Origin of the sequence: Desulfosarcina widdelii, assembly GCF_009688965.1 — a bacterium.
Taxonomy (GTDB): domain Bacteria; phylum Desulfobacterota; class Desulfobacteria; order Desulfobacterales; family Desulfosarcinaceae; genus Desulfosarcina; species Desulfosarcina widdelii.
Map to the genome: position 1 here is coordinate 2,650,047 of NZ_AP021875.1, position 57,671 is coordinate 2,707,717.

Below are 57,671 nucleotides of genomic sequence, written 5' to 3' on the forward strand. Positions count from 1 at the left end.
GCCGCCCAGTGCAGCACCCAGTCATACAGGCTTCTGAGCATTTAGCGTTCTCTCCAGCCGTGTTCACCGATGAGCTTGACGAATCGGCACCCGCCCAGGTTGGACTGATGAACCCCCTGTTCGTCTCGGACCAGTTTGATCAGGTCCTGGGTGTGGCGGTCGCCCACAGGAATCACCAACCGCCCGCCCATGGCCAGTTGGTTGACCAGCACCGCTGGAATCTCGGGGGCCCCGGCGGTTACGATGATGGCATCGTAGGGGCTGTGCTCCTTCCAACCGGTGGTGCCGTCCGAATAGCGGGTGACGATGTTGTGGTAGCGTAGCTGATCGAACAGCTTGCGGGTTCGCGTGTACAAGGAGTGGATGCGCTCGACCGTATACACGCGGTAGGCGATCTGGGCCAACACGGCCGCCTGGTACCCGGAGCCGGTGCCGATTTCCAGAACGCGGTCGTCGGGGTTAAGTTGCAGGGCCTGGGTCATTTCGGCCACGATATACGGCTGGGAGATGGTCTGCTGTTCGCCGATGGGCAGGGGGAAGTCGCCATAGGCCTGATCCATCATGGCTTCGCTGACGAACAGGTGGCGGGGCACGGTACGCATGGCCGATATCACGCGGGGATCGCTGATCCCACGGGCGATGATCTGCTTGGTGACCATTTCATTTCTCAGGCGCTGATATTTCACCGGCATTTTTCTCCCAGCACATGTCTACCAATTTCAGGGGGTTCGGTCAAGAAGCCTGAGGGCCGAATTGCAAATTGGGGAGTTTAAGGAATGGGTGGGCAGAAAACCGAAAACGTTGAATCCGAAACGCCGTTTTCCACGCCGGAACCGCAAGCCTGCTTTCGCCCTACGAAAAAACGCCCCCGCAAAGGGGCGCTAACGGAAAGGTTTTGCGGCCGGCCACTTAAATTTTATAGATCACCCGTTTTTCGGTGATGATAATATCCACATGCTTGTCATGGGATTCCATGGGCACCTGTGGGACCAGTTGGCCTTCGAACACCAGTCCCACCTTGCGGGTGGTCATTGGCAGGTCGGGAATAATCCGATCGTAATACCCGTCTCCGGAGCCGATGCGCCCGCCTTTTTCGTCCATGGCAATCCCCGGAACGATGGCAATGTCGATGCAATCCAGCGGCACCGTTTTGCACTTGGCCGGATTCGGCTCAAGAATCCCGCGCGGTCCCATGGTCAGGTCCTTGTCCGGATTGTCCACCTTCATCAGTTTCATGGTGGACCGGGCCGGGTCGAACGCGGGCAGCACTACAATCTTGCTATATTCGAAGGCCCTTTTGACGATGTTCTGCGTGCCGACTTCGTTTTCGGCATTCACGTACAGCATGACGATCTTGGATTCGAGGAAGTTGGCGAATTCGAAAAGTCGGTTTTCGATAATCGTTGTGTTGGCCGCCAGCACCTCATCGTCAAGCGCGTCGAAAAATGCTGCAATTTCGTTTCTGATCTCCTGCTTCTTCTCCCGGACTTCATCCATCAATGTCACCATTTTCCTGTTTGTTTACTTCCAGCTTACCCGCCGCCGAAGGAATTGCACCCGGCACCACCATCGGATCGAAGGGCCGTCCGGCAGGCGACTAAAAAATAACGATCAGGGTTCGCCAACACGATGAAACAACCGCCGAACGAAAGGGCCGTTACGGTTCAACCAGCAATCATTATTGACTAATTATACCACTTGGGATAAAGTTTCGACTGGTTTTGCCTCGGTGTTCGCCTCTCATCGATGGCGCCGTTCACCACCCCGGAAAACGAACTGAAACCACCGCTTTCAATCCGATGGTTGGCCCCGTTTAAAACGATTTTGAAATATAAGGACAATTATGCTGGAAATCAAGCTCGTCAGAGAAAATTTGGAACTGGTCAAAACCGCAATGCAAAACCGCGGTACCGACTTTGACTTCGAGGCGTTTCAGTCCCACGACGAACGCCGCAAACGCATCCTGTTCGAACTCGAGGAACTCCGCCGCCAGCGCAACAGCGTCTCCGACCGGATCGCCGAAATGAAACGCAATGGGGAAAACGCCGATGCCATCATCGAAAAAATGCGCACGGTTTCCACCTCCATCAAAGGCCTCGAAAAAGGAGTCGCCGAGAGCGAAGCGGCCCTTGACGAAATGATCATGGCCCTGCCCAACATCCCCCACGAAAGCGTGCCGGTGGGCAGGGACGAAAACGACAACCCGGTGGTAAAGACAGTGGGAGAGCCCACGACGTTCACCTACGAGCCTTTGCCCCATTGGACCATCGGAGAAAACCTGGGCATTCTGGATTTCACCCGCGCCGCCAAAATCGCCGGCGCCCGTTTTCCGCTTTACCTGGGCAAGGGCGCCCGTCTGGAACGCGCCCTGATCAATTTCATGCTGGATCTGCATACCGGTGAGCACGGCTACAAAGAGGTTCTGCCGCCGTTTATCGTCAACCGCAAGACCATGACCGGCACTGGCCAATTGCCGAAGTTTGAAGAGGATCTGTTCAAGTTGGAAAACCTGGACTATTTTCTCATCCCAACAGCTGAAGTCCCGGTAACCAATATCCACCAGGAGGAGGTCCTGGACGCTTCCCTGCTGCCGGTGTACTACACCGCCTACACCCCCTGCTTTCGCTCCGAAGCCGGCTCCTATGGCAAGGACACCCGCGGGCTGATCCGCCAGCACCAGTTCAACAAGGTGGAACTGGTCAAGTTTACCCGGCCGGAGACATCCTACGACGAACTGGAAACCCTTCTGGACAACGCCGAAACGGTTCTGCGCCGCCTGGAATTGCCCTACCGGGTCATCGACCTGTGCACTGGGGACATCGGATTTTCGTCGGCCAAAACCTATGACATCGAAGTCTGGATGCCTTCCCAGGGCGTTTACCGGGAAATTTCGTCGTGCAGCAATTTCGAGGATTTCCAGGCCCGACGGGCCAACATCCGCTTCAAAGAAAAAGGGAAAAAGGGCACCCGTCTGGTGCATACCCTCAACGGCAGCGGTCTGGCCGTCGGCCGAACCCTGGCGGCCCTGCTGGAGAACTGTCAACAGGAGGACGGCAGCGTCGTCATCCCGGAAGCGCTCAGGCCGTACATGGGCGGAATGGAATTCCTTGCATCGTGAAACTCGACCAGTTTCCTGAAGCGATCCGGCCGCGCCTGATCCCGAAGCCGGACGGCGAGATGATCTATCGCTGCCTGGGCTGCCGGAAGGAACACGGCATCGAAACCCTGCTTTATACCTGCCCGGACTGCGGCAGCGTCCTGCTCCTGCATGATCGCCGGTTCGAACGTCTCAAAGCCATTGACGGCGGGACGTGGCGAAAAATCCTCGACTACCGGCGCATGCTCAAAGACCCGGCCGTAAAGGGCATCTATCGCTACCACGAGTTTATCGGCCCCGTGATTCCTCTTTCATCTGTGGTGTATCTGGGGGAAGGCCACACGCCCGTGGTGGAGGCCAATGCGCACCTGCAGGCAAAGGCGGGCATCCGCTTCTTCTACAAAAACGACGGCCAGAACCCCAGCGCCTCTTTCAAGGACCGGGGGATGGCCAGTGCCCTGAGCTACATCAATTTTCTCATCCAGGAAGGGCATGTGGACGAGGTCCTCTCCATCTGTGCGTCCACGGGCGACACCAGCGCCGCCGCCGCCCTGTATGCCGCCTATCTCAAGCCCAAAATCAAGTCGGCTGTCCTGCTGCCCCACAAGAAGGTGACCCCGCAGCAGCTTTCGCAGCCTCTTGGCAGCGGCGCGGATGTCTTCGAGATCCCCGGTGTGTTCGACGACTGCATGAAGGTTGTCGAAGCCCTTTCCGAGCGGTACAACGTCGCTCTTCTCAATTCTAAAAACGCTTGGCGCATCCTGGGCCAGGAGTCCTACTCCTATGAGATCGCACAGGATTTCGATTACGCCATGGCGGACAAGGTGGTCGTGGTGCCCATCGGCAACGCGGGGAACATCACCGCCGTGATGAGTGGATTTCTCAAATTCTTCGAAGCCGGCATCATCGACGCCCTGCCCAAGATCGTCGGCGTTCAATCCGTGCACGCCAACCCGGTCTATCGATACTATCGCCAGCCCGAAGACGGGCAGCGCAAGTTCGTGCCCATGACCGTCAAACCCAGCGTGGCCCAGGCCGCCATGATCGGTAACCCGGTTTCCATGCCCCGGGTGATTCACCTGGTGGAGCGCTACAATCGGGTTGCCGGCGACCTTCGGGTGTTCTTTGCCGAGGTGACCGAACAGGACATCATGGACTGGCAGCTCACGGCCAACCGCAACGGGCACATCGCCTGCACCCATGGCGGCGAATCGCTGGCCGGTCTGATGAAGGCCATGCAAAACGGAGATGTCGATTCCAAAGAGACGGCCATCGTGGACTCCACCGCGCACGCCCTCAAATTTGCCGGCTTTCAGGACATGTATTTTCAGGACAGCTTCCCCGATGGGTATGCCGTCCGGCCGAACCCGGATCTGGTCAACCGGCCACGCTATGTCCGTCCGGAATCCATTGAAAAGTTCCCGGAGGCGGGCCGCCCGCTGGAAGGGGAAGCCTTCGACCGCTTCGTCGATGCGGTATCCGGGCAGATTGCCGAATCGCTGGATCTGAAGAAAAAGGTCTGAAACCCCAATTTCAGGACGAATACGATGCGCGTTATCAAACGGTTCCCGGGTGTGAGCGTTTTTTGGTGTCTGTTTTCGACATTGACGGCCTTACTCCTCCTTCCGGCCCCCGACAGCCATGGCGCCATGCTCTACAAGGACTATGTCGTGCGCTACGACCGAGGATGGGACATCCTTTGCGATCCCTACCAGGTCCAGCGGGGGGACTGGGTGCTCAAGATTTTCCGGCAAAAAGGCGAAATCGCCCACGAAGACTTCCGGGAATTTCTGGGCATCTTCCAGCGCCTCAACCCCCACGTGAAGGACATCGACCGCATCCGTCCGGGCCAGGTGGTGGACATCCCCTTGAAAAAGCTGACCCAGGGCACCCTTCCGGGACAGTCCTCGGGCATGGTCACCATCCCCTTCGTAATGATCAACAACCCCAAGGAGATGATCAAAAAGAACACCCGGACCTATACCGTTAAGCGGGGCGACACGGTTTCCAAGCTCATCGCCAACCGTTTCGGCGGGCGCTACGGCAACCTCACCTACCGCCAGGGGATCGAGCTGTTCAAATCCGCCAACCCCCATATCCAGGATATCGACCGGATTTACGCCGGCCAGAAGATCTACATGCCGGATCCCTCCATCCGGCAGGAAAACTGGTACAGCGACCTGTTCGACAAGGACGGTAAGCTGGTCGAAAAAATGCCCGAAGCAGCAGCATCCGAAGCCGCTGCCCAGAGGCCGCCCATCGAACAGCCGGAGGACGCCGGACCTGCCGGCGAGGCGGCAGCGATGATCGGCGGACGTCTGTTGAACAAAGGGACCTATTTTCTCCCCATGAAGCAGGGCAGGGATTTTGAACTCGATCTTTCCCGCTACCCGATGATTGACATGGGCAACGGTTCCAAGGTGGTCCTGACCTCCCGGGACAAGGTCATGAATGTGGATCTGCCACTGATCCAGTCCTATTGGAAAGATGTCAAAGTGGTCAAGGTGGCCGAAAACGCCTCGTCCCGGGAAATCATCGAAGCGGTTTTCGCCTCCCTTTCCGATGCGGCCTCGGCAAATCAGCTCTCTTTCGATGAAGGTGCCGCGACCATCCGGGTCAGCGCCAAATGGATTCGGACCGAGACCTCCGCCGACGGTCAGGTGCCCCGTCACACCTGCATTACGCCCATCGCGGACCCATCCCAGCGAACCCATGACGCTATCGTCCGCTACTTGAACCAGAATGACATTATCCTGAACGAACTGGTCTCCGGCGCAAGCCAGACGGAGCCGCTAAGGTTTCCCGTCAACAATTCAGACAATACCGGATCCATCGACGGATCCAGCCAGAAAGCCCTGCTCGCTTCCTTTGCAGCGAGCATGGATTTTCGCTATTCGCCCAATACCGGCATCAGCTTTCCGTATGCCGGCATTCAGGTCCAGGCACTGTCCAATCTTCTCTCTTTTGGAAACGGAAGAGAAATCCTCGTTGATTTCGGCGACCTTTACGGCGATGCGGTGAATGCCATCCGAAAGACGGGTCTGGAAATTCTGCAGGTTTCGGTGGATGCCGGCGCGATTAAAATCATCCAGCAGGTAATGGACGCTGCGGGCATGGCCTATACCGCCGGACCTGTCTTTTACGGCGCCGAGCGGCCCGCCGAATTCAACACGACCATTACCATCAACGGCATCCTCATCCCCATGACCAACGGAGAAAACCGCCTGTTTACCGAGCGGCCGATTCCTCAACTGATCGAAATGTTCCTTCGGGACCGGGGCATCCATTTGTTCCGGATCCAAGGAATTGGTCAATAGGATATTTTTGCGACTTTCGCTGATGCATGCAACCACAGAAAGGACCGGAATATGACATGCCGCCCAATGCGGGTCATCCTCTTGCTTTTATGTGTAACGGTTTTCAGTTCCTCCTGCGCAACGACAAGCACCATTTCTCCCCAGGATAAGAAAAAGGCTCGCGCTGCAAGAGATCTGGGAGAAGCTTACTTAAGAGAAAAGCAGTACACAGCCGCGCTGAAAGAGCTTTACAAGGCAGAGAAACTCAACCCCGAGGACCCAACCCTGCACAACGACCTTGGGTTGGTTTACATGGCCAAAGAGAAGTACAAACTGGCCGTTACGCATTTCGAAAAAGCAGTTAAGTTGAAACCTGACTACTCCCTGGCCAAAAACAACTTAGGAAGCGTCTATCTGGCCCTTAAAGAGTGGGACAAAGCCATTGCGGTACTCGAACCGGTGACCAAGGACATGCTTTACGCCACGCCGCACTATCCATTGTCCAATCTGGGATGGGCCTATTACAACAAGGGCGAATACGGCAAAGCCCGCCAGTATCTGGAAGAGGCCCTGGAACTGAAGCCGGATTTCGCTATCGCCAAGTTGAATCTGGGCCGAACCTATCTGGCTACCGGCAGATTGCACCTGGCGCTGAACCTGCTCGAAAAACTCGCCTCGGAAAGTCCGAATAATCCGGTCGTATTGCTGGAATTGGGCAAAACCTATCGCCTTTTGGGTGATTACAAAAACGCCAGGCTGGCGTTGAGAGGGGCCATCCAATTTACCGAAGATTCGAATCTGGCCCTTGAGGCGTCCGAGGAATTGAGGAAACTGTATTGAAACCCGACGATCTTAAAAAAAAACTGGCCGACTGCTCCCGCCTGTTGAAGGCGTCGCATACCGGCCTTATTTCGCTGGACAAGGCTGGTCTCATCGAAGGCATCAACGTGCAGGCCGTAAAGATGCTGGGCGCCGACCGGTCCTTATTATTGAAAAAACCCATCAGCCTGTTCATTGCCCCGGAAGACCAGTCCGTTTTTTACATCAACCGCAGCCGAATCTTTTCCGGTGAATTGCAGACGCCTTTTGAAATCAAATTGAAAAAGAAAGACGGCACCCTGTGGTTCGCACGGGTCAACGCCCAGCCGTTGGAGACGCCCAACCAGCGCCTACCCGGAATGCTCCTGGCCGTGGAGGATATCAGCCCTTACCGGCAGGCGGTGGAGTCGCTTCAATTCAAGGAAGATTTCATCAACCTGCTTTTTTCCATCATCGACGATCTGGCCGTATGGTCCACCGCCGATATCGATGAAATCATTTTTTACTGCCTGGAAAAGGTCGGGCTGCTGTCCAAGGCGGATCGCGTCTATGTCTGCCTGTTCCATAATCGCGGCACGCGCCTTACCGTTACTCACGAATGGACGTCCGAAGGCATCGATTCACCGTCCGCCAGCTTGCAGGATGCGGACCTGGCAACGTTCTCCGCACTTCTGGAGCCGACGAAAAATGGCAACGTTATCGCTGTCGAAGACCTGGCCGAACTGGCTCCTGACGTTCGCGCCGCGCACCAAACGTTTCATGCCGCCGGCATCAAGTCGCTGATCGTCACACCCCTGTTTTACGGCCACCGTCTGCTGGGTGTCATCGGCTGCGACGCCGTTCGGCAGACCGTCGCCTGGCCGCGGGAAACCTGCAGTTTGATCAAATGCGTCGGTGGAGCCATCGTCAATGCACTGCTCCGGCGTCGGCTCGAAGAAACCCCGGCCAAAACACGAGAGCCCCTTTTCCGGTTCATCGCCCCGACTGCTGCAACCGCAGGCGAAGACCTGTTCGAATACGAAGGCCCCATCGAGGTCATTGACAGTGCACCATTGCCGACTGCCAGAAAAGAGGCGGCCTGGCATATCGAAGCAGGCGAACCGGACGCCCCGGCGGATCTGGGTACGGCCCTGCTGAAAGACGGCAAAACGGCCAACGTCGCCTGCAGGAACTGCAACCGTCAAAAGCTGATCGATATTTCGGAGATTCGAACACTGGGCACCCGGATCAAGGTAACCTGCGTTTGTGGCAATGAGATGTTCTTCAAGGTTGAGCTTCGCCGTGAACATCGCAAAACAGTCAACCTGGAAGGGGTATTCATTCGCGGTCCGGGTGACCGCATCGCCATGAAATCCGACGATTGGGGCGGGATTCAGATCAACAACCTCTCCCGCAACGGGATCGGATTCAAATTTCTCGACAATCAAGACATCCGGGTCAAAGACCGCTTCCGGGTGAAGTTCGCTCTGGACAACACAGCCCGATCAGTGATCCAGAAAGAAGTAGTGGTGCGTTCGGTGAACGATGGGATCATCGGCTGCCAGTTTACCAGCACGGACGCCTGCGATGTGACCCTCGGTTTTTACATGCTGACCTGAGCCGGCCGCAGGCTCCTCTCCCACCTGTTGCGATCTTCAAAATTTTCAGAGTTCTGTTTTTTTTTCACCAAAAAACCGGAAAAATCCGCTTTTCTTCCAATGGCTCGTCATCCACTGCCAATAATGCCGGCAGCCGTCAATGGAATTTGCCCACTGGCCGTCTTGTTTCGGTGCCTTTCTTGTGACCATGGCCTGGGTTGTCCATCGTCATCAACCCCGACCCGTAAACCGAGGAACCGGCCGGGTTTCAACAATAAATACTCATGTTTTTACTAATCCTGCCGACAACTCATCTTATACGGGGATTGCTGAATACGGATAGCTGTCACGGTTTTTAAATTTCGAATGGAATCCCGATTCAGTCCAAAACGACAGGAGGCGATATTCATGAATTTAATCAACAACTTGAAAATCAGAACGAAGCTGCTGGTGGCATTCAGCATCATGGTGGTATTCATCGGGGTGATCGGCATCACAGGCTACAGCAGTGTGAAAGGCATTCAGACCGAGCTGGAAAACATCTTCTCTGTTCAGATGCCCAGCATTGACTATTTGATCGAGGCCGACCGCGACTTGCAGCAACTGCTGGTGGCCGAGCGCTCCATGATGTTCACCGATCCCGATTCGGAGCTTTTCCGCCAGTTCGTTGAAGAATATGAAACCAATTTCAAGCAATCCGCTTCTCGCTGGGACAAGTACAAGGCCCTGGCCAGCACCGCGGCGGAAAAAGAGCTGTTCAGTGTTTATGACCAGGCCCGGATGGCGTGGCAAAAAAGCTCAAAGGAAGTCGTCGAACTGGCCAGGCAAGGAAGCACTCAGCGGGCCATCGCCCTGACCCTGGGCGATGCCAAAACGCACTTCGAACAGATGCGCGACCAGTTGGACAAGCTGACCGAAATCAACCTCGAATTGGCCAAAAAATCCCGCGAGAAGGCCCATGCCACCTACAAAGCGACCCTTGCCACGCTGCTGACGACCGTCCTGCTCGGGGTTGCAGTGGGCGTTGTGCTGGCCTGGTTCATCTCCCGTCTGATCACCCGGCCGGTCAACGCCATGGTTGACGGTCTCAAGGACATCGCCCAAGGCGAAGGCGACCTGACCAAACGCCTGGTGGAAGGCGCCAAGGACGAGCTGGGCGATCTGGCCACCTGGTTCAATACCTTCATGGACAAACTTCAGGACCTCATCAAGCAGATTGCCGGCGGGGTCGAGACCCTTTCCTCCTCCTCCACCGAGCTGTCGGCCATTTCCGAACAGATGACCCAGGGCATCCAGAACGTCACCGACAAAGCCAATACCGTCTCGTCCGCGGCCGAGGAAATGAACGCCAACATGAACAACGTGGCCGCCGCCATGGAGCAGTCCGCCACCAACACCAACATGGTAGCCACCGCCGCCGAGGAGATGTCCTCCACCATCGGAGAAATCGCGCGGAATTCCGAAAAGGCCCGCGGTATTTCCGACGAAGCGGCCAGCAAGGCCACCACCGCCTCCACCAATATGGATGAGTTGGGCAACGCGGCCAACTCCATCGGCAAAGTGGTGGAGACCATCACCGAAATCTCCGAACAGGTAAACCTGCTGGCTCTGAACGCCACCATCGAGGCGGCCCGTGCCGGCGAGGCCGGCAAGGGCTTTGCCGTGGTGGCCAACGAGATCAAGGAACTGGCCAAGCAGACCGCCGAGGCCACCGGGGACATCAAGCAGAAGATCGAGGGGATTCAGGGTACAACAACTACCACCGTAGACCAGATTACCGAGATTACCGAGGTAATCAACGACGTCAACGAGGTGGTGACGAACATCGCCACTTCCGTAGAAGAACAATCGGCGGCCACCAAGGAAATCGCCAACAACGTGGCCCAGGCTTCCACCGGTATTCAGGAGGTCAACGAAAACGTCAATCAGAGTTCTGCCGTCTCTGCTGAAATCTCCCAGGACATTGCCGGCGTGAGCACCTCCATGGACGAGATGTCCAACAGCAGCGGCCAGGTCAATCTCAGCGCCCAGGAATTATCCCAATTGTCCGAAAGCCTTAAGCAGATGGTGGAGCAGTTCAAAGTGTAACTCTTAAACCAAGTCACCAAAAACGCCAGGCAAGCAGTCAATGAGAATAAACCCGTTTTGCTTCTCTGGCGGTTTTGTGTGAGTGATCGAACTTTTTATCGGCCGTTCGTCTTCATCCAAGGCTTATCCATTTGACCTGAATCGGCGGCTTCGATATGATGCCTTTTGATGCACACCTTACAACATCCTCCAAAAAAAAAGGAAATCAGTTGCCGGCTCACGCGGACCCTCCTTTTTTACGTCCGGGAGCAGAATAACGGATTGTTGGGCGATCTTCTGTCCGGACTGCCCCTGAACGAGGCCTATCTGCTGGACACCAACAACTGGATCTCTCACGAATTGCTTCAGGTGCTCTACCGACGCATGATCGAAATGCTGGGGGACGAAAATGCCGTCTACCATATGGCCCTGGCCTCAAGGCGCTTTCGCTCCATGGGATTTCTGGATCGCGTAGCGCGGCTGCTCGACAATCCTCGCCTGATTTACTCCCAGGCGCCCATTTACAATCGTTTCCTGAAACTCAACGGCAGTGTTTATATCCACGAGATCGGTTCCTCCCGGGTACTACTGGAAGACCGCTACCACGACAGCCGCCAGAAGACCCGGTTTGACTGCGATTACACCCGCGGCATTATAGCCGGCATTCCCACCATGTTCGGCCTGCCCCTGGCGGATGTGGAAGAGATCGAGTGCCAGGTGGCCGCCGCAAAATACGGTCCCCGAACCTGGCCGGACAAACCGCGCCAGGATTGCAAAGGCTGTTTTTACCGGGTCCGGTGGATTCCCAAAAAGCCTTTTTTTCTCAAACGTTTTTTCCTGGGGGCAAAAAACCGCCAACAGGCCGTCGAAGACCTGGTGCAGGCCAATCGCTTGATCCAGGCCAAATACGATGAAGTCAAAGCCCTGATGCAGGACCTGGAACGGACCAATCGGGATCTTCTTGAATCCAAGCGGGAAATGGAAAACCAAAGAGCCCTGCTCATGGATTCCGAGCGCAAGTATCGTCTGCTGGCGGAAAACGTGTCCGACATCATCTGGGTTGTCAGTCTCGATACCCTGGCCTTCGATTACATCAGTCCCGCCGTAAAAAAACAACGCGGCTTTACGGCAGAGGAAGCCATGGCCTTGAGCCTCGAACAATCCATGTCCTCCGAATCCTTTGTCAGGGTGACAAAAATTCTCGAGGCGGAACTGGCCCGGGACAACCAGCCGGGCATCGATCCCCAGCGAACCGTAACCGTCGAGGTGGAACAATCCCTCAAAGGGGGCGGCTATACCTGGTCGGAGGCCACCGTTTCCTTCGTTCGCGATGCCAAGGGAAAGCCGACGGCGATTATGGGGGCAACCCGGAATATCTCCGAGCGCAAAAAAGCCCAGCAGGCCCTTATCGAAAGCGAAAAAAAATACCGCGATCTGTTTGAAAACGGTTCGGATCTCATCTGCCTCCACGATCTTGACGGCCAGCTTCTGGAAACCAACCTGGCCTACAAGGAAGAGTATGGATGGTCAAAGGAGCATCTTCAGGGCGTCAACATCCGGGAATTCATCCCCGAGCGATACCGGGCCGAGTTCGACGCATACATGGAGCGGATTCTGGAAAAGGGCAGTGATGAGGGCTACCTGAAAACCTACGCCAGTTCTGGCGAAGAAGTGCTGTTGGAGTACCACAATCGGCTCATTATAGATGACCGGGGCCGGCCCAAGGCGGTTCAGGGCGCGGCTAGGGATGTCACCGAACGCCTGCGGTATGAAAAGGCACTTAAGGAAAGCGAAGAGAAATACAGGAACCTGGTGCAACACGCGCCCGCCGGAATCTATGAATTCGACATGCAAACCGCCAAGTTTATCAGCGTAAATGAGGTGATATGCGAATACACGGGGTTCAGCCGCGATGAGCTACTCGAGATGGATCCGTATTCCCTGCTTTGCGAAGAGAGCAAAGACACCCTGGATCAACTCATCAATCGTGTCTACAGGGAGACACCGCGGGAACTTTCGGCCGAATACAAGTTCGCCGGGAAAAACGGACAAGAATTTTGGGTGCTGGCCAACTTCCGCTTTTTCTATAATGACGGCGTTCCCAAGCTCGCCATGGCCGTGGTCCACGACCTGACGGAAATCAAAAATGCGGAAACGGAAAAAAAAGCCCTCGAAGCCAAACTCCAGAACGCAAAAAAGCTGGAATTGCTGGGCACCCTGGCCGGGGGCGTGGCCCACGACCTGAACAATATTCTCAGTGGTATCGTCAGTTATCCCGACCTTCTGCTGCTGGACCTGGATGCGGACAGTCCGCTGCGCAAGCCTTTGCTGACCATCAAGCAATCGGGATTGAAAGCGTCGGCCATCGTCCAGGATCTGTTGACCCTGGCACGCCGAAACGTGGCCATAAAAAACGTGATCGATCTCAACAAGTTCGTAAAAGACTTTGTTGCCACACCGGAATGCCTTAAAATTGTCGGATATCATCCCGACATCACCCTTGAAACCGACTTGGGAAAAGGCCTTTGCCATGTGTACGGATCGGAATCGCATCTATCCAAAACGGTGATGAACCTGGTCAGCAATGCCGCTGACGCCATGCCCGCCGGGGGGACGATTTCCATTGCCACCCGGGACTTTTACCTGGATCGGTCCTACACGGGTTTTGAAGTCGTTCCCCAAGGGGAGTATGCCATCCTCGAGGTGTCCGACACGGGTATCGGCATGATCCATTCCGATCTGGAAAAGATTTTCGAGCCCTTTTACACCAGAAAAGCTCAGGGCCGCAGCGGTACCGGGCTGGGTATGTCGGTCGTATGGGGAACGGTTAAGGATCACGACGGATATATTGACATCACCACCGAGGAAGGAACCGGAACCACCTTTACGCTCTATTTTCCCGCCTCGCGATCGGAACTGCCGGAATCGGCCCCGATCCGCATCGACGACTATTTAGGTAAAGGCGAGTCAATTCTCATCGTAGACGATTCGCCGGAACAAAGGGATTTGATCGGCCGCATGATGCAGCGGCTCGGTTATGCTGCGGACAAGGCGGATTCGGGGGAAACGGCCGTGGCCATGGCGGCGGACAAGAACTACGACCTGATGATCCTCGACATGATCATGCCCCCCGGCATTGACGGGCTGGAAACCTACCGGCGGGTCCTCGAAAAAGTACCCCACCAGAAAGCGGTCATCGCCAGCGGTTACTCGAAGTCCGACCGGGTCGAAGCGGCCCAGCGCCTGGGCGCCGGCAGCTACATCAAAAAGCCGTTTACCCTCGAAAAAATCGGGATAGCCGTCAGAAACGAACTGGATCGATAGTTCCTGCCTCGATCGTCCCCCACTTAATCGATTCGCTCAAGCCGGCTACAGGCACCCGAAAAACCTCCGGTTAACGTGGAGAAGAATCAGGAGCCTGCCTTGCCTTTGCAAACCCCGCAGAGGCTGCATCGGGAGGGATCGGCCGGACAGGGGGCCGAGGTACGCCCGACCAGGGCCCGCTGGTACTCTTTCCAAAGGAAGGCCTTGTCGATGCCCGAATCGATGATATCCCATGGGAAAGGTTCGTCGGCATCACGCTCGCGGTGGACGTAAAAATGGGGGTTGAGGGGGGAAGATTTAAAGGTCTGGGGCCAGTTGCCCCTGTTTCTATGGCCCAGTAGCAGGATGTCCGCCACCCGTCGGTCGCCCCGGGCAATGATTCCCTGCAGGTAGGCCCACCGGGGTACGTCGGCGTGAACCCGCACGTTGGCCGTCTTCTTCAGACCTGTTTTTACGATCTTGATTTTCTGTTTCAACGTGGCCACCTCGTCCATGGCGACCCATTGGAAAGGAGTGAAAGCCTTGGGCACGAAAGAACTCAGGCTTACGGTAATGGTTCCGATATGCCCCTTCCCCCGGCTGGTCTTTAGAAATCGGTGTTTGATCCGCTTGACCAGTTCCACGATGGCATTCACATCTTCCTCGGTTTCCGTGGGCAGGCCGATCATGAAATAGACTTTCAGATTGGGAATACCGGCATTGACGAGAATGTCGGCCGCGGCAATCACGTGATCTTCGGTGATGCCTTTGTTGACCACCCGGCGCATTCGCTCGCTGCCGGCGTCCGGGGCGATGGTGGCCGTCTTGACCTGGCTATTTTTCAGCGCCGCCACCAGCGCACCATCCAGGGCATCGGCCCGCAGGCTGCTGAACGAGAATCGAATCTCCCCATTGCGATCCGTGCCGCACAACTTTTCGATACCTGGCAGATCGGAAACCGCGGCGCCCACCAATCCGATGCGGTCGGTCAAGGCGCAGCCCTTTTCTACCTGTTTTATAAGAAGATCCAGGGGACGGTACCGCGGCGGTCGATAGATATACCCGGCGCTGCAAAACCGGCATCCATGGGGGCAGCCCCGGGAAACTTCGATCAGGTAGGTGTCGTCGAAGGTGGTGTCCGGCGTCAAAATGGTGCTGGCCGTGGGAAGACCAGACAAGTCCGATACCATCCGGCGCTGAATCAAGGCAGGGACATCGGCTATGGTTTCAATCGTTTCGAGACGGCCGTCAGGCAGGTAGTGGGGCTGGTAAAAGGACGGCGCATAAAAGCCGGGAATGGCAACGGCCAATTGCCGCAGGTGCTTCTCTCTTTCAATGGATGGATCGAAGGCCCGGAAAAAATCGGTCAAAAGGGCCTCTGCCTCCCCCAGCAGGAACCCATCGACAAATGGGGCCAACGGTTCCGGATTTAGAAAACAGAGGACGCCCCCTGCCAGCACGAGGGGGAGAGCGGCAGTGCGCCGACTGGCTGGCAGGGGGAGTCCTGCTGTTTCCAGGATGGATAGAACGGCAGGTGCATCGTTCTCATAAGAGATCGAAAAGGCAATGATGTCGAAGTCTTCGATGGGCATCCGAGACTCGACCGTCAGCACCCGGCCGGCTTTACCGCCATCCTGTTCCGGTAAAAACGCTCGCTCGCAGACCGCATGGTCGATATCGTTGATCAGCCGGTATACGGTCTGGAACCCCAGATTGGACATCCCCACATGATAGGTGTTGGGATAGACCAAGGCCACGCGAATACGACCGGCCGGGGATTTTCGGATCGCACCCCGTTCGGCCGACATACGCTTTTCAAACGCCTGTACAGATGCTCTTGCCATGGTTGGTTACCGGACATCGTCCGCGCAAGCAGTCCTGAGCAGCCGTTTATCAGGCTCTCATCGAATCCGTCACGGCCTCTGTATCCAGCGGCACCTGCATGGAGAAAATTCGGCCAGACTGCCGGCGATCTTCGCCGCTGCGACGCTCGATACCGCTGCGACGTTCAGGGATGCACAAGGCGTAAGAATACTCACGCCGATCCCGGCCCATCCGGCGGCCGCCTGTCAGGTAATGGTTGCATTGATCTGGCTGCATCATCCTCCCTCAGGTTCAACGTGAAACCGGCATAGACGTATGGGTTCAGATTGCCTGGGAACCGATTCAATCGGCTTTTCGTCTCAGGAAGGTCGGGACGTCCAAGTCGTCGTTATCGATGACGATTCCCTTGTATTCCCGGCACAAGTCGTTGCCGGGCATATCATTCACGGCCTGCTGGCGGCGAATGAAGGTGGGCCGGTCCAGTTCCGCACTGCGGGCCAGATCCGCCGGAGTAATGTCACGCACCTTTCCGCCGTAGGTCGGATCCACGACCTTGGGGGCCGCCTGCTTTTCCTTATCCTTTTCCCCGATACCCGTGGCGATGACGGTCACGCTCATCTCGTCGCCAACACTGTCGTCGATCACCGCCCCCCAGATGATTTCGGCATCCTCGCCTACTTCGTTGTAGATGCGTTCGGAGGCTTCGGTCATTTCCTCCATGGTGAGGTCGCTGTTGGAGGTGATGTTCATCAGTACGCCCTTGGCGCCCGAGATGTTGATGTCCTCGAGCAGCGGATGTGAAATCGCCCGTTCGGCGGCCTCCAGGGCCCGGTTCTCACCGCTGGAGATACCGATGCCCATGATGGCCATACCGGCCCGGGACATGGTGGTCTTGACGTCGGCAAAATCCAGGTTCACCAGGCCGGGCATCATGATCAGATCGGTAATTCCCTTGACCGAATGCAGCAGGATCTCGTCGGCTTTTCTGAACATGTCGACCATCTTGGCGTTCTTGGATGCCAGTCCCCGCAGCCGGTCGTTGGGAATGGTGATCACCGTGTCGGCGGACTTTTTCAACTCCAGAATGCCCTCTTCAGCCTGCTTGGCCCGTTTTCGTCCCTCGAAGGAAAAGGGACGGCTGACCACGGCCACAGTGAGGATGCCCATTTCCTTGCAGAGCCGGGCGATGACCGGCGCTGCACCGGTCCCCGTGCCGCCGCCGAAACCGGCGGTGATAAACACCATGTGTGAATCGGACAGGGCTTCTTTGATCATGTCCGCGTTTTCCAGGGCTGCATCCCGCCCCACCTGCGGATTGGCGCCGGCACCGAGGCCTTCGGTAATCTTGGTGCCAAGCTGCATGCGCACCTCCGCCTGCGATACATCCAGAGCCTGGGCGTCGGTGTTGGCGGAAATAAACTTGACGCCCTGCAGGTTGCTGGCGATCATGTTGTTGATCGCGTTGCCTCCCGCTCCGCCAACACCAATCACTTTGATTTTTGCCGAGTTCTCATTTTCCACGTACGTAAACATGTTGGTCATTTTCTCCCCCTTTGCTTGTGTTGCCCATAGCGGCGCTTGCCTGTACGCCTTGGTTTTAAGTTTCCTATCCATTAAATCACGTCTTTGAACCACTTCTTCATCCGGGCGATAAGGCTGTTGAAAATATTCCTGTCCCGGATTCTGAACTTTTTCTCCGGCTCCTTTTTGGCGCCGTATATGACCAGCCCCACACCGGTGGCATACATGGGATTGTTGACCACATCGGTGAGGCCGCCGATTCCCCGGGGTCTGCCCAGCCGCGTCGGAACCCCGAAAATAGCTTCAGCAATGTCGGTGGCACCGTCCAACAGGGAAGTACCGCCGGAGAGGACCATCCCTGAGGCGATCATGTTCTCCATGCCGGCCCGAAAAATTTCGCGCTGAAGCAGGGTGAAAATCTCCTCCATGCGTGGCTCGAGAATTTCTCCCAGCACCTGGCGAGGCAGCTTGCGCGGCTCGCGTCCGCCCATACCCGGCACTTCGATGGTTTCGTCCGGGCTGATGGCCGCCGCGTTGCAAGTACCGAATTTACGTTTGATGCGCTCAGCCTCGTTGGCGGGAGCCCGCACCCCGATGGCGATATCGTTGGTCAGGTTGTCGCCTCCCAGGGCCAGAACGAAGGTGTGTTTGATGTTGTTGCCCGAAAAGATGGCCAGGTCGCTGGTGCCGCCGCCCAGGTCGATAAGTCCAGTACCCAGCTGCTTCTCCTCTTCGGTCAGCACCGCTTCGCCTGAAGCCAGGCTTTCCAGGACGATGTCGCACACATCCAGCCCGGCCCGGTTGGCGCACTTGACGATGTTGTGGGCCGAGGTAACCGCGCCGGTCACGATATGGATCTTGGCTTCCAGCCGCACACCGGCCATTCCCACCGGGTTCTGGATACCCACCTGGTCATCGACGATGTACTCCTGGGGCAGCACGTGGATCACTTCCCGGTCCATGGGGATGGCCACTGCCCGGGCCGCGTCGATGACCCGTTCCACGTCCTGGGGTGTAATTTCCTGTCCCTTGATGGCCACGATGCCCCGACTGTTGAAACCGGTGATGTGTCCCCCGGCGATGCCGGCGTATACCGAGGAAATCTCGCAGCCGGCCATCAGTTCGGCCTCCTCGACAGCCTTTTTGATGGAATCCACCGTGGACTCGATGTTGACCACGACACCTTTTCTCAGCCCGATGGATGGATGGGTGCCGATGCCGATGATATTGATCTCGCGGCCCGTCACCTCCCCCACCACGGCGCAAATCTTGGTCGTACCGATATCCAGGCCGACGACGATATTGCCCTCTTTGGCTCCGTGCAACTTACACCTCCTTATCGTCCGCATCGGACGGAACTGCCGACGCCAGCGTCACCACGATCCGATCGAGATCGAACAGATCGATGACGCGAAACGTGTTCAGCCGGCTGTCTTTTTCCATTTTTGCCAGTAATTTTTTCAAAATGTCGCATTTCCGGCGATACTGCCCGAATCCCAGTTTTATGGCCCGGTTGGCTTCACCAACCGCCACAGTGATCCCGATTTCCCGATCCACCTGGATCCGACGGATGGAAGGCAGCGACAGGGGACCACCGGATTCTCTGGCCAGGGTCAAAAGGCGCATCACCGCTTCGTAAGCTTCGGTTTCTGGCTGGCCTGCGACAGGCAAGTCGGCATTGCTCAACCCCTGAACCCGTGGCAGGTCATCTGCGCTCGTGGGACCCTGGCGTTTGAATGCCCTGCCCTCGGCATTGATCAAAAATCCCAGTCCATCTTCCATCTCCAAAAAGGCCAGGGGCCGCTCCTCGGTGATGTGCAGTTCCAATCCCGACGGGATTTTGCGGCTGACAGTGGCTTCGGCGATCCAGGGGTCGGCCAGCAGCCGTTTGCGGGTGGTCGCCAGGTTGACGGCCAGGATATTGATATCCTTTCCAATCTCGGCGATGTCGAGCACCTGCTCCCGGCTGAGACGCCGGATGCCGGTCACCTCGATCTGACGGGCCGTGAATTGATCGGCCTGGGTAAAATAGTCGTGGGCCAAAATGAAGGCCGTGCTGGTTGCCGCCAGCAAAAGCAATCCCGCAAGCACCCGCAGGCCTGAACCGATTCGGCGGCGTAGCAGATCCCGGTTTACCGAGCGCTTTTTCTTGAATCGGTTTTTGCGTTTGGGCTTGGTCATAGCGTTTTGGGTTCAGCGTTTCGAGTTTTGGGTTCGGGATTTTCGGTCACCGATCACAGCTCACAATTCCTCAATCCTTGAATTCCCCAATTCCTCAATGTTGTCTTCCTTCATCCCTCGTTCATCGTCCGTCATCAGCTCTTTCTTCTTTCCAAAAACATCTCACCCACCCGATACACATCTCCAGCTCCCAGGGTCAGCAGCAGATCGCCGGGGGCCAGGTTCGTTTCCAGGTGATCGACGCAGGCCGCCAAGCTGTCCAGGCAAATCACGTCGCGATGGCCGTGGGCTCGGATGCTTTGCGCCAGAATTTCACTGCTCACTCCGGAGATGGGCGCTTCGCTGGCCGCGTAGATGGGCAAAACCACCAGCACGTCGCTGTTGTTGAACGAACGGGTGAACTCTTCCAGCAGCGCCCGGGTCCGGGTATAGCGGTGGGGTTGAAATACCACCACCTTGCGGTGTCGGGGCCAGTTCTCCTTTACGGCTTCCAGGGTCACCTGGATTTCCGTTGGGTGGTGCCCGTAGTCGTCCACCACGGTAATACCGTCGATCTCCCCTTTGATCTCCAACCGTCGCTGCACCCCTTCGGCAGTTTCCAAGGACCGCTTGATGGCCTCCAGGGGAATATCCAGTTCCCGGCCGACGGCAATAGCGGCCAGGGCGTTGTAAACGTTGTGCAGTCCCGGAATGGACAGGGTGAATTCTCCCAGGTCCTCCCCCCGATGAAACACAGTAAACCGGCTTTTCATTTCGCCAAAACGGATGTCGCGGGCCTGGTAATCGGCCTGGGTGCTCTGCCCGTAAGTGGTCAACCGTTTCTTGATCCGGGGGAGGAGGCCCTGAAGCGGTTCGCTGTCCAGGCAGAGCACGGCCAGGCCGTAAAAAGGAATCCGGTCGATAAAATCGAGGAATACCTGTTTGATCGCATCCATGTCCCGGTAAAAATCGAGGTGCTCCCTGTCGATATTCGTGACCACGGCGATGGCCGGAGAGAACTTGAGAAAGGAGCCGTCGCTTTCGTCGGCCTCGGCCACGATAAAATCGCCTTTTCCCAGGACCGCGTTGCGGCCGATGCCCTTGAGCTTGCCGCCGATCACCACGGTGGGGTCCAGTCCGCCTTCGGCCAGCACGCCGGAAACCAGGGAAGTGGTGGAGGTCTTGCCATGGGCGCCGGCGATCGCCACGCTGTATTTGAGCCGCATCAGTTCCGCCAGCATCTCGGCCCGGGGAATCACCGGGATCGCCGCTTGGCGGGCTGCGGCCACTTCGGGGTTCTTGGCATCGATGGCCGAGGAGACCACCACCACATCGGCGTTTTCGATCTGTTCAGCCCGATGGCCCACATGAATGCGCCCACCCAGCCGGGTCAGATTGTCGGTAATGTCCGAAGATTTCAAATCGGATCCGGAAACCCGGTAGCCCAGGTTCAGGAGCAGTTCGGCGATGCCGCTCATGCCGATGCCGCCGATGCCGACAAAATGGATGTGGTATTTCTTCAGGTACATGATTCGTCACACAATAAATTATAGCAATCTTCGACGATGAACTCCGCCGCTTCGGGTCTGCCCAACATTTTGGACCGGTAGGCCATGTCGGCCAGCATCGCCGGATTCTCGGCCAGCCGATCCAACCGCCCGGCCAGTTCGGCGCCGGAAAGATCCCTTTCGAGCACCATCTGCGCGGCGCCTGCGTCCACCAGAGCCCGGGCGTTGAATTCCTGATGGTTGTCGGCAGCATACGGATACGGAACGAACAGGGCCGCCTTGCCTAAAGCCGTCAACTCGGCCACGGTGGTGGCGCCGGCCCGGCAGACCACCAGATCCGCCCGGCGGTAGCGCGAAGCCATGTCGTGGAAAAAGGCCTTCACCTCGGCATCGATGCCGGCCTCGGCATAGGCACGGGCCACCTGCTCCTGGTCAGCGGCACCGGTCTGATGCACGATGCAGATGCGATCTTTTTGTCTCAGGTGCACAAGGGCCGCCACGAAGGCCATATTGATGGCGTGTGCGCCCTGGCTGCCTCCGACGACCAGGACCGTAAATACCTTTTTCTCCTGGATTTCGACATCCCCGCCCTCGATGAACGATTGGCGGACCGGATTGCCGCTGACCCGTTTTTTCCCGGGGTCGATCCGGCCACGGGTGGCTTCGAAACTGAGGTAAATCCGCCGGGCAACCGGAAACAGAAGGCGGTTGGTGATCCCCGGCACCGTGTTCTGCTCACAGATCACCACCGGGATTCTTTTGAACCAGGCGGCCATGGCCACCGGACCGGCGGCATATCCACCCACACCGACGACCAGATCGGCCCGCATTTCTCTGAGGATACCGGCAGCCTGGAACAGGGCAATGGGAATCTTCAGCCCCGCCCGGGCCTTGGCCCACAGCCCCCTGCCCTTGATCCCTTCGATAGAAACGGTTCGCTGGGGATAGCCGGCCCTTTCCAGGGCGGCTTTTTCAAAGGGATTGCCGACCCCCACGAAGAGAATTTGATTTTGCGGATCTTTCATCCGGAACGCTTCCGCCACGGCAATGCCGGGAAACAAATGGCCGCCGGTGCCGCCGCCGGCAATGGCCACATTAAACGACCGCCGGATATTTTCGGTTTCAGTCGCGCGCATCCCGTGCTCCGATATTCATCATGATGCCCATCGCCGCCATGTTGATCAGCAGGCTTGTGCCGCCGTAACTGAGAAACGGCAGGGTCAGCCCCTTGGTGGGCAATAGCCCCATGGCCACCCCCATATTGATGCATACCTGCATACCGATGGTTACCGTAATGCCCATGGCCAGAAATGCGCCGAAAGGGTCCCTCGTGTTGCGGGCGATGCGGATGCCCCGCATGAGCATGACGGTGTAGAGCAGAATCACGGCCATCACCCCCACAAGCCCCAGTTCCTCTCCGACAACGGAAAAAATGTAATCCGTGTGGGGTTCGGGAAGATAAAACAGCTTCTGGTAGCCCTTGCCGAGACCGACCCCGGTAAGCCCCCCGGTGCCGAAAGCCATCAGCGAGTGAATGGTCTGCCACCCGGCGTCGGTCGGATCCTTCCAGGGATCCAGAAAAATCAACAATCGCTTGAGCCGATAATCGGCCTGGGTCATGACCCACACGCCCACGGGCACGAGCAGCAAAAACACGGAAAAAAGGTGGGTCAGACGGCAACCGCCCACAAAAAGCATGATCCACGTCAGGGCCGAAAAAATCACCACCGATCCGAAATCGGGCTGAGCCAGCAGCAAGGCGGCAAAGACGCCCAGAACGAGAAAATGGGGCATGAATCCAACAGAAAAATCGCGCAGCAGTTCTCCTTTTTTACTCATGGAATAGGCCAGATAGATCACCAGCGCCAGGCGGGCCACTTCCGAGGGCTGAAAGCGTAGCGCCCCCAATTGCAGCCAGCGGGTCGAATTGTTGACGCTCACGCCCCATCCTGTGAAAGCCACAGCAACCAGCATCGCCATGGAAATGGCCAGAAGCGGATAGACGAGCACCCGGTAAATGCGGTAGGGAATATAGCTGAAACCCACCAGCACCACGATGCCGATAAGCGAGAAAACAGCCTGCTTTTTTAAAAAGAAGTAATCGCTGCCGAACTTTTTCAGGGCCATGGCGCCGCTGGCACTGTAGACCATGACGATGCCCATGCCCACCAGCATCAGCACGGGGAACAGCAGTCCCAGGTCATAGACTAACGGCTGCACGCCTTTTCTTTTTATGGCTGTGCTCATCCCAACATCTCCACGGCTTGCCGGAACCGTTCTCCGCGCTGGGCATAGTTTTCAAACATGTCGAAACTGGAACATGCCGGAGAGAGCAGTACGGTATCTCCCGGCTCGGCCTTCTCCAGTGCTTTTTCCACCGCCGCCTGCATGGATCCCGCTTCGACGATTCCTTTTTTCGGATCGCCGGCCAGGGCCGTAACGATCTCGTCCCGCGCTTCTCCCATGGCCACCAGGGTTTTGACGTGCTCCCGTACCCTGGATTTGAGCAGAGTGAAGTCTCCTTTTTTGTTTCTCCCGCCCATGATCAGAATCACCGGCCGGTCGAAGCATTCCAGGGCTCTGTTGACTGCATCCACATTGGTGGCCTTGGAGTCGTTGACAAAGCGCACCCCGCGAACCTCGCCCACCGTTTCCAGACGGTGGGGCAGCCCCTTGAAATCATCGATGGCCTGCTGGATCCCTGCGTCGGTGGCCCCATGCTCCCGGGCTGCCAGACAGGCAGCGGCAACATTCTCCCGATTGTGGGGACCGATCAGTCCGCTTTTCTCCATGGAGAAACTGCTGTGCTCGCGGCCTCCGTTGACCATCAGGATCCGGTCCCGTAAAATCTTTGCGCCCTTGACAACAGCTCTTTCCGAAAACAGCAGACAACGGGATTCGGGGCGGTGTTTATCCAACATGGCCACCACGGTTGCATCCATTTTATTGAGAACCGCCGCATCGTTGGCCTGCTGGTTGGCGAAAATGCGCCATTTTGATTCCGCGTAGGCGTTGAAGGAGGCGTAGCGGTCCAGGTGATCGTCGCTGATATTGAGCATTACGGCAGTAGCCGGACGAAAATAGAGGACGGTGTCCAACTGAAAACTGCTCACTTCGACCACCACCACATCGGCCTGATCCCGGGGTTCATCGGCATAGGCAATCAGCGGCGTTCCGATGTTCCCGCCCACAAAGACCCGCTTGCCGCTCTTTTTCAACATCTCTCCGATCAGCTCCGTCGTGGTCGTCTTGCCGTTGGTGCCGGTGACCGCCAGGATCGGCTCCCGGACAAAGCGCGAGGCCAGCTCCATCTCTCCGATCACCGGGATTCCCCGAGCCCAGGCCGGTTCCAAAACCGGCATCGTGTGCGGCACACCGGGGCTGAGCACCACCAGGTCGGCGTTCGAAAAATCCTGGCTGTCATGCCCCCCCAGCTTCAATTCCACATCCAGTCCCTTCAAGGCGGCAATCGGGGCGGCCAGCGATTCGGCCGGCGCACGGTCCGTCACGGTAACCTGCGCTTCGCGGCGTACCAGGAACCGGGCTGCGGCCACGCCCGATTTTCCCAATCCCACCACAACCACTTGTTTATGCCGAAGGTTCATGGATTCTTATTTCTTTCCTCTTCCCTCGTCCCTCGCCTGTCTTCCGCCCCTACCTCAACTTCAACGTACTCATGGAAACCAAAGCCAGCGCAATGGCGATAATCCAGAAGCGCACGATCACCTTGGGCTCGGGCCATCCTTTCAGTTCGAAGTGGTGATGCAAAGGCGCCATACGGAAGATGCGGCGGCCCTTGGTCATCTTGAAAAACCCCACCTGAAAAATCACCGAAAGGGCTTCGATGACGAACAACCCGCCCACCAGCACCAGCAGGATCTCCTGTTTGGTAATCACGGCCACCGTCCCTAAAGAGGCCCCCATGGCAAGGGAACCCACATCACCCATGAAGACCTGTGCCGGGTAGGCGTTGAACCACAGAAAGCCCAGCCCGGCACCGGCTAGGGCGCCGCAATAGACGGTAATCTCTCCGCAGCCCGCCACCGGGGTGATCTGCAGATACTCGGCAATACGCGCATGGCCGGCCACATAGGCGAAAATCATATACGTCGTGGCGGCAATGGTCACAGGACCGATGGCCAGACCGTCCAGGCCGTCGGTCAGGTTGACGGCATTGGAAGCGCCCACGATCACCAGGGCGGCAAAGGGAATGTAGCCCCATCCCGGGTCCGGGGTCAGGCGCTTGAAGAACGGCACGCTGAGCTTGGTGGAGAAGTCGGGAACCAGATAGGCCAGCAGGCCAATCAGCAATGCAAGCAATACCTGGAGGGCCATTTTCTGGCGGGCGGTGAGGCCCAAATTTCGTTTTTTCACCTGCATCAGGTAGTCGTCGATAAAGCCGATGGTTCCGAATCCCAGCGTGGCCAGCAGCGTGATCCACACATAGCGGTTGGTCAGATCGGCCCAAAGCATCGTGGCGCCGGTCACGGCAAAGATGATCAGAACGCCGCCCATGGTCGGGGTACCGGCCTTTTTCTGATGCTCCTTGGGGCCTTCCTCTCGGATGTACTGCCCGACCTGCATCGCGGAAAGGCGCCGGATCACCCAGGGTCCCAGCAGAAAGCAGATGAAAAAGGCCGTAAGACTGGCGTAAATGGTCCGGAAGGTGATGTACCGGAACACATTGAAGGCCGCGATGGTGGTGTGCAGCGGATATAAAAGGTGATAGATCATCGGGTTCCTTCTGTTGTCCAACGGACGATTTCTTCCGCCACTTCTTCCATGGCCATACCGCGGGATCCTTTCACCAGGATCTGGTCGCCCGCTCGCAGCTCTTCCCTTAACAGCTCGATAATTTCGGCTTTGGTGCCGACAAAGATACGATCATCGGTCATCCGCCCTTCTCTGGCCCCTTCGGCCACCTCGAAAGCGAAACGCCCGGCCGCATACAACCGGTCGATGCCGGCTTCGCCAACCGCCCGGCCTATCTTTCGGTGCAGGAGGTGGGACAGGTCGCCCAGTTCCAGCATGTCCCCCAGCACGGCATGGGTGCGACCGTCGGCCCGCATGGCCGCCAGGGTCTCGATGGCCGCGGCCATGGATCCCGGATTGGCGTTGTATGTATCGTCCAGCAGCCGGATGCCGCCTTCCAGTTCGCGGATGGCCATTCGCCCGGCACCGGGCGAGAATGCTTCCAGCCCGTCCTTGATGCGGTCCAGGGATATGCCCAGAACCTCGCCTGCCGCCGCCGCGGCCAGGGCGTTGGCCACCATGGCCTGCATCGGCGTGGCCATACGGATGTCGACCTCGCCCGACGGCGTGATCAGTGTGAAGACCAGCCCCTTTCCATCCGGACGGACGTTCTCAGCCCGGATTCCGGACCGTTCAGAAATTCCGAAAAAAAGGACCCGGCAGGGACAACCATCGGCCAGGGCCGCCACCCGGACATCGTCCGCGTTGAGGATGGCCGTTCCGCCGGATCGAATGGTGGTCAGCAGTTCGCCTTTGGCCGCAGCCACGTTGTCCATTGTTCCCAGGCCCTCCAGATGGGCCGGGGCGACATTGGTAATAATTCCCACATCCGGCTGGCAGATCCCTCCCAGACGGGTGATCTCGCCGGGATGATTCATCCCCAGTTCGACAACGGCGGCTTCGTGCTGCGGCGCCCGCCGCAAAAGCGTCAGTGGCAGACCGATATGGTTGTTCAGGTTGCCTTGGGTACTCAGGGTTGCATATTTTCCGGACAACACCTGCTCGGTGAGCATGCGGGTCGAGGTTTTGCCGTTGGAGCCGGTTATCGCCAGGACCTTGAGCGGTTTCCGGTTGCGATTGAACCGGGCCAGATCGCCCAGGGCCACGGTGGTGTCCGCCACGGTCACGCATGCTGCCCCCGATGCCCGCATCCGGTCCAGGGGCAAATCGACCGCCTGGTCCTCAGCCACCACGAACCCCTGGCCCCCTTTTGACAGCACGTCGGCCACGAACCGGTGTCCATCGTGAGACTCGCCGACAATGGCCAAAAAAATACGGTCCGATTCGATGGTGCGCGAATCGATTCCTATGCCGGCAAATTCCCGGCCATCGGTTCCGGAAACCAGTGACCCGCCGGTGGCGGTCAGCACATCGCGGATTGTCCACCTGTAGGATGTCACGGTTTCACGCTCCTGTATGGCCTGCAGCCAGCACCTTCCGGGCGGCTTCGCGATCGTCGAAATGGATCGTCTTGTCGGCCAGGATCTGATAGGTTTCATGTCCTTTGCCGGCAATCAGTACGGCGTCACCGGGTCCTGCCAGTCGGATCGCAATGGCGATGGCCGTCATGCGGTCCGGCTCCACCAGGTATCCGGGGCCGGTCCATTTCTCATCCAAGTTCTCACTAAAGTCTTGGGCGGAAAAACGCCGGTTACCGGTTCGCCGCACACCGACCTCTACCTGGTCGATAATCGCCAGCGGATCCTCGCTGCGGGGATTGTCCGAGGTCACCACCGCCAAATCGCTAAGTCGGGCGGCGATCTCGCCCATGATCGGCCGCTTGCTGTTGTCCCGGTCCCCGCCGCAGCCGAATACGGTGACGATCCTGCCGGAGGTCAGGCTGCGCAGGGCCGTGATGGCGTTTTCCAGTGCATCGGGGGTGTGGGAGTAGTCCACGAAAACGGTCCTCCCAGTGTTATCGGCGATCCGCTCCAATCTGCCGGGCACACAGGGAGTGGCATCGATTCCGGCGGCGATATTCGCAACCGGAATGCCCAACCCCAGGGCCGCGCCGGCGGCACTGAGAATGTTTTCCAGATTGAAATCGCCCACCAGTGGCGATTCGAAAGGGATCTTTCCATAGGCAGAAGCGATAGCGCCGCGAATGCCGGCCAGATCCCGGACAACGCCCAGGGGCGTCAAGTCTCCCTCGCCGTATGCCGCCGTCCGCAGGGCCGCACTGTCCAACATCCCGGCCAGTTCCCTTCCCTTGGGATCGTCCGTGTTGACCACGGCCCGCACGGGGACTTCGCTGTCCACGGGTTTGAGAAATTCGGTGAACAGCCGCTTCTTGCAGGCCCAGTAGCGGTCCATATCGCCGTGGTAGTCCAGATGATCCTGGGTCAGATTGGTGAACACCGCCAGATCGAAACGGCAGCCCTCCACCCGATGCAGGTCCAGGGCATGGGACGAGACTTCCATGACCGCGTGGGTAACGCCCGCATCGGCCATCTGCCTCAAAATGGCCTGCAGTTCCAGCGATTCGGGCGTGGTCACCGGATTGTCGAAAACCTGGTCCGCATAGCGATAATTGATAGTTCCCACCACGCCGGGACGTTTGCCGGCCTGTATCAGCATCTGTTCCAGCAGATAGGTGACGGTGGTCTTGCCGTTGGTGCCGGTGACGCCCACCAGGGTCATCTCCCGGGAGGGCTGACCGTAGAACCGGCAGGCCAGTTGAGCCAGGGCCACCCGGGAGTCCGCCACGCGAACCACCACGGCATCCGCCGTCACCGGCTGGCTGCAAACCACGGCGACGGCCCCCCTGGAAAGCGCATCGGGGATGAACCGGTGCCCGTCCAAAGCCAGCCCTTCCACGGCAACAAACAAGGCCCCAGGGAAGGCCTTGCGGGAATCGTAGCAAATCGCCGTGATTTCCGGGTCCCCGAATCGCTCCCCACCAGTGGTGGAAAGGACGTCCATCCGATCCGTGAGCGTTGAAAGCTTCATCCTTTGGCCCTGTTGCCCCGGGACACCCGCAACCGGTCGGCGTCGGTTCCCGGGGGGATATTGAGATAACTCAGGGTTTCCAGAGCGATCCGGCGAAAAGCGGGAGCTGCAACGATGCCGCCGTAGTTCTGGTCGCCGGGCTCATCGACGATCACCAGGATGGTCAGCTCCGGATGATCTGCCGGAGCGAATCCCAGGAAGGAGGCCAGATAGCGCCCCTTGGCATAGGTGCCGCTGTCGTCGATCTTCTGGGCCGTGCCGGTTTTGCCGCAAACGCTGTACCCCTCAAGAGCCGCGTTTACGCCCGTACCGCCCTCGGTAATGACGGTTTTCAGGATGCGGCGCACCGTCCTGGCCGTCTGCGCGGAAATCACTCGCCGCACCTTCTGGGGGGCATAGGACTTGACTGTTCTTCCTTTACGGTCCGTTACCGCTTTCACCAGCATCGGCTTCATGAGCACACCGTCGTTGGCGATGGCCGATGCGGCCGCGGCCAGTTGGATGGCCGATACCGAAACGCCCTGACCGAAAGAGATGGCACCAGTGTCGATGGCCGACCAGTTTTTGAAGCTGCTCAGGCTACCGACGGTCTCCCCGGGACAGGCGATGCCCGAGCGCTGGCCGAATCCGAAACCTCGCAGGTAGGCATAAAGCTGCTGGGCACCGAGCTTTTCGGCCATTTTGACGGCCCCGATGTTACTCGAGTATTTGACGATCTGCTGCAGCGAAAGCCAGCCGTGGGATTTGGTGTCGTGAATCACGTTCTTGCCAATGCGATATTCGCCGTTCTCGCAATAAAAAATCGTGGAAGGCGAACAGATGTCCTTGTCGATGGCTGCGGCCACACTGAAAATCTTCATCGTCGATCCGGGTTCGAAAGGATCGGTGACAGCCCGGTTGCGCCACAGCTCCCGCCCGTAGTTCCGAAAACGGTTGGGATTGAAAAACGGATACTGGGCCAGCGCCAGAACCTCTCCGGTGGCCGGGGCCATGACGATCGCCATTCCTGAACGCCCTTTGAATTCACTCACCGAGGACTCCAGGGCTCTCTGGGCAATGTGCTGGATGGTGCGGTCGACGGTCAGCACGACATTGTTGCCTTCGGTCGGCGGAAGTTCTCCGACACCTTCGAACCGGTCGTTGTTGGCATCCTTGAGAACGGTGATCTCTTTTTCCCGGCCCTTGAGATCGGCATCGAAATAAAACTCCAATCCTTCTAGGCCGTGGCCGTCGATACCGGAAAAACCGACCAGTTGCGCCGCCAGGGTCTTGCTGGGGTAGTAGCGGCTGTGCTCGGTGATGAGGTCGATGCCCTTCATCTCCAGCTTTCGCACCGCTTCTGCCTGGCTGGGGATGGCCTGACGTTTCAGCCACACGAAAGATCGTTTGGGATTCAGCTTTGCGTATACTTCCCGATGGCGTTGCCCCAAGGCTTTGGCAAGCCGAACGGACGCCGCCTGGCGGTCGGCAAACATATGCGGGTGGGCCGCAATGGACACACTTTCGATACTCACCGCCAGCGGGCTGCCGTTACGGTCGAAAATGGTGCCGCGCTTGCCCTGGACCACCATGGAGCGCTCGTATTGGCCGGCGGCCCGTTCGGAGAGCCAGGCCCCCCTGAACACATGCAGCCGCACGGCCTGGACACAAATGGCCGTAAGGGCCATGAAAAAAATCCCCCCCACGATGCCGGCCCGCAGCCGTGTGCGAGTCGTCGCCTTGGTCGTTGTCATGGCAGTTTCACCGTCCGTTGGGCGTCCGGCATAACCAGGCCCAACCGGGTTCTGGCAATGGTTTCGATTCGCTCCGGCGATTTGAGCCGGGCAAGTTCGATGTTCAGCGTGCTGCGCACCTTGAGCAGCGTTTCGTGACGGTTCTTCTCCTGTTCGATGGCGTAGCCGACATTGACACATTGAACCCGGCACCAGACATAAAACAGGCCTTGCAGGAAAAACAGCGCCATCAGGGCGATCCAGACGCCGGTCATGGCTTTTTGCGGTTTTCGGACCCGACGGTTTTTCGAACGGCTTGCGCTCGTATCCACGCGCCGGCTCATCGGTCGGGCCGCACGTTTCACCGCCCCGGCCATCACAACTTCTCCACGGCTCGAAGCCGTGTGCTGCGTGCCATGGGATTGCTTTGGATCTCCGCATCGGAAGGCCGCATCACCTTGCGCGTCAGCAGGCGCACCGTTGGTCGCCGCCCGCAGGTGCAATGGGGGAAAGACGGCGGGCAGGTGCATGGATTGGCCATCTCCCTAAAACGATGCTTCACAATCCGATCCTCCAACGAGTGAAATGCGAGCACACACAGCCGGCCGGCCGGCTTGAGGAGATCCACGGCCACATCCAAAAAGCCCCTCAGAACCTCCAGTTCCCGGTTCACGGCAATGCGCAGCGCCATGAATACGCGGGTGGCGGGATGGATCCGCTGCGATCGGGATGCGGCGGAGGGAACGGCTTCGGCCACCAGACGGGAAAGCTGACCGGAGGTGGCGATGGGCTGTTTCTGCCGGGCAGCGACCAGATGGCGAGCGATTTTCCCGGCCCATCGTTCTTCGCCATAGCGGCTGAAGGTCTGCGCCAGCTCCCTTTCGCTTAACGTGGCCACCAGATCGGCTGCCGTCACGTTGGATTCGACATTCATGCGCATGTCCAGCGGTTCGTCCCGCATAAAACTGAACCCGCGGTCACTGGCCTCGATCTGGTGCAGCGAAAGCCCGATATCGATGAGAATTCCGTCCACGGATTCGATTCCCAGTCGAGAAAGGATGGACGGGAGGTCCACGAAATTGCCATGGACGATATGAATCTGCAATTCGTCCGCGGGAAGCACACGGCGGGCATGATCGATGGCATCGAGGTCCTGATCCACGCCGACAAAGACACCGTCCGGCGCAATCCGCTCGCAGATACGCCGCGCGTGGCCGCAGCCACCCAGCGTACCGTCCACGATCGTTTTCCCCGGCCGACAGGCCAACATGTCCACGGCCTCTTGGGGCATGGCAGTGACATGGTAGCCGGACACGGGCTAAATCCCCAGTTGGGCAATCTCGCGCCGCACCTGTTCGTTGCCCATATCCTTTTGCTGCAGCCCGTTTTCCCGGTCCCAATTTTCCCGGGACCAGATCTCGAACCGGTCCAGCACGCCCACCAGGACGATCTCCTTCTCCAGTTCGGAGTACTGCTTCAAAAAAGGAGGAATCAGCACACGCCCCTGGGCGTCACACTTGCAGTCCTGGGCGCCGCCGATAAAAAAGCGCTGAAAGCGGCGCATCTCCTCGCTTTTTTCGGGAAGATGAAGTATTTTCTGTTCCAGTTCGGCCCACCGGTCATGGGCATAGGCAAAAAGACAGCTGTCCATGCGGGTGATCATGATACTGTCCGTCCCGCTTTCTTTGATCACTTCACGAAAGCGCGTCGGAACGATGATTCGCCCTTTTGGGTCGATGGTATGAAAGGAGCTTCCCCGAAACATGTGTCACCATTATCATCCACTTCAATCCACTTTCATTGGATAAAAGTACAAATTTTGGTTTGTGTCAAGAAAAAACTTGTATTTCGGAGGAAATTTTTATCAATAATTTTTGAAAGTTAAGCACAAAAAAACCGGGTCGTCAACGGCGTGGAGCAAAGTGGAGCAAAAATCCCCATTATCTTCTAAAAATGGGCATGCGCCCGAAGAGCGGCTTTCGTGCCTCCCCGGACGTTTTTTTGTAAGCGTTAACGGGGTACCGCATCTGCTTTGTTCCCGGGCACTGAAGGTTGACCCAACCGTCTGCGTGCCCGGCGCCTCACATCTACGGCACCCCGTTAACGCTTACCGATCAGGCAGTTGCGGCACATTGGGTATTCCAACCCCGTGAACGGGTACTTTTTTTGGTTGCCTGGATCGACGGTTTCCGATATCGATATTCAGCCATGTGCGCTCCTGCCCCGAAGGTGTAGCGACAAATAAAACCCCAAGCGGAAACCGGACCATTGAAAATCGAGCAATTTTTTTACGGTAGGGACAACTTGGGCTATCTGCTCTATTCCGGCGACAGTGCCCTGGCCATCGATGGCGGCGCCGTTCAGGAGATACTCGCCTTTTTGCGCCTCAACCGGCTGAAGCTGGAACTGGCCACCAACACCCACGGCCATGGCGACCACACCGTCGGTACCCGCGAGCTGGTGAAAGCCACTGGTGCCGACTACCTTGACCACCGGGATTTCGCCGACGGCCAGACCATTGACCTGAACGGTGAGGCGGTAACCGTCCGCCTGACCCCGGGCCACACCATGGATTCGGTAACCTTTGCCGCCGGGGATTTTCTGATCACGGGCGACACCCTGTTCAACGGGACCGTGGGCAACTGCTTTTCGGGAGACCTGAAGGCTTTCTACCGATCCATCTGCCTGCTCATGGACTACCCCGGAACCATGCGCGTGTACGCCGGCCACGACTATGTCGCCGAATCGCTGGCATTCGCTCGACACCTGACTCCCGACAACGCAGCCATCGACCGTTATGCGGCCCGCTACGACAAGAGCCACGTGGTTTCGACCCTCGAAGAGGAGCGGGCCGTCAACCCCTACCTGCGGTTCGACGACCCGGAAATCGTGCGGTTGGTAGAATCCAGGGGGCTGCCCACGAATACGGCGTACCAGCGCTGGGAAGGAATTATGTCCATCGAATGAAAGCCGTGAGAAAATGAAGCTCATGCCCAAACCCTATTCCCCCGCGCACGAAATGGACGCAGCGGCCCTGACCGCATCCGAGTCGGATCTGCTGGCCGACATCCGTCATCAGGCCAGGGCACACTTCTCACAGGCCAGGGGCAGCCACGATTGGGACCACACCCTGCGGGTACACCGCCTTTGCCGGCATATCGGAACCGCCGAAGGGGCGGACATGCTGGTGGCCGAAGCGGCCGCCTACCTGCACGACATCGGCCGTGCTTACCAGGACCGGTCCAACGGCCACCTCTGCCATGCCGAGAAAGGTGCGGCCATGGCCCGCGAGATGCTGGCAGCCTTTAAAATAGCCGACCGCCGGCGGGAAAACATCATCCACTGCATCGCAGCCCACCGCTTCCGCCGTGGAGAATTTCCGCGGACGCTGGAGGCTCGCGTGGTTTTCGATGCCGACAAACTGGATGCCATCGGTGCGGTGGGCATTGCGCGGGCCTTTTTGTTTGCCGGCGAACTCGGTGCACGGCTGCACAGCCCTGAAGTCGATGTGACAAAGGCGCCGGCCTACTCCAGCGACGACACGGGGTACCGGGAATACCTGGTGAAGTTGTCCAAAATCCACGAGCGCATCCTGACCCCCGCCGGACGGTGCCTGGCCAAAGAGCGGCATCGGTTCATGGCCGATTTTTTCGACCGATTTCTGGAGGAATACGAAGGGGAAAAATGACGACTTCGTGAGAAGCTTTTTACAAAGTCGTCTGGAACTCGACTTACAAGAACAGCAAAATTGGCTGGATAGCATTGGAGGTGCAAACAACATGACAATGAACAGAGTAGAGAAAATCGATAACCGGGTCCGTGTGAAGCATGTCCTGATCAGCGTCTCAGACAAGACCGGCCTGGAAACCTTCGTTCCCCGGCTGTTGTCGGTTAATCCGGAACTGCGAATCTTTTCCACCGGCGGCACGTTTGCCCGGCTCAACGAAATCCTGGGTGACCGGGCAACAGGCTGCCTCACCCAGGTGTCCGACTACACCGGTCAGCCGGAAACCCAGGGCGGCCTGGTAAAAACGCTGGATTTCAAGATTTACCTGGGACTTCTCACGGAAACTTACAACGACGCCCATCAGGCAGACCTCACCCGGACACAGGCGGTGCCCATCGACATGGTGGTGGTCAACCTCTACCCGTTCAAGGAAACCATCGCCAAGCCCGGCGTCACCCCGGAGCAGGCCCGGGGCAACATCGACATCGGCGGTCCGTGCATGATCCGCGCCTCGGCCAAGAACTTTATCCGCGTGGCTTCGGTAGTCGATCCGGGCGACTACGATTCCATTGCCGACGAGATGGCCGCCGGCGGCGGCCGCGTTTCCCTGGCCCTGCGCTACCGCCTGGCCTGCAAGGCCTTCGCTCACACGGCCGCCTACGATACGACCATTGCCGGCTACTTTGCCGACACGGCCTTTGCGGATATCGAGAAGGAGTATGATTTATGAAGGCGGATTTCCGATTTCAGACTTCAGACCTCTGACTTCCGGCCTCCGACCTCAGGCAGTCCAATTTCGGGAAGCAATAACGGACTCAACATACTCAACCAACTTAACGAACCCAACCACGAGGAATCCAAATGGCTGACGACCTGAAAAAAATGTACCGCACCATCATGGACGACCACTTTCCCCCTCAAATGGAGATCAGCTTTGTCGATCATGAACAGCGGCAGACCCTTTTTTACGAGAAGGTCACCTGGACCATCGACGGCGTCCAGAAGGGGCTGCGCTACGGTGAAAACCCCGGCCAGGAAGCCGCTCTGTACCGCATGGTCAACGGCAACCTGGTTCTCGGCGAGATCGAGACCATTCAGCCCGGCCAGTACCTGGCATCGGACATTGAACTGCTGCAGTCCGGAAAGCACCCCGGCAAGACCAATCTCACCGACGCGGACAATTCGCTCAATATCCTGCGCTATTTCACGAACCGGCCCACGGCGGTGATCGTCAAACACAACAATCCCTGCGGCGTGGCCCAGGCCGAAACCCTCGAACAGGCCTACGTCAAGGCCAACCTCGCAGATCGAGTGGCCGCCTTCGGCGGTTGTATCGCCCTGAACCGCAGCGTGGACAAGGCCGCCGCCGAGGCGATCTGCAGCCAGTACGCCGAGGTGGTCGTGGCCCCGGATTTCGAGCCGGGGGTCATGGACATTTTTGCTCGCAAAAAGAACCTGCGGGTGATCCGCATCGGCAATATCGACCGGTTGCAGCAGTTTGTCGGAAAGCGCTGCGTCGAATTCAAAAGTCTCATCGACGGCGGCATCATCGCCCAGTGGTCCTTCGTGCCGCAGACACGCACCAAGGAAGACCTGAAGCCGGCCAGTTGCGAAGCCAACGGCAAAACCTACCAGATCGACCGCATGCCCACGGAGAGCGAATATGACGACCTGCTGTTCGGCTGGCTCGTCGAATCGGGGGTCACATCCAATTCAGTACTTTATGTCAAGGATCTGGTCACCGTCGGTATCGGCACCGGCGAGCAGGACCGGGTAGGGGTGGCCGAGATCGCCCGGGACAAAGCCTACCGCAAACTGGCCGACCGTTACAGCTTTGAAGCCTGGCAGACCCCTTACAACGACCTGGACGACAAGGAGAAAAAAGCGGAGATCGACACGCGGGTGGCCGCCGAAAAAGGCGGGCTCATCGGCGCATCCATGATCAGTGACGCGTTCTTTCCCTTCCGGGACGGAGTAGACGTGGGCATCCGCGAAGGGATCACTGCGGTGGTGCAGCCCGGCGGATCGACCAACGATTACCAGTCGATTGAGGCCTGCAATGAGGCCGGGGTGACGATGGTTTACACTGGACAGCGCAGTTTCAAGCACTGAGACCCTTTTTCTTCCCCCAAACCCTTGTTTCATGGGGTTTCGCTGTTGACACGCTTTAAAAATTGCTGTAATGCCACAACATAAGCGTAAATTATTAGGTTCCGTTTCACACCCATCAAAGGAGGAAAAGATGACCAAAGCTGAAATCGTTGAGAAAATGGCAGCCGACGCCGGCATCACCAAAGTTGCCGCCGCCGCCGCACTGGATTCCTTTACCGGCAATGTCGCCAAAGCCCTGAAGAAAAAAGACGGCAAAGTGACCTTGGTGGGCTTCGGAACCTTCATGAAGGTACGCCGCAAAGCCCGCAAGGGACGCAACCCCCAGACCGGCGAAGTCATCAAGATCAAAGCCGCCAACGTTGTGAAATTCAAACCGGGCAAGAAGTTAAGAGACGCTGTGTAAGTACCCACCGCGCAAAATTTCAAAAGGCGACCTGCTTGGCTCGTTGAAGCTGTCAGGTCGCCTTTTTTTATTTTATAGTATTGACGGGCTCGTAAAAAGTACCAAACTCGTCATGCCGGACTTGATCCGGGGCATCCAGAAAGTATTGATTCCGGGCCTATGCCGGAATGACGAAAATATGATAATTTCGACTTTTTACGAGTCCGTCATCAGGTACCCATCGTCTTTCGAAACACCGCCAGCGCCCGGTCCACATCATCTGCGGTCACATGATAGTTGAGTACGGCCCGCATCCGGTCCGGCGCCGTCGGCAGCACGAGTACGCCCCTGTCGGCCAGCCGGGCCACCAGGGAAGGGGCATCCATGCCTTCCTGGACCACGCGAAAGTAGACAATATTGGTGGTGACCCGTTCAGGGTCGATCTGCAGGCCGGGCGTCTGTGCCAGGCCTATGGCCAGTGCCCGGGCGTTGGCATGATCCTCGGCCAGACGATCCACCATTTCGGTCAACGCCACGATACCGGCAGCGGCGATGATGCCTGCCTGGCGCATCCCGCCGCCTACGGATTTTCGCGCCCTTCTCGCCTCGGCGATGAAGTCCTCATCCCCGCAGACCACCGACCCCACCGGAGCGGCCAGGCCCTTGCTCAGGCAAAAGGTCACCGAATCCGCCGGGCCCGCCAGTTCGGCCGCATTCACACCCAAGGCCACGGCGGCGTTGAAGATGCGTGCGCCGTCGATGTGTAGTTTCAGGCCGTGCCGGGCGGCCAGTTGGCCCACGGACCGGGTGTAGGCCGGTGTCAGCGGCACGCCGTTGCAGCGGTTGTGGGTATTTTCCAGGATGATCAGCCGCGACCGGGGGAAGTGAACATCGTCGGGGCGGATGGCGGCCTCAATGACATCAAGAGCAATGGTGCCGTCCTCGGCGTTGGCCAGGGTGCGCGGGTGGATGCCCCCCAAGGCCGAGGCACCTCCCTGTTCGTAGAAAAACACATGGGACTGGTCGCCCAGAAGAGTTTCACTCCCTCGCCCGCAGTGGGCCAGTTGGGACACCAGATTGCCCATGGTGCCCGAAGAAACCAGAAGGGCTGCCGGCTTTCCCATCCGTTGGGCCGCCATCTCCTCCAGCCGGTTGACAGTAGGGTCTTCCTTGAACACATCGTCCCCCACCTCGGCTTCGGCCATGGCTTTTCTCATGGCCTCCGTCGGCCGGGTGATGGTGTCGGAACGCAGATCGACGATTTCCATAATCGATTATCCTTTGGTGTTAAGGCGCACCTGAATCGCGTTGGCGTGGGCTCCCAGCCCTTCCACATTGGCCAGGCAGATGATATCGCGGGCGTCTTTTTTGAAAGCTTCCGGCGAGTAGCGGATCAGGCTGGTTTTTTTCATGAAATGGTCCACGGAAAGGGCGGAAGAGAAACGCGCCGTGCCTGCCGTGGGCAGAACATGATTGGGACCGGCCACGTAATCGCCCACCGGTTCGGGCGTGTAGTTTCCCAAAAAGATGGCTCCGGCATTGCGCAGTCTCGGGGCCACGTCCATGGCATCGGCCACCTGAAGTTCCAGATGCTCGGGGGCGATGCGGTTGGCCAGATCGATGGCCGTTTCCAGGTTCTCGACCACCATGATGGCGCCGAAAGCGGACAGGCTCTGACGGGCGATATCGACCCGGGGAAGCGGCTCCAGTTGAGTCTCCACTTCGGTTTTCACCGCACGGGCCAGCTCCGCCGAAGGGGTAACCAGAATGGCCGAGGCCAGCACGTCGTGCTCCGCCTGGCTGAGAAGATCGGCGGCGGTAAATGCCGGATCGGCCGTATCGTCGGCGATCACCAGGATCTCGCTGGGGCCGGCGATCATATCGATGCCCACCGTACCGGCCACCAATTTCTTGGCCAGGGTGACGTAGATATTCCCCGGACCGACGATCACATTGACCCGGGGGACCGTTTCGGTACCGTAGGCCAAAGCACCGATGGCCCAGGCGCTGCCCATTTTGTAGACGACATCCACGCCGGCTTTTTTGGCAGCCACGAGAAGCTGGGGGGCGACTTCTCCCGAAGGGGTGGGCGGGGTGGCCATGATCACCTTGGGCACACCGGCAATTCTGGCTGGAATGGCGCCCATGAGCACTGAGGAAACCAGCGGGGTCGTACCGCCCTTGCCGCCCGGCACGTAGACGCCGGCGGCATCCACGGGATTCACCATCTGGCCCAGAAGGGTGCCGGAACGCCGGGTGTCGATCCACGATTTCGGCAACTGCTGGCGGTGAAAGGATTCGATCTGGGCGGCCGCGCGATTCAGCGCCCGCATGAAGGCCCGATCAACCTGCTTGCCGGCCGCCGTCATCTCTTCCGGGGTGACCGCCAAGGCCTTTTCGGACATCTTGGGGGCGTCGAACTCCCGGGTGTAGCGGATCAGGGCGCTGTCCCCGTCCTGCCGGACATCCTTGATGATCCGGGTGACGGCCTGGACGTCCTTTTTCCTGAAGTCGATCTCCCGCCCGACGATGTCTTTGAGTTTCTTCTCCGCCGCAGTGGACGGGTAGTTAAATATCTTCATGGAACGTTTCCTTTCCAAGGGGAATCCGACATCTCTCTACAGGAGAACTGTTTGGTTGAGATCAGCCTGCGGATATAAAATCATTTGGGTGCACCGAAACAATGCAATCGTTTTTCCGGATTGCCGGTGGCTTACAACAGCATCCCATACCTGCGTGGTTCTCCCCATGTGAACCGGATGCGTGACACAGGCAATGGTTCCCTCCCGAGCGGTTCCCAGGTGGTTGGACTTCAGTTCGATGGTAGTGAATCCTGACGCACCTTCGGGCAAATTGGCGAGGCATCCGTTGCCGCAGGATGTATCCGCCAGCGTTACCACGCTGCCGGCAAAGAGAAATCCGTTCGGGGCGATGTTCGCTTGATTGATTTCCATTTCGGCCCTGACTTCGGCTTTACTGATGGAGGTAACGACAATACCGAGGCAACCTGGCAACTTGTCCGCAAATATCTCATTCAGACGTTCTGGGGTCGGCAAAACTCCTCCTTGTTATGGAACTTTTTGATCTTAAACAGGAGCAGCTTCTACCCCATTTTAAGTCCGCGGGTCAAATACTAATCTTCGATGACCGAGGGAGGAGTAAGTACTCTTCCCTTTGCGGAAATCGTAAATAGTGCCCATCCAGAAGGCAACTATTTCTGGATGGGCACTAGATGCGGTCACTCGTTGCCAATTTAATCCCCAAGCCAACAAACAATGCACCGAGACCGCGATCCATCCAGCGCGACACGGTTTTATTTCTGCTGAGATAACCGGTTAATTTGCCGCCAGCCAGAATCAATGGAGGCTCGACAAAAGCGGCAACGACAATAATCAGAAAACCATGCAGAAACAGTTGCGCACGGCCAGGCCCCGCACCGACTTCCACGAATTGCGGCAAAAATGCCAGGAAGAAAATGGCGACCTTGGGATTCAGGACCGCGACCAATACGCCTTGCTGGAATATTCTCATCATTCCTTTAGGAGAAACCTGGCCGTTGGCAGAGACAATGGATCCTTTGGAGCGCAGCGCCTGTATGCCAAGCCAGATGAGATACGCCGCTCCGATCCATTTCACCATTGAAAAGGCGACGGCAGAAGTGGCCAGAATGGCGGACAGGCCGAGTGCCGCAAAAAGGACATGGACAAAGGCACCCGTCCAGATACCGAACATCGCAGAAAAGCCTGACCGCACACCGCCTTTGGCCGTTTGGCCGAGAATGAAGGCCATATCCGGACCCGGAGAGAGGTTCAGCAAAACGGCGGCTGAAAAAAACGCAGCCCAATGGACCAGGGAATAATCGAACATTTTCTTATATCTCCTTGATTTACCAAAGATACATACTTGATTTTTTATTGAGAATCTTCAACTCAAAAAATTCGTTACAAAACGCCTGACGAACGCCATAGCATACATGCAATGGCAGCAAATGCTCCTCCCTCGGGTGGCAATATCTTGCATGGGGTGCATTTTCCCAATTTTCCAATCTGCCGGCTCTTTCGGATTCGCCGATGTCCGGATTGGAACATGTATCGATCAACCATTGTTCAAAGGCTCCATTCATTGCCTTGCCGTCAATGGTTTCCGGTTCGAAAAACGCCCTCATATTATGAAAAGAAAAGCCTGAACCGATAATCAGCAGTCCATCATCGTTTATGCCGGAAAGCGCAGATCCGATTTGGATATGATCGGCAGGGTTCAGGCTTTTAAGCAAGGATATCTGAATACAGGGAATATCCGCATCGGGAAACATGATTTTAAGAGGAACAAACACTCCGTGGTCAAAGCCTCTTTGATCGTCCAGCCGGTTTTGTATCCCTGATTGGCTGAACATTTCTCCGATTTGCTTCGCTAAAGCGGGTTCACCGGGGCACGGATATTCGATGCGATACGATTCTTCGGGAAATCCGTAATAATCGTAAAGAAGTGGCGGATTTGCCGCCGAAGTAATGGTGGGGATTTCTTCTTCCCAATGCGCACTGATTACGACAATAGCGGATGGCTTATCCATCTTCGAAGCTAAACCGGTTAAGTTTTCGACCATCTCGGTGTGTCCGTCATCACCGAGCAACGGCAAGGGACCGCCTCCATGAGATAAATACAATACACTAGGATGATGATTTCCCATTATGATTTCCTTTTAAAGGATACTGCCCCGCGATTTTGCCTATGGCTGCGGCCTCTGCGGGTTCGCCGGGGATGTTTCCGCCGACGGTTTCGGGAATTCTTTCCTGGGCGGCGACTTCTTCAATTTCAGGGGAATTTGCGGCGCCCATCGGAGCCACGTCCCCCGGGCTTTGTCATGAAGCTGGAAGATGTGGCCCTTTTTCGCCGGTTTGCCCATGGCGTCGCCTTCAGGCGTGGCAAAAGCCACCCCGCCGGCAACCAGGGTTTCCAGAGATTCGGTTTTCAACCCGGAGAACAACCCGAAATCCATTCCGCTGACATTGAAAAAGGCGCTGTTTTCACGCACCAGCGGCACATACTTTTTATAGATAATCACGTATATATTGACCGCATCACCGGTCGAGGCCAGTTCGTAATCGGAGACTTCACCCACCTGAACCTGCCGAAAATAGACCGGGGATCCGGCTTTAAGCGACCCGCGACGCTCTCCCTGCAGGATGATCTCAAGCTGACCCGGATCGGCCGTTTCTCCCGGAGCCTTGTCCCGTGCAACGAAATTTCGGGCCGCTTTTCCGTCGAGATTCGGCTTCATGTCGATATAGGTCCCGCCCACAAGGGTTTCGAGTCCGGATACTTCGGAGAGGCTGACCTTGGGAGATACCAGCCAGAACTGGGTACCCTCCCGCAGCGCCCGGTTGCTTTGCGGATCCATCATAACCATGGCGGTGACGCCGGACAGATCGGGCAGCACGGTTATACGTTCCACCACGCCGATGTCAATTCCCTTGAAGCGGACTCTGGTGCTTCTGGCTTTCAGGCCCTGACCGGTAGCGAACCGGATGAAAATCGCAATTCCGCTCTGGGCTTCTTCAAAATCTTTGTGGAGTTTGAATGTTTCCATATTTTCGGCAGGTGTCGACGTCTCACCCGGATCCGGTGTGTCGAAGGCAATGCCACCCCTGAGCATGGCGGTTAACGATTCCATGCGGATATCCAGGTCCGAAATACTTCCCGAAACATGAAAGCCGCTGGCGTCCCAGAATCGGGATTCCTTGGTCACCAGGTTCTGATATTCCGGCAGGATGTGGATGCCGATCGTAAACGATTGCTTGTCCTCGGCAATGGCAAGGGTCTGTACGGACCCCACCTCGTAGCGTCGATAGTATACCGGGCTTCCGTATTGAACCGACGGCTGCTCTTGTGATGTCAGGATCAGGTGCAAACCGGGAGTGTTTTCGTCCAGCGGCGGCGGACCATCCAGCGCCTTGAATGTGGACGCCGGCGGTCCGTCACCGGGCCGCATGGCAATATAGTTGCCGGTAACAATGGTTTCCAGACCGGTAATACCGGTCATGTTCACCGTGGGCGTCACCAGCCAGAACTCGGTATTCTGGCGAATCAGGTTTTCGAGTTCAGGGTCGAACTCGATTTTTACTTCAACGGCATCGCCTTTCGGGCTCAGTGCGACCGCACTGACCTTGCCGGCCGGAAGCCCCTTGTAAAGCACCTTTGTTTTATCGGCCGCGATGCCATCGGCGGTCTTGAATTGAACCACCACCTTGATCGGCGCATTGACAATGCTGTCATAATACAGCCAGCCGCCGATTGCTGCCGCAATGATGGGCAGCAGCCAAATGATGGAAATGCGGCGTTTGGTTTCGGGAGCAGCTTCTGGTAAAGCTTGGGGATCGACGGCATTGGTTTCACTCATCTGGTCTCTCCATATTTTTATCCCGAGGTTGGTGGGGAATCCCATATCAAACGCTGGTCAAAAACCATGGCCGCCAGCATGGTCATCACCACGGCCAGTCCGAAATAGACGGCCGCGGCATTGCCTTCGATGGAGGCGATTTTACCCATGTCCACCAGTTTGGCGGTGATGGCGATGACGAAAATATCCAGCATGGACCATTTGCCGATGTACTCCACCATACGATACATCAACGTTCGCTGGCGACGGCTGATTCGCCATCTGAACTGAACCGACAGGAGCAGTACGACGATGCCGCTGATTTTCAGAAACGGCACGGCAATACTGGCGATAAACACAATCAGGGCAATGGGGATCATGCCGTGATGCAACAGAAGAACGACGCCGCCCATGATCGTGGAGGGCAGCCCTTCACCGAACTGGGAGACCGTCATGATCGGAAGCAAATTGGCCGGGATCAGAAGAATCAGCGCGGTCAGGGTGAGCGCCCAACTCTGGCCGACGCTGCCGTAGTGACGCTGGCGAACGCCGGCTCCGCAGCGTGGGCAGCGTTGCTTGAAATTAGGGCTGCGGGCCAGCCAGCGCAACCGTTTGTGGCACACCGGGCATTGGGTCAGGCCCACGGATTTGGCGCTTAACCATTGCATATGGCTTCAATCTTTCTCCAGACACCGTGGCGGTCCAGGGTGACCTTCACGGCGATGCTGGCCAGCATCATTCCCACAAAACAAACCAGGCCGATACCGGGTGTTACAGAGGCCATGCCGATCAATTTGATAACCGATACCAGCAAACCGATCATGTAAACTTCGAGCATGGCCCAGGAATCGAGGTGAGAGTAGAACCGGAAAAAGTTGGGCAGCAACAAAATATTGCGTCCCAGGGCCACCTGCGCCAATACGATGCCGAGCAGTGAAAATTCCAGAAGCGGCGCCAATACGCTGCAGAAAAGAACCATTAATGCGACCGGGACCATATTCCCCTCGGCCATCACGCGCACGGCACCGATCATGGTGTGGTTTGACTCGATGCCCAAAATCGACATGTGCAGGATGGGCATGAAATTGGCCGGCCAGAAAAATATCAGGCCCGCCGCAACAGCCGCCAGGGGTCTGGCGATTTCGGCCGAACCATGACCTTTGACCGGAGAAGAACAGCGCGGACATCTCAAGGCGGACGAAACGGGTCCATCCGGCAGACGCATCAGCACATCGCACTCATGACAAATGGTGAAATCGGCAGTTTTTTGTTCCAACGCAGTATCGTTCATGTGAAAATTACTCGGCTGCAGCCATCCGGCCCCTGTATTCTACTATTATAGCAAAGTAGCACAGAAAGCCTGTATTGCAACCGGATTGTCCGGTTTGCCGATAATTGAACCAAAATCACGATATGATTACGGTTACAAGTTGACATCCATCGGTTTCTATCGGTAGAAGTACAGGTTACATAGGCCTATTCCGGCGTTTACCGGGCCGAACCACCGCGCCCCTGACTTATTCCAAATGGAGGTTAACACCGATGAAAGCGGACAGAATCTACAATTTCAATGCCGGACCGGCGGCCCTTCCTCTGCCGGTGCTGGAAGAAATCCAGGAATCGTTTCTCAACTTTGCCGGCTCCGGGATGTCAGTCACCGAAATCAGCCACCGTTCCAAATGGTTCGACGACGTCATCAACGATGCCGTTACACGGGTCAAACGGATCCTGCAACTGGACGACCGCTTTCATGTGCTCTTTGTCCAGGGCGGGGCCAGCATGCAGTTCTGCATGGTACCCATGAACCTGCTGGGCGCCGGGGATTCGGCCGATTACGTAAACACCGGCACGTGGTCCACCAAAGCCATCAAAGAAGCCGAGATTCAGGGCAAATCGATTCACGTGGTGGCCTCTTCCGAAGACCGCAACTTCGCTTACATCCCCAAAGAGATTGCCTTTACCCCGGATGCCGTCTATGCCCACATTACATCCAACAACACCATCAAGGGAACCCAGTGGGCCCAGTTTCCCGATACCGGCGGTGCGCCCATCGTGTCGGACATGAGTTCGGACATCTTTTCGAGACCGCTGGACATGGACAAGTTCGGGCTGATCTATGCCGGAGCCCAGAAGAACATGGGACCGGCCGGCGTCTGCCTGGTCATCATCCGGGACGACCTGCTGGCCCGCACGCCCGGGGACATTCCCACCATGCTGCGCTACAGCACCTATGCCAATAAAAACTCCATGTTCAACACCCCGCCCTGCTTTGCCATCTACACCGTGCAACTGGTGCTCAAATGGCTGGAGGAAACCATCGGCGGGCTGGGCAAAATGGAGGAACTGAACCGGAAAAAAGCCGGGCTGCTCTATGACTTCATCGACCAGAGCGATTTTTACCGGGCAACGGCGGACAAGGACAGCCGTTCGTTGATGAACGTCACGTTCCGCCTGCCCAGCGAAGAACTGGAAGCCGCCTTGGTGGCCGCCGCCCTGAAAAACGGCATGGGCGGGCTCAAGGGCCATCGCAGCGTGGGCGGATGCCGGGCATCCATCTACAACCCCACGCCCCTGGCCGCCGTGGAATCTTTGGTGGACTTCATGAAAACCTTCGAGCGTGACAACGGATAGCGTTCGGTTCGGCCAATCCCCACCACAGGGGGAATACCCATTTTGTTTACTCCTGCGTATAAAAAGCTTCAAGCCGTAATTATTTCACCATAGTTGCGGCTGAAAGCTTTTCCCCTGCCCTGTTTCCTCCCGGCGGAATCGGCGCTCTCATATAGTCCATGGGAGCGGGGTGCAAATTCGCTTTACGTCTGTGCATTTTCTTCGTTTATCACCCGCCAATCAAAATTTTCATTCATGGTCTTTTGACGCTCCCTTTCGGTTACTCTTTTTACCGTTATGACCGTTGGATTCATCTGCTGGAAAGAAACGGACAAAAAAGGCCTGAAATCAACATTATGCAAAAAACAAGCGTTATGCTGTAATTTCTGGTTTTCCTTGACACTACCCATAGATACCAATTATTACAATATAAAGCAGGGACGGGTTGACGATCAATCAATGGTTCGTTTCCGATCCGAAGACGATCCACAAATCACCATCTTTGCGATTAACCACCGCCAAGCCGCGGATTGGGTTTGACATTACCTTCACTTTGCACAGGAGGGACGCAATGGACAAAATCTTGAGAATCGACGTGGGGGCTCCCGGAGGACCGGCCGCCAAGACCGAAGCCCTTGGAACGTACGCCGGCTTGGGAGGCCGTGCAATGACTTCGACCATGGTGGCCAAAGAGGTGCCGCCCTCCTGCCATCCGTTGGGAGGCGCCAACAAGCTGGTCATCGCACCGGGAATGCTCAGCGGATCGGCCGCGGCCATCTCCGGCCGGATCAGCGTCGGCTGCAAAAGCCCGTTGACTGGTGGAATCAAGGAAGCCAACTCGGGCGGCCAGGGCGCCCAGGTGATGGGTCGGCTGGGCTACGCGGCCATCGTTCTGGAGGGCAAGCCCGCCGATGACCGCCTCTACAAAATCATTGTCAACAAAGACGGTGTAACCATAGAGCCCGCCGACGAACTCAAGGGCCTGGGCAACTACGCCACAGTCGAAAAGCTCGCCGCCAAATATGGCAACAAGGTGGCCTGCATCACCATCGGCCAGGCCGGTGAAATGAAGATGTCAGCCGCTTCCGTGGCTTTCACCGATGTGGAGCAGCGCCCCACCCGCCACGCAGGCCGCGGCGGCGTCGGCGCCGTTATGGGAGCCAAGGGCATCAAGGCCATCGTTCTGGACGACGCAGGCATGAAAATGCGGCAGCCGGCCGATCCCGAAAAATTCAAGGCGGCCAACAAGGCCTTTGCCGAGGGACTGCGCAAACACCCGGTCACCGGCGAGGGGCTGCCGGCGTTCGGCACCAACGTGCTGACCAATGTGGTCAACGAGGCCGGCGGTTATCCAACCAACAATTTCAAGACCGGCCAGTTCGAAGGTGCCTCCAAGATTTCCGGTGAAACCCAGGCCGCTCTGGAAAACGAACGCGGCGGGGAAGGCTCGGCCACCCACGGCTGCCACCGGGGATGCGTGATCCGCTGTTCGGGGACCTTCTACGACAAGGATGGCAACTTCGTCACCAAGCAGCCCGAGTACGAAACCGTTTGGGCCCATGGCGGCAACTGCGGCATCGACGATCTGGATGTGATCGCCCAGTTGGACCGTATGGATGACGACTTCGGGCTGGATACCATCGAAATGGGCGCAACCATCGGCGTGGCCATGGACGCCGGCCTGGCCAGTTTCGGAGACGGCCAGGCGGCCATCAAACTGCTCCAGGAAGTGGGCGACGGCACACCGCTGGGGAGGATTCTGGGCAACGGCGCAGCCGTCACCGGGCAGGTGTTCGGTGTGGAGCGGGTCCCCGTCGTCAAGCGCCAGTCCATGCCGGCCTACGACCCGCGTGCGGTCCAGGGCATCGGCGTCACTTACGCCACCACCACCATGGGCGCCGACCACACCGCCGGCTACGCGGTGGCTACCAACCTGCTGGGCGTCGGCGGCAGCGTGGACGCCCTCAAACCCGAAGGACAGGTCGAACTGTCCCGCAACCTTCAGATCGCAACGGCGGCCATCGATTCCAGCGGCATGTGCCTGTTCATCGCCTTCGCCATTCTCGATCAGGCTGAAACCTTCCAGGCTCTCATGGACACTATCAGTGGTTTTCTCGGGAAACCATTTACGGCGGATGACTGGGGGACCTTAGGCAAATCGGTTATCGACAATGAACTGGCATTCAACAAGGCTGCCGGATTCACCGCCAAAGACGACCGGCTGCCCGACTATTTCAAGAACGAAGCCCTGGCACCCCACAACGTCACCTTCGGCGTTACAGACGAGGAACTGGACACCGTCTTCAACTGGTAACGGCTGCTCGCCAGGATTCCAAGCCATCCCATACACGGGGAGATCCACGAGGATCTCCCCGTGTGTCGTTGGGTTTCACAAGCGCCCCTTTGTGGAGGAGACGACATGATCGAAGTCGCGTTGGAGATCGACGTCGCACATCTGCCTCGCTTTTTCTCGCTGTTGGAAAGGGGCGTGGTTCTGCCCGCCGTCACCGGCTGTACCCTGAGAGAATTTCTATGCGGACAGTTGGGTCTTTCCCAAACCTACCTGGACCAGCGCATCCAAACCCTTTTTCTGGACGCCCGGCCGGTTGACGATGTGGATGCTGCGGTAATCCGGGACGGCTGCACAATAGCGCTCAGTGCCGCCATGCCCGGCCTGCTGGGGGCCACCATGCGCAAGGGCGGCCGCTACGCAGCCTTTCGCAAAGATATTTCTCAAAGCGCTGATAAAAGACAGGCCGGTGAAACATCGGGACGGGTAACCGTCAAAATGTTTAACATGGTGGCCAGGGAGTTGGGGGGACGACTTCTCGAAAGTGGCGTCGAAATCCATGGCCGCGACCTCCAGTGGATTGCCGACCGTCTCCAAGCCGTCTCACCAGGCGCCGTTGTCAAGGCATGTCTGGATGGCCGGGAAGCCACTGTCGACGAGGGGTTTTTCTCGTCGCTGGCCTCTCGCCGGCTGCGACTTTTCGTCAAGGGCGCCGGGCAGCCCGCATCCAATCGTGACGCAATATCTTAGCGCTTTTCAATTCCGGCCGTTTCGTATACGATCCCACAAACAACCCATCCTCCGCCTGTGGAGAACTGCCATGGAAGACGACCGCTCCATTGCCGATCTGCTGACTGCGGTGGCCGGACAATACCGCCGGCGGATTGACGACCCGACGCTCCCCCAAAACACGACCCGCCTGGAGACCATTCGCAGGCTCGAACTGATCGTCCAAAGCATCAAAGGGCTGATGAAGCACCAGCAGGAGACTTTGTAAGCGCCATACAGCGAAGAATCTCGACAATTTTGCATATGCCGACGTCGAGAAAGAATACTCGGGCCTTGATGTCATCCCGGGAGCGTGGTATCTTTCCAGCAGTTGATGACGTTCTGCGCATTTGCGATTCGAACGGATACCGCACCCGGCAACTTCTCATTATCGAATCCGAACCACTCTACTGAAACAGTAAGCTGACCACGGACAGGCTGCCCCTTTGCGGGGACATCGATCACCCTAACATCCACGAGGTGCCCGATGAAGCGTCCGATTGCCCGCTTTAAGATGGTCTGCGGATGGGTGTTGATCCTGCTGTTGACGGCTGCTGGCCAAGGTGGCTGCGATACCGGAAGCGAAGGCAACATCTTGCCTTGCATTCCCGACCTCCAGCACGCCCAAGACGCGCTTGCCCAACGTCGGGGCGCCCGGTTCATCGCATTTCTCCAGAAAACCGGAGACAAGTATATCCGCAATGGCGACTATGAATGCCTGTATGCCATGGTCAAGTTCTTTGACGACGGATCCCTCACAACCCGGGAGACCCGCTACCTGTTGTTGTACCGTATCGTCGCCCAGATGGGACGGAAACAATTCGTGGGGGCCCATATTGACTACGACTGGCTGATTAACATGCCTGGCCTGGGAAACGATCCCGATTTCGACAGGCTCATGGAGAGCCTCATCGGCAAAATTTGCGCGCCGGAAGTAGATTTTTTCAAACAAAAATTCGGCTGGCTGCATACCGTCCATGCCGGCGGCCTGCATAGCGATGCACAACCCAAGGAAGAGAATCTGGCGTCCTTTTTGCTCAACTTTTCCAGTGAACGGCTTCTGGCTTGGGATTTTCTGACCTTGAAACGCTGTTTCGAATCGGTCGATCCGCGCAGACTGTCCCCCGAGGAGCAACGGATACTCTATTCAACCCGTTTAACGGTGAATCTCCACCTTAGCCGTATCACCGACGCCTACCGGGCGTGGATGGCTTATCGGGACCTGGCAAAAAGCTATCCATGGGCAGCCGATGGCCCGAAACCGCTGGACATGACATTTGGCGATATCTGCGCGGGCGGAGTTGGCAGCTGCGGTGCCGGAGATCTTCTAGGAAGTTCGGACGACGATCCGAAGATTCGGGTATTCGGCGCCATTACACATTTGGAAACCAACGCGGTAGGAGGCCGAGAGTGTATGGGGGGTTGGGTATGTGTAAAAGCTGCCCTCGAACACATCGTTGCACCACAAGACGTCTTTAAAAAGGCCCCTGAAGAGAAGATGCGCGAACTGTTCTATCTGGCCAAGGCCAATATGATACTTGGGGATTATTCACTCGCCCACAGTCAGCTTCTGGCGCTGAAAACGGCCCCGGGAATCGCGAAAACACCTTTTGAGGCCCAGATTGTCCAAATGATCGATGTCTGCGCCACCACCATTCGCAAAAGTTGGGAGGCATCGCTGGGGGACAAGCTGAAAGACCTTTTCGAACTCTTTTTTTACAAGGCCCTCGGCCGATTCATGTTGATGGCCGTTTTGACCTTGCTGCTTGCGTTGTTTTTCCATCGCTGGAGCACGATTTTCAGCGAGGGGCGAACGATAACAGCATCCTTTTTCAAGGTCCTGGACAAACTTCCTTTAAGACTGCCTTCCCTTTCGTTGTCGTTTTCCAGCGATGGATGGCTTGGAACCCGATTCGGGAAACAATGCAATTCCGTTCTCAAGGGTTCCCAGGTTTTCTGCCAACAGCTAAGGCAATTATACCTTGAGTTAAAGGAAAGTGCGGGAGGACTCCGGTTGTTTTCCTGCAACACGTTTGACCCCAAGGAAGTGAGTTTCGACCCTGGCGAGTCCTTTTGGGCACTACCGATGAATTATCCCGGGATTGACCAAAAGATCAGGTTCCGCAGCCGTTTAGTAGCGAAACAAATGAGCTACTATGCCCCCATGCCCATCTGTCTTATCTCCCGGATACCCGGTTACCGTCCGAATCGTTACCTGTGGTTTTACATGTGCATTGGCGCCGTCCTTTCCCTGCTGATAGCAAGGGTCTTGTCCCTCAGTTCACCTGGACCGACTCGGGAGCATGTCATCTTCTTTTTTCTGATGACGGCAACCCTGGTAGCCTCCCTCACCGGAATCCGCATCATGAGCCGCAAGGTTCTATACTCCCTTGAAGAGATCGGTACCATGCTCGGCAGCGTTACCACACTGAAACGTCTCCGCCGGCAGATCCGCATCATGTTCCGTTCCCCCTGGCAGCTTTTCGTTGCTTTCGTTCTCTATGGCTTCTTTTTCATCGTTTCCAAGAACCAGTTGCCCTCCACTCACGCAGTTGTCATCCTGATCGTTCTGATCGTGAGTCCCATCCATTGGATGATGATCAGTTCTCTGCTTTTCACCCGCGAGCTGTGCAATTTGAAAGATCTGTCCATCAACCCCCTCTCCCCCCTGAAAACCTGGGGACTGCAGAAATGGATCTCCGTCATCGGAACGTTTGCCACCACCGGCAGCATCATTATCACCTTTTCCTCTTCCATTCCCATCATCATGCGATGGAAATATCTCAGCGGACGGGATCTTTTCTGGATCTTCTCCATGATGCCCCTGCTTTTGGCCTACTGGATCTATCCATATTTCAAGATTCGCAATATGGTGCGGGAGTTCAAGCTCCAGCGCATGCATTTCATCAAGGCCAACATTTCCATCGCCTATGACAAGTGGCAGGCCCTGTCCGCCGAAGGGCCGGATACTGTCGATCCCGAGCGGCTGCAGGAGATCGAACGGCAGATGGATCGGTTGAACCACTACCACGGTCTGTTCAAGGTCATTGACCAGAGTCCTGAATTTTTCGTGGATTTCTATTCAATCCTGGAACTGGCCAAGGTGATGGGGTTCCCATCACTCTTTGCCCTGATCGTCTATTTCATGCGTGTGTTTTGATCCCAGGGGCAGCGTAAAGCCAATATCAAAGATCTTGTGGCAGGAGGGGCAGATGAACAACCATTGTGTCGTCCGCCCCTGCTTGCGGAACATGGAGTGGAACCCATCCCGGTAGCCGCAGGCCGGGCAAATTCTGAACTCCTCTGACATCTTAATTTTCTCTACTTCTTGATCCACTGTCTTTCCCCCCTCTGGCAGGATTCGACGGCGATTCGACCATCGAACGCAGCCGAATTTAAAGTGGTAAATATCCAAAGCGTAGTCGGCATTGTATAAATTACCATCCTTAAATTCAATGCCGATTTATTGCTCCGGCAAGTCAAGACACCAACTCTGTCATGCCGGACTTGATCCGGCATCCAGACTTTTCCTGGATTCCGGCTTCCGCCGGAATGACAAATATTGGTTTGTTATGTTGCCATAATATAAATGATTATTTTGAGCATAAGGGCCACTTCACGAATCGTCGGGATGTCGGCCTGCCGTTAGCGCGTCCTGCCCCCGAACCAGTCCACCATCTCGCGCACGGTCTGCTGGTCGAACTTGAAGCGGAACTGCACGAATGGCCCCTGGGCCGTATAACTGCCCTGGGAGAAATCCTCATCTTCGAATCCGATGAAGTTGTATCCCACGCTCAGCCAGGCGTTTTTGACGATGGCGTAGCCTACGGATGCCCCGGCGCTGTAGTTCACCTGTCCGGCATTCCAGGAGTGCAATACGCTGGTGCGCAGGCCAATGTCCCAGTGCCGGGTGATGTCATAGCGGGCTTCCAGGCCAATCAGATCGGTAAACCCCGTGTAGGTGTCGTCGTCGAATGTGGCCAGCACGAATTTGGCACCGTATTGCCCGGACAATTGCAGCCGATTGTCGGGCTTGAAGTTGAGGTTGAGGTTGTTGACGATCCGTTGGCTGTCCGAATCACTGCTCGTGCCATCGATGCGGTCGAACTTGTACTCCAGGCGGTCCAGCACGATCCAGCGAGTATTTTTGGGCCGCCAGGCCAGGCTCAACCGAAGGTCGCCTTCGGCGTCGTCCTGCCCGTTTTCCGCATCGGTGATATTGAGCTGCAGTCCGGCGGAAAGCCCCAGGCCGTGCATGGGCTCGACGATGAAGCCGCAGAGCAGGTTCCACTTCTTCTCATCATCGGCAAAACGGGTTTCCGCGCGGGAGGTCCAGGACCACACATCGGCCCGGTATCCGGCCCCCAGGCTCAGGGCGGTGAAGTCGTCGTCCGCAAAACTGTCCGAACCGGCGTCCGAGTGCCCGTCGAGAGTATGGCTGCGCTCGAAACCGCCGTCCAGGGACCAACGCTCGCTGATCTGCCAGGTCTGGTCAAGGCCCAGATTGGCGAACACTCGCCGGGAATTTTCACTGTACTCCCTGCCCACCGAGGTGCCCAACTGGCCACCGCGCCAGGGTGTGGCCCGGACGCCGGCCTGCGTGGTCTGGGTGTCCTCGTCGCTGCCCCAGGTCAGTTCCTGCTCGCCAAACAGGGAGACCCTGTCGGTGAGGCGGAAATCGGCGCCGAACAGGGTCCGGGTGGGGTAGTCACTGCTGTTGTCGCCGCTGCTTACAAGCTGCTCGTGATCCAGCCGCAGGCCGAGGCGGTTCTCATAAAATGACCGAGACGCACCGGCCAGCAGCATGTTGGAGCGGTCCGTGCTCCCGTCCGACAAACGGTCTTCGGCCAGACGAAAACCGCTGTAGAGCCGGTAATCGCCGTTGTCGTAGGTGGCCCGGCTTTCGCCCATGTCCCGTTCGGCGTCGGTGTCCAGGTCGTACCTGCGATACAGGTCGGCGCTGACGGTAACCGTCCGGTTGAACCGATAGTCCGCCTCGACGCCTAGCTTTCGGGTCCCCGTCTCGCTTGCGTTCTGCTGGCCCAGTCCATAGGCTTCGCCCTGCTCGCGGGCGTACAGCCTGGCGTTGGTCTTCTCCGAGTGGTGGTTCCATTCCGCCAGCCAGGCTTGGTCGCGCAGCGTATCGCCGGTTTCTTCGCGCCGGGTGGCGGCAAACTCCGCCTTGAGCGAGTTTTTCTCATCCACCTTCACCGTGATATCGGTGCCGCCGAGATCGCCGTCGGCGTTTGTCGGCCCTTCATGAATATAGGTCGCACCGACCTCCACCCGCCCGTCGAGCATCCGCGCCGCTCCCCGCCCGCCATAGGTGACGGCGTCGTCGCTCCGGTCGTCGGATTCATACTCCACCACGATATAGACGGGATTGAGATCGTCGTCCCGGCTGTATACCGGAGATTTGAAAAACAGGGTGCCGTCATCGTAGTCGATGGAATAGTCCACATGTCGGGTGAGATTTTGGGTGGACAGGATCACGTCGCTTTTATAGCGGTCGCGGGTTTCGATGGTGACCGTTTCGGAGTTGATCAGGATGCTGCTGCGAGTAAGTCGATAGAGCCCCGATGTCCCGTCGCCCCGGATCTCGTCCTTGACATAGGCCTGGTTGGTCTCGCTGGCAAATCCGTTGAAGGAGAAAACCCTGCCGGCAAATTCGGTTTTCAGGCCGTTGAGGCTGCGGCTGTATTTGCTCAACTCGGTTACGGTCAAACCGGTATCGTAGTCGCCGAAAAGCAGGTAGAACTGCTCCCGCTCCAGCTTCACATAGAGCTTTCGGATGCTGGCTGCATCGTATTGCTGGGTAGTTGCGTCGCCGTACAAGGTGTAGTAGGCGTCCGGATCGATGGTCTGAAAAAGCTCGTTGTCGGGATCGTCGCGGTTTTTTTCGGAGTCGTAGGCCAAGGTCAGTAGCCACTTGCCGCGTACCTTGCCCTTGGCGAAAAAGGCCACCCGGCCGTCCTGGTAGAATTTTTCTTCCTCGTCGGCATCGGAGAGGTTTTCCATGTTGCCCGAAAGGGTGTTGTAGCCAGTCGTTCCTTCGGCGAGGCCGACGATGATCCACTCCCGCAAAAACGGCTGTACGTAAATCTCGGCATCCACAACCGCATCGTTGTACCCCAGGGAAATTCGGTAGCGGCCGCTGGCGGACACCGGCGCAAAGCGGGCCTGACCGTCGGCCGTCACGGAAACCGTCTCGCTTTTTGCCGGTGCCTGGCGGCTGAGGTCGTCGCCGGTCGGCCGGCAAGGCTTCAGGTTGCCGTCCCGAATTTCCAGTTCGGCCGGAGCATGGATTGGCTGGCCCCGGCCGTCCAGCAGCTGCAGATTCAGGGTCACCGGGGTTTTGCCGTCGGCCACATTGCCTTCCGACTGCAGAAGCCGGATGGCTGCAATCCGGCCGGTGCGCACCACGTGGCAGGTCTGCTTGAAACGGGCGTTGCCGAAGGGACCGATCCCCTGAACCTCGAGGGTGTGCTCGCCGGCGGGACCAAAATCGACTCCGATATAGGAATAGAGCGCGTACTTGCTGCCCGGATCCTTCAGGGTGAAGCCGATGCGCTTTTTTGAAACTTCCTTGCCGTCCAGCAACAGCCTGGGCGTTAGCCTTGCATCCAGGCGCACGCGAACCGCATTGACCGAGTTGACCAGGCGGCTGCCGTCGAGCGGGGCCAGGATGCCCACTTGTTCTTCTGTCACGACGGCCGGACTGTCATCGTAAGGTTGGCCGCATCCGGGGTTGCGGTCCCGGCCAGCCACGGGCGTGTCCGGATCCACGCCGGGCTTGCGGACCACATGGAAATCGGCCCGCCACAGGGTTCCGCCCTGCATGTCGACGAACTGGGACCAGGGAGTGCCGGCGTGGCGGTTATTTTTCTCGCAGGCAAACATCTCGACGCTGTCCGGCAGGCTGTCCACATCCAACTGCACCACATGGGACCCCCTGGACACCCCTTCGAAATGATACATGCCCTGTTTGTCGGTGATCACGAAGGTGCCGTCTTCCATATAGATACGGATCCCCTCGACCCCATCGGCCGCCTCGGTAGGAAGGTCTCCGCAGTTGTCGGCGATCACCCGGCCCACGATGGTATTCGTGCTGCGAAACAGGTCCTCTTTCACCTGAACCGTGGCCGTGGCCGTGTTGGAGCCGTTGCCGGCATCGTCTGCGGCCGTGGCCGTGTTGACGTTTTCGCCCAGCCGGATGCCGGCGGCCACTTCCACGACATAGCGAACCTCAACGGCATCCCCGGCCGCCAGGGTTCCCGGGCTGAAGGTGAGTGTGCGGCCGTTGGCCGATATTGCCGGTTCGTCCATCCGCTCGCCGTCCAGTCTGACCGATCCATCCTGGTACCGAAAACCCAACGGCAGGCGGTCGATAATCACCACGCCATTGGCGGCCTGCGTATCGGTATTTTCCAAATCCAGCGTGTACTGAAGGAAATCGCCGATAGCGGCGGCATCTTCCGAGACGCTTTTTCTCAACCACAAGGTTCCGGCCAGTGGATCGACGGGAATGTCCAGGTTCACTGAGGCATCCGGATTGATGATGAATGCCTCCCCCCGCGATCCTGGGTCCAGAATGGCAAAGGGACTGCCGGGCAGGGCTTGCAGCTCGGCGGTGGACACGGTCGAGGGAGCCTGGTATCCGTCGGGTGGGTCGATCTCGATGCGGTAGCTTCCGGAAGAAACAAAGGGAAAGCGGAATTCTCCGGTCGAAAAGGAATAGGTCCGGCCGGAACTGTCGGTGACCGTACCTCCGGAGGTGATCGTGGCGGGAAACGAACTGATCCCGTCGTCACCGTACACCGTGGCCGGCTGGCCGGTGGAGACGTCTATCAACGTCAGTTCCACGCCGTCCAAGGGATCTCCGCTGCTGCTGTCGAACACGATGCCGTAGGGGTCCACCAGCGCCGTCGTCGAGGCCGCGTCGGTGCTGTCGGTGCTGTCCGCATATTGGGCCGTGACCGACTGTTCAGCCGCTACGTTGAGCACTCCGTTGAAGGCGGTCACCGTTCCGGAACCGGAGCTTTGAATATAGCCGACGAATACACCGGTATTCGGACCGGATTCCGTGAGCAGCAGCAACTCGATTTCACCGCTGGCGGGAACCGATACGAGCACCCAAACGGTTTCCGCCGTCGTCGGATCCTGGTCCTGATCGCCATCGACCACCTGAATGAAAACCGGTTCGTTCTGGTGATAGGTAGCCGTCTCCACCAGCGGCACCGGGACGCTGAGGTCAATGGGCGTGCTGCTTCCCACGGCATAAATCTGGTTGATAGACTGGGTGCCGCCGGATGTGCCTCCGGTGGTGCTGCTGGAGGTCGTGGGCACAGTTACTATTGTGGCGCCAGTCGCCGAAGGCGCGTAGCGGTGGAATGAGATATTGGATGAGGTGGAAGTACTCAGCCAGGCGGTCACCGACGCCGATGAAATCACGCCACCGGAACCGGAAAGCTCTGCCGAATTGGTAAACGAAGTAACGGCCCCAGCCGTCCCGCAAAAAGACGCCGCCACCAGCAGCATCGCGAGAAAAAATCCCGCCATGCGGCTGGCTGCGCTTGTGTGTGCCCGCTCAGATGGCAGGCATGTACGCGGTGGCTGGTAGGGGTTCATGAATCGGCGGCCGTTATCCGGTTAATTGTTGATGGTTACCTGATAGACGATAAAGATGCTTTCGGTTGCCGCGACCGTTCCCCCGGAGGTGCTGGAGGCACCGGTGCCCACGTTCACGGTGAGTGTGGTCCCCGAAAGGGTCGCGGCATCCGCATCCGCATCCTGGCTGAGCGTACTTTCGGTGCTGTCGGCA

Annotated in this window: 46 protein-coding genes (2 of these 46 cut by a window edge); 17 read left to right on the top strand and 29 right to left on the bottom strand. The window is 57.6% G+C overall.

Annotated features, from left to right (window positions below; all coding sequences use genetic code 11):
- The 3 genes from GN111_RS12510 to GN111_RS12520 form a co-directional block, all read right to left on the bottom strand.
- Nucleotides 1–41, bottom strand: partial view of a YqaA family protein gene (locus GN111_RS12510; RefSeq protein ID WP_155304067.1) — the 5' portion only. Its footprint begins 541 nt before the window's first position; only the first 41 of its 582 coding nucleotides appear in the window; its start codon is at nucleotides 39–41; its stop codon lies off the left edge, out of view.
- Nucleotides 42–692 carry a protein-L-isoaspartate(D-aspartate) O-methyltransferase gene (locus tag GN111_RS12515; protein ID WP_231715728.1) on the bottom strand — a complete coding sequence of 217 codons (651 nt, stop codon included), beginning with the start codon at nucleotides 690–692 and terminating at the stop codon, nucleotides 42–44.
- A 217-nt stretch (nucleotides 693–909) separates the two neighbouring features.
- Nucleotides 910–1,497: a 5-formyltetrahydrofolate cyclo-ligase gene (locus GN111_RS12520; RefSeq protein ID WP_170302249.1), complete on the bottom strand. Its 588-nt coding sequence runs from the start codon at nucleotides 1,495–1,497 to the stop codon at nucleotides 910–912.
- Nucleotides 1,498–1,843: 346 nt separating this feature from the next.
- Between GN111_RS12520 and serS the strand changes: the two genes are divergently transcribed.
- The 7 genes from serS (at nucleotide 1,844) to GN111_RS12555 (ending at nucleotide 14,180) form a co-directional block, all read left to right on the top strand.
- Nucleotides 1,844–3,118 (top strand): serine--tRNA ligase, encoded by a 1,275-nt coding sequence (gene serS, locus GN111_RS12525; RefSeq protein ID WP_155304069.1) that lies wholly within the window; start codon nucleotides 1,844–1,846, stop codon nucleotides 3,116–3,118.
- Complete coding sequence (gene thrC / locus GN111_RS12530; protein ID WP_176603289.1) at nucleotides 3,115–4,620, top strand: threonine synthase; 1,506 nt, start codon at nucleotides 3,115–3,117, stop codon at nucleotides 4,618–4,620. The genes serS and thrC overlap by 4 nt, the downstream gene beginning before the upstream one ends.
- Before the next feature lie 24 nt (nucleotides 4,621–4,644).
- Nucleotides 4,645–6,414 carry a LysM peptidoglycan-binding domain-containing protein gene (locus GN111_RS12535; RefSeq protein ID WP_155304070.1) on the top strand — a complete coding sequence of 590 codons (1,770 nt, stop codon included), beginning with the start codon at nucleotides 4,645–4,647 and terminating at the stop codon, nucleotides 6,412–6,414.
- Nucleotides 6,415–6,465: 51 nt separating this feature from the next.
- Complete coding sequence (locus GN111_RS12540) at nucleotides 6,466–7,233, top strand: tetratricopeptide repeat protein (protein WP_155304071.1); 768 nt, start codon at nucleotides 6,466–6,468, stop codon at nucleotides 7,231–7,233.
- Nucleotides 7,230–8,810: a PAS domain S-box protein gene (locus GN111_RS12545; RefSeq protein WP_155304072.1), complete on the top strand. Its 1,581-nt coding sequence runs from the start codon at nucleotides 7,230–7,232 to the stop codon at nucleotides 8,808–8,810. The genes GN111_RS12540 and GN111_RS12545 overlap by 4 nt, the downstream gene beginning before the upstream one ends.
- Nucleotides 8,811–9,197: 387 nt before the next feature.
- Nucleotides 9,198–10,877: a methyl-accepting chemotaxis protein gene (locus tag GN111_RS12550; protein ID WP_170302250.1), complete on the top strand. Its 1,680-nt coding sequence runs from the start codon at nucleotides 9,198–9,200 to the stop codon at nucleotides 10,875–10,877.
- Between the two features lie 168 nt (nucleotides 10,878–11,045).
- Nucleotides 11,046–14,180, top strand: a complete 3,135-nt coding sequence (locus GN111_RS12555) for a PAS domain S-box protein (RefSeq protein ID WP_155304074.1) — start codon at nucleotides 11,046–11,048, stop codon at nucleotides 14,178–14,180.
- An 86-nt stretch (nucleotides 14,181–14,266) separates the two neighbouring features.
- On the opposite strand, the gene GN111_RS12560 is transcribed toward GN111_RS12555, so the two are convergent.
- From GN111_RS12560 to mraZ, 16 genes are all read right to left on the bottom strand, one after another.
- Nucleotides 14,267–16,003, bottom strand: coding sequence for a radical SAM protein (locus tag GN111_RS12560; protein WP_231715729.1), 1,737 nt, complete (start codon nucleotides 16,001–16,003; stop codon nucleotides 14,267–14,269).
- 49 nt (nucleotides 16,004–16,052) lie between these two features.
- Nucleotides 16,053–16,262, bottom strand: coding sequence for a hypothetical protein (locus tag GN111_RS12565; protein WP_155304075.1), 210 nt, complete (start codon nucleotides 16,260–16,262; stop codon nucleotides 16,053–16,055).
- A 63-nt stretch (nucleotides 16,263–16,325) separates the two neighbouring features.
- On the bottom strand, nucleotides 16,326–17,516 hold the full coding sequence (ftsZ, locus tag GN111_RS12570) for a cell division protein FtsZ (RefSeq protein WP_353740202.1): 1,191 nt from the start codon (nucleotides 17,514–17,516) through the stop codon (nucleotides 16,326–16,328).
- Nucleotides 17,517–17,596: 80 nt separating this feature from the next.
- Complete coding sequence (ftsA, locus tag GN111_RS12575) at nucleotides 17,597–18,829, bottom strand: cell division protein FtsA (RefSeq protein WP_231715730.1); 1,233 nt, start codon at nucleotides 18,827–18,829, stop codon at nucleotides 17,597–17,599.
- 1 nt (nucleotide 18,830) lies between these two features.
- Entirely contained in the window at nucleotides 18,831–19,685 is an 855-nt protein-coding gene (locus GN111_RS12580; protein ID WP_155304078.1) for a cell division protein FtsQ/DivIB, read from the bottom strand.
- 134 nt (nucleotides 19,686–19,819) lie between these two features.
- Nucleotides 19,820–21,193 carry a UDP-N-acetylmuramate--L-alanine ligase gene (murC, locus tag GN111_RS12585; protein ID WP_155304079.1) on the bottom strand — a complete coding sequence of 458 codons (1,374 nt, stop codon included), beginning with the start codon at nucleotides 21,191–21,193 and terminating at the stop codon, nucleotides 19,820–19,822.
- Complete coding sequence (gene murG / locus GN111_RS12590) at nucleotides 21,184–22,308, bottom strand: undecaprenyldiphospho-muramoylpentapeptide beta-N-acetylglucosaminyltransferase (protein ID WP_155304080.1); 1,125 nt, start codon at nucleotides 22,306–22,308, stop codon at nucleotides 21,184–21,186. Before murG ends, murC begins: the two co-directional genes overlap by 10 nt.
- Nucleotides 22,295–23,419, bottom strand: coding sequence for a putative lipid II flippase FtsW (gene ftsW / locus GN111_RS12595; RefSeq protein WP_155304081.1), 1,125 nt, complete (start codon nucleotides 23,417–23,419; stop codon nucleotides 22,295–22,297). Before ftsW ends, murG begins: the two co-directional genes overlap by 14 nt.
- Nucleotides 23,416–24,777, bottom strand: coding sequence for a UDP-N-acetylmuramoyl-L-alanine--D-glutamate ligase (gene murD / locus GN111_RS12600; protein WP_155304082.1), 1,362 nt, complete (start codon nucleotides 24,775–24,777; stop codon nucleotides 23,416–23,418). The genes ftsW and murD overlap by 4 nt, the downstream gene beginning before the upstream one ends.
- A 49-nt stretch (nucleotides 24,778–24,826) precedes the next feature.
- Complete coding sequence (gene mraY, locus GN111_RS12605) at nucleotides 24,827–25,906, bottom strand: phospho-N-acetylmuramoyl-pentapeptide-transferase (RefSeq protein ID WP_155304083.1); 1,080 nt, start codon at nucleotides 25,904–25,906, stop codon at nucleotides 24,827–24,829.
- The gene (locus GN111_RS12610; protein ID WP_170302251.1) at nucleotides 25,903–27,324 is read right to left on the bottom strand and encodes a UDP-N-acetylmuramoyl-tripeptide--D-alanyl-D-alanine ligase; all 1,422 of its coding nucleotides are present in this window, start codon (nucleotides 27,322–27,324) and stop codon (nucleotides 25,903–25,905) included. The genes mraY and GN111_RS12610 overlap by 4 nt, the downstream gene beginning before the upstream one ends.
- 4 nt (nucleotides 27,325–27,328) lie before the next feature.
- A complete protein-coding gene (locus GN111_RS12615) occupies nucleotides 27,329–28,873 on the bottom strand; it encodes a UDP-N-acetylmuramoyl-L-alanyl-D-glutamate--2,6-diaminopimelate ligase (protein WP_197740543.1) in 1,545 nt (514 codons plus the stop codon).
- Nucleotides 28,870–30,606: a peptidoglycan D,D-transpeptidase FtsI family protein gene (locus tag GN111_RS12620; protein ID WP_155304085.1), complete on the bottom strand. Its 1,737-nt coding sequence runs from the start codon at nucleotides 30,604–30,606 to the stop codon at nucleotides 28,870–28,872. The genes GN111_RS12615 and GN111_RS12620 overlap by 4 nt, the downstream gene beginning before the upstream one ends.
- Nucleotides 30,603–30,962, bottom strand: a complete 360-nt coding sequence (locus GN111_RS12625) for an FtsB/FtsL family cell division protein (RefSeq protein ID WP_155304086.1) — start codon at nucleotides 30,960–30,962, stop codon at nucleotides 30,603–30,605. The genes GN111_RS12620 and GN111_RS12625 overlap by 4 nt, the downstream gene beginning before the upstream one ends.
- A complete protein-coding gene (gene rsmH, locus GN111_RS12630) occupies nucleotides 30,962–31,900 on the bottom strand; it encodes a 16S rRNA (cytosine(1402)-N(4))-methyltransferase RsmH (RefSeq protein ID WP_155304087.1) in 939 nt (312 codons plus the stop codon). Before rsmH ends, GN111_RS12625 begins: the two co-directional genes overlap by 1 nt.
- 3 nt (nucleotides 31,901–31,903) lie before the next feature.
- Nucleotides 31,904–32,350: a division/cell wall cluster transcriptional repressor MraZ gene (gene mraZ, locus GN111_RS12635; RefSeq protein ID WP_155304088.1), complete on the bottom strand. Its 447-nt coding sequence runs from the start codon at nucleotides 32,348–32,350 to the stop codon at nucleotides 31,904–31,906.
- A 503-nt stretch (nucleotides 32,351–32,853) separates the two neighbouring features.
- On the opposite strand from mraZ, the gene GN111_RS12640 reads away from it, so the two are divergent.
- From GN111_RS12640 to GN111_RS12660, 5 genes are all read left to right on the top strand, one after another.
- Nucleotides 32,854–33,552: a hydroxyacylglutathione hydrolase C-terminal domain-containing protein gene (locus tag GN111_RS12640; RefSeq protein WP_155304089.1), complete on the top strand. Its 699-nt coding sequence runs from the start codon at nucleotides 32,854–32,856 to the stop codon at nucleotides 33,550–33,552.
- Nucleotides 33,553–33,574: 22 nt separating this feature from the next.
- On the top strand, nucleotides 33,575–34,273 hold the full coding sequence (locus GN111_RS12645) for an HD domain-containing protein (protein WP_231715731.1): 699 nt from the start codon (nucleotides 33,575–33,577) through the stop codon (nucleotides 34,271–34,273).
- Between the two features lie 91 nt (nucleotides 34,274–34,364).
- Nucleotides 34,365–35,042: a hypothetical protein gene (locus GN111_RS12650; protein WP_155304090.1), complete on the top strand. Its 678-nt coding sequence runs from the start codon at nucleotides 34,365–34,367 to the stop codon at nucleotides 35,040–35,042.
- Nucleotides 35,043–35,173: 131 nt separating this feature from the next.
- On the top strand, nucleotides 35,174–36,424 hold the full coding sequence (locus GN111_RS12655; RefSeq protein ID WP_155304091.1) for an IMP cyclohydrolase: 1,251 nt from the start codon (nucleotides 35,174–35,176) through the stop codon (nucleotides 36,422–36,424).
- 130 nt (nucleotides 36,425–36,554) lie between these two features.
- Nucleotides 36,555–36,827, top strand: coding sequence for an HU family DNA-binding protein (locus GN111_RS12660; protein WP_155304092.1), 273 nt, complete (start codon nucleotides 36,555–36,557; stop codon nucleotides 36,825–36,827).
- 209 nt (nucleotides 36,828–37,036) lie between these two features.
- Here the strand turns inward: GN111_RS12660 and ltaE are convergent, their stop codons facing one another.
- The 8 genes from ltaE to GN111_RS12700 form a co-directional block, all read right to left on the bottom strand.
- Nucleotides 37,037–38,074, bottom strand: a complete 1,038-nt coding sequence (ltaE, locus tag GN111_RS12665) for a low-specificity L-threonine aldolase (RefSeq protein WP_155304093.1) — start codon at nucleotides 38,072–38,074, stop codon at nucleotides 37,037–37,039.
- 6 nt (nucleotides 38,075–38,080) lie between these two features.
- Nucleotides 38,081–39,388, bottom strand: a complete 1,308-nt coding sequence (gene hisD, locus GN111_RS12670; protein ID WP_155304094.1) for a histidinol dehydrogenase — start codon at nucleotides 39,386–39,388, stop codon at nucleotides 38,081–38,083.
- Between the two features lie 36 nt (nucleotides 39,389–39,424).
- Nucleotides 39,425–39,862, bottom strand: coding sequence for a PaaI family thioesterase (locus tag GN111_RS12675; RefSeq protein ID WP_155304095.1), 438 nt, complete (start codon nucleotides 39,860–39,862; stop codon nucleotides 39,425–39,427).
- Nucleotides 39,863–40,034: 172 nt separating this feature from the next.
- Entirely contained in the window at nucleotides 40,035–40,673 is a 639-nt protein-coding gene (locus GN111_RS12680) for a LysE family translocator (RefSeq protein WP_155304096.1), read from the bottom strand.
- 19 nt (nucleotides 40,674–40,692) lie between these two features.
- Complete coding sequence (locus tag GN111_RS12685) at nucleotides 40,693–41,493, bottom strand: DODA-type extradiol aromatic ring-opening family dioxygenase (protein WP_155304097.1); 801 nt, start codon at nucleotides 41,491–41,493, stop codon at nucleotides 40,693–40,695.
- Nucleotides 41,494–41,532: 39 nt separating this feature from the next.
- Entirely contained in the window at nucleotides 41,533–43,203 is a 1,671-nt protein-coding gene (locus tag GN111_RS12690; protein WP_170302252.1) for a PqiB family protein, read from the bottom strand.
- A 17-nt stretch (nucleotides 43,204–43,220) separates the two neighbouring features.
- On the bottom strand, nucleotides 43,221–43,850 hold the full coding sequence (locus GN111_RS12695) for a paraquat-inducible protein A (RefSeq protein WP_155304099.1): 630 nt from the start codon (nucleotides 43,848–43,850) through the stop codon (nucleotides 43,221–43,223).
- The gene (locus GN111_RS12700; protein ID WP_170302253.1) at nucleotides 43,838–44,458 is read right to left on the bottom strand and encodes a paraquat-inducible protein A; all 621 of its coding nucleotides are present in this window, start codon (nucleotides 44,456–44,458) and stop codon (nucleotides 43,838–43,840) included. Before GN111_RS12700 ends, GN111_RS12695 begins: the two co-directional genes overlap by 13 nt.
- A 266-nt stretch (nucleotides 44,459–44,724) precedes the next feature.
- Here GN111_RS12700 and serC point away from each other — a divergent pair, with 266 nt between their 5' ends.
- From serC to GN111_RS12725, 5 genes are all read left to right on the top strand, one after another.
- Entirely contained in the window at nucleotides 44,725–45,813 is a 1,089-nt protein-coding gene (gene serC / locus GN111_RS12705; RefSeq protein ID WP_155304101.1) for a 3-phosphoserine/phosphohydroxythreonine transaminase, read from the top strand.
- Nucleotides 45,814–46,363: 550 nt separating this feature from the next.
- Nucleotides 46,364–48,106: an aldehyde ferredoxin oxidoreductase C-terminal domain-containing protein gene (locus GN111_RS12710; protein ID WP_155304102.1), complete on the top strand. Its 1,743-nt coding sequence runs from the start codon at nucleotides 46,364–46,366 to the stop codon at nucleotides 48,104–48,106.
- Between the two features lie 105 nt (nucleotides 48,107–48,211).
- Nucleotides 48,212–48,832 (top strand): hypothetical protein, encoded by a 621-nt coding sequence (locus GN111_RS12715; RefSeq protein WP_155304103.1) that lies wholly within the window; start codon nucleotides 48,212–48,214, stop codon nucleotides 48,830–48,832.
- A 70-nt stretch (nucleotides 48,833–48,902) separates the two neighbouring features.
- Nucleotides 48,903–49,079, top strand: a complete 177-nt coding sequence (locus GN111_RS12720) for a hypothetical protein (RefSeq protein WP_155304104.1) — start codon at nucleotides 48,903–48,905, stop codon at nucleotides 49,077–49,079.
- 258 nt (nucleotides 49,080–49,337) lie between these two features.
- Nucleotides 49,338–52,010, top strand: coding sequence for a hypothetical protein (locus tag GN111_RS12725; RefSeq protein ID WP_155304105.1), 2,673 nt, complete (start codon nucleotides 49,338–49,340; stop codon nucleotides 52,008–52,010).
- A gap of 485 nt (nucleotides 52,011–52,495) precedes the next feature.
- On the opposite strand, the gene GN111_RS12730 is transcribed toward GN111_RS12725, so the two are convergent.
- The gene (locus GN111_RS12730; protein ID WP_170302254.1) at nucleotides 52,496–57,409 is read right to left on the bottom strand and encodes a DUF11 domain-containing protein; all 4,914 of its coding nucleotides are present in this window, start codon (nucleotides 57,407–57,409) and stop codon (nucleotides 52,496–52,498) included.
- A gap of 90 nt (nucleotides 57,410–57,499) precedes the next feature.
- Nucleotides 57,500–57,671, bottom strand: partial view of a hypothetical protein gene (locus GN111_RS12735; RefSeq protein ID WP_155304107.1) — the 3' end only. 1,013 nt of this gene lie beyond the right edge of the window; 172 of the gene's 1,185 nt are visible here — the last part of the coding sequence; its start codon lies off the right edge, out of view — the gene reads right to left on this strand; it ends in the stop codon at nucleotides 57,500–57,502.

Coding starts and splice junctions, on each gene's coding strand:
- serS (WP_155304069.1), top strand. CDS start 1,844: ATGCTGGAAATCAAGCTCGTCAGAGAAAATTTGGAACTGGTCAAAACC.
- GN111_RS12685 (WP_155304097.1), bottom strand. CDS start 41,493: ATGGGAAATCATCATCCTAGTGTATTGTATTTATCTCATGGAGGCGGT.
- GN111_RS12680 (WP_155304096.1), bottom strand. CDS start 40,673: ATGTTCGATTATTCCCTGGTCCATTGGGCTGCGTTTTTTTCAGCCGCC.
- mraY (WP_155304083.1), bottom strand. CDS start 25,906: ATGATCTATCACCTTTTATATCCGCTGCACACCACCATCGCGGCCTTC.
- GN111_RS12650 (WP_155304090.1), top strand. CDS start 34,365: ATGACAATGAACAGAGTAGAGAAAATCGATAACCGGGTCCGTGTGAAG.
- GN111_RS12645 (WP_231715731.1), top strand. CDS start 33,575: ATGCCCAAACCCTATTCCCCCGCGCACGAAATGGACGCAGCGGCCCTG.
- GN111_RS12550 (WP_170302250.1), top strand. CDS start 9,198: ATGAATTTAATCAACAACTTGAAAATCAGAACGAAGCTGCTGGTGGCA.
- GN111_RS12730 (WP_170302254.1), bottom strand. CDS start 57,409: ATGGCGGGATTTTTTCTCGCGATGCTGCTGGTGGCGGCGTCTTTTTGC.
- GN111_RS12720 (WP_155304104.1), top strand. CDS start 48,903: ATGGAAGACGACCGCTCCATTGCCGATCTGCTGACTGCGGTGGCCGGA.
- GN111_RS12565 (WP_155304075.1), bottom strand. CDS start 16,262: ATGATGCAGCCAGATCAATGCAACCATTACCTGACAGGCGGCCGCCGG.
- mraZ (WP_155304088.1), bottom strand. CDS start 32,350: ATGTTTCGGGGAAGCTCCTTTCATACCATCGACCCAAAAGGGCGAATC.
- murG (WP_155304080.1), bottom strand. CDS start 22,308: ATGCGCGCGACTGAAACCGAAAATATCCGGCGGTCGTTTAATGTGGCC.
- GN111_RS12710 (WP_155304102.1), top strand. CDS start 46,364: ATGGACAAAATCTTGAGAATCGACGTGGGGGCTCCCGGAGGACCGGCC.
- GN111_RS12660 (WP_155304092.1), top strand. CDS start 36,555: ATGACCAAAGCTGAAATCGTTGAGAAAATGGCAGCCGACGCCGGCATC.
- GN111_RS12615 (WP_197740543.1), bottom strand. CDS start 28,873: ATGAAGCTTTCAACGCTCACGGATCGGATGGACGTCCTTTCCACCACT.
- GN111_RS12655 (WP_155304091.1), top strand. CDS start 35,174: ATGGCTGACGACCTGAAAAAAATGTACCGCACCATCATGGACGACCAC.
- GN111_RS12520 (WP_170302249.1), bottom strand. CDS start 1,497: ATGGATGAAGTCCGGGAGAAGAAGCAGGAGATCAGAAACGAAATTGCA.
- hisD (WP_155304094.1), bottom strand. CDS start 39,388: ATGAAGATATTTAACTACCCGTCCACTGCGGCGGAGAAGAAACTCAAA.
- GN111_RS12515 (WP_231715728.1), bottom strand. CDS start 692: ATGCCGGTGAAATATCAGCGCCTGAGAAATGAAATGGTCACCAAGCAG.
- GN111_RS12535 (WP_155304070.1), top strand. CDS start 4,645: ATGCGCGTTATCAAACGGTTCCCGGGTGTGAGCGTTTTTTGGTGTCTG.
- GN111_RS12555 (WP_155304074.1), top strand. CDS start 11,046: ATGCACACCTTACAACATCCTCCAAAAAAAAAGGAAATCAGTTGCCGG.
- ltaE (WP_155304093.1), bottom strand. CDS start 38,074: ATGGAAATCGTCGATCTGCGTTCCGACACCATCACCCGGCCGACGGAG.
- GN111_RS12540 (WP_155304071.1), top strand. CDS start 6,466: ATGACATGCCGCCCAATGCGGGTCATCCTCTTGCTTTTATGTGTAACG.
- serC (WP_155304101.1), top strand. CDS start 44,725: ATGAAAGCGGACAGAATCTACAATTTCAATGCCGGACCGGCGGCCCTT.
- GN111_RS12725 (WP_155304105.1), top strand. CDS start 49,338: ATGAAGCGTCCGATTGCCCGCTTTAAGATGGTCTGCGGATGGGTGTTG.
- GN111_RS12620 (WP_155304085.1), bottom strand. CDS start 30,606: ATGACAACGACCAAGGCGACGACTCGCACACGGCTGCGGGCCGGCATC.
- murC (WP_155304079.1), bottom strand. CDS start 21,193: ATGTACCTGAAGAAATACCACATCCATTTTGTCGGCATCGGCGGCATC.
- murD (WP_155304082.1), bottom strand. CDS start 24,777: ATGAACCTTCGGCATAAACAAGTGGTTGTGGTGGGATTGGGAAAATCG.
- ftsW (WP_155304081.1), bottom strand. CDS start 23,419: ATGAGCACAGCCATAAAAAGAAAAGGCGTGCAGCCGTTAGTCTATGAC.
- GN111_RS12695 (WP_155304099.1), bottom strand. CDS start 43,850: ATGCAATGGTTAAGCGCCAAATCCGTGGGCCTGACCCAATGCCCGGTG.
- GN111_RS12690 (WP_170302252.1), bottom strand. CDS start 43,203: ATGAGTGAAACCAATGCCGTCGATCCCCAAGCTTTACCAGAAGCTGCT.
- ftsZ (WP_353740202.1), bottom strand. CDS start 17,516: ATGTTTACGTACGTGGAAAATGAGAACTCGGCAAAAATCAAAGTGATT.
- GN111_RS12625 (WP_155304086.1), bottom strand. CDS start 30,962: ATGGCCGGGGCGGTGAAACGTGCGGCCCGACCGATGAGCCGGCGCGTG.
- GN111_RS12560 (WP_231715729.1), bottom strand. CDS start 16,003: ATGGCAAGAGCATCTGTACAGGCGTTTGAAAAGCGTATGTCGGCCGAA.
- GN111_RS12580 (WP_155304078.1), bottom strand. CDS start 19,685: ATGACCAAGCCCAAACGCAAAAACCGATTCAAGAAAAAGCGCTCGGTA.
- GN111_RS12715 (WP_155304103.1), top strand. CDS start 48,212: ATGATCGAAGTCGCGTTGGAGATCGACGTCGCACATCTGCCTCGCTTT.